Genomic DNA, 57,449 nt, shown 5'->3' with positions numbered 1-57,449 from the left:
CCTGGACGCCGACAAGGAGGGCTTCCTCCGCTCGGCCACCTCGCTGATCCAGACGATCGGCCGCGCCGCGCGCCACGTCTCCGGCCAGGTGCACATGTACGCCGACCGGGTCACCGACTCGATGCGCCGGGCGATCGACGAGACCGAGCGGCGCCGGCAGATCCAGATCGCCTACAACACCGAGCACGGGATCGACCCGGCTCCGCTGCAGAAGAAGATCGCCGACATCACCGACCAGCTCGCCCGCGAGGACGCGGACACCGCCGACCTGCTGCAGGGCATGGGCGGCCTCGCCGTCGGCTTCGAATACGGCAAGGGTCACCGCGGACTGACCTCGCTGGAGGGCACCGGCGACGGCGCCTCGGGCGGCTCCGGCACAGAGGCCGCGACCGGCGAGGGCGCGTCGGGATCCGGCCGCTCCGCGGCGTCGACCACGCCGGCGAAGGACACCGCCGACCTCATCGAGCAGATGACCCAGCAGATGCACCAGGCCGCCGAGGACCTGAACTTCGAGCTGGCCGCCCGGCTGCGCGACGAGATCGGCGACCTGAAGAAGGAGCTGCGGCAGATGCGCGAGGCCGGCCAGGCCTGACGCGCCGCCCCGGGTGCGATGGTGCTGGCGGGCGGCCGAGCCGTTATGATGGGCCTGCGCGTGAGGGAGTATCCTGCCGCGCCGTCCACGTCAGCACGCGGGCCGAAGGCGGCCCGCCGGGGACGGCGGCCTGCGCCGACCGCCCGCCGGGGCCTGCTCCGGGACGGGCCGCCGGCACCGGGCGGAGAGACTCACGAGGCCTGCCCGTGTCCGCGAGCGACCTCGTGAAAGGACTCCGTCCATGGAATACACCCCGCTCATCTGGGGCATCACCCTCGCCGTCATCATCGGCTTGCTGCTCTTCGACTTCTTCGCCCACGTCCGCAAGGCCCACGCGCCCTCGATCCGCGAGGCCGCCGTCTGGTCGGCGATCTACATCGCCCTGGCCCTGCTCTTCGGACTGGTCTTCCTCGTCGTCGGCGACTATGCCGGAGCCACCGAGTACTACGCCGGCTATGTCACCGAGAAGGCGCTCTCGGTGGACAACCTCTTCGTCTTCCTGGTCATCATGGCCAGCTTCCACGTTCCCCGCGAGGACCAGCAGAAGGTCCTGCTCTTCGGCATCGTCTTCGCGCTGATCGCCCGCACCGCCTTCATCCTCGCCGGCGCCGGGATCATCAGCGTCTGGAGCGACGTCTTCTACCTCTTCGGCATCATCCTGCTGCTCACCGCCGGCCAGCTGCTGAAGAAGGAGCTCACCGGCGACGAGGCCGACGAGGCCGACAACATCTTCATCCGGCTGGCCAAGAAGGTCATCCCCACCACCGACCACTACGACGGCGACCGGCTGTTCACCCGTGTCGACGGCAAGCGGATGATGACGCCGATGCTGCTGGTGATGGTGGCCATCGGCGGCACCGACATCCTCTTCGCGCTGGACTCGATCCCCGCGATCTACGGGCTCACCCAGGAGCCCTACATCGTGTTCACCGCCACGGCCTTCTCGCTGATGGGGCTGCGCCAGCTCTACTTCCTCATCGACGGCCTGCTGGACCGGCTGATCTACCTCTCCTACGGCCTGGCGATCATCCTGGGCTTCATCGGCGTGAAGCTGATGCTCCACGCCCTGCACGAGAACAAGCTGCCCTTCATCAACGACGGCGAGAGCGTCCACGTCGCCGAGGTGCCCACCGGACTGTCCCTGCTGGTGATCCTGGCGGTGCTGGTCATCACCGTGGTCGCCTCGCTGCTGGCGCCGAAGGGCCGGGCGCTGCGCGTCATCCAGAACGCCGAGCAGTCCTCGCGGACGTACCTGGCCCTGGTGGAGTCCGGCGGGACGCAGCAGGAGCTCGACGCCGCCCGCGAGTCCGTCGACCGGTGGCGGGCGCGCTACGAGAAGGTGCCCGAGAAGCACAAGGACGCGCTGATCGAGCACCGAGAGCGGTATCTGGCGGTGCTGGACGACGCCCACGGCGTCGAGCACCGCGAGCTGCGGCCCGAGGACCTCGGCGGCCCCGCGCGCGGCTGAACGGCCGAGGTCCGACGGCGGGGCCGTCGCCGTCGGACCTCAGCCCGCGGCGTCGGCGCGGCGCAGCAGCTCGCGCAGCACGCGGGGGCCGTCGTCGCCGAGCCCGTCGTGGTGGAAGGCGTCGGTCTCCCACACCTGCAGGTTCTGCACCCGGGCGGCGGTCTCCCGCGAGAGGTCCCGGTCGACGTAGACGTCGTCGGTGTAGACGGCCGCGGCGGCGGGCACCTCGTTGCGCGCCAGCTGGTCGAGATCGTAGAGCGGCGTCCAGTCGTCGACCGCGGCGACCGCCTCGGCGGTCTCGAGCAGCGGCGCGAGCACCGGGTCGCCGGCGACATGGTCGCGGAAGAACATCTCGCCGAGCAGCAGCGGGGAGCTCGCCTCCGGCGAGAAGTCGGGGTGCTCGGCCAGCACGCGCTCGGCGGCCCAGGCGGTGTCGCCGCGACCCTCGGTGCGCGCGGCCGGCTGCCCGTAGATCGACTCGTGGATCAGCCCGTAGAGCGGCCGGTCGGCCAGCGAGATCTCGGCGCCGACCTCGGCGAGGAAGCCGTCGGCCAGCCGGGTCCGCGCCGCATCCTCGAAGGCCTCCTCGAGAAGGTAGTGCAGCGAGTCGGCGCGGGTCTCGCCGCCGAGCCGCATGCCCAGCATCTGCAGCCGCGGCACGGTCAGCGCCGAGCCGTCGGGCAGCCGCACGTCGTGGGCGCGCAGGTGGTCGATCACCGCGTCGAGCCGCTCACGGTCCTCCGGGAAGCGGACGAAGTGCTCGGCGTTCCGTGCCCGCATCCGCGCATAGGTGGCGCGGTAGACGCGGTCGGCGTGGCCGGTGAGCGGAGCCAGTCCGCCGGTGAGCAGCGCGCGGTCCAGCCCCTCGGGGTGGAAGGAGAGATAGCTCAGCGTGCAGAACCCGCCGAAGCTCTGGCCCAGCACGCTCCAGCTCGCCACTCCCAGGGCCCGGCGGATGCGCTCGGCGTCGGCGACGATGGAGTCGGCGCGGAAGCGGCGCAGATGCCGCGCCTGTGCGGCGGCGTCGCCGCGGTCGGCGAGGCTTCGGCGGGTTAGCGGCGTCGACCGGCCGGTGCCGCGCTGATCGAGCATCAGGATCCGGAAGCGCCCGGCGGCCTCCTGCATCCAGCCGTTCAAGCGTGCCGGACGCGAGCCCTTGCCGCCCGGCCCGCCCTGCAGGAAGAGCAGCCACGGCATCGCCGCGACGTGCTCCTCGCCGCGGGCCACGGCCTCGGCGGAGACGAATTCGCGGGCGAAGACCTCCAGCTGCTCGCCCTGCGGCTCGGCATGGTCCAGCGGCACGCGGAAGCGCCGGTCGACCAGCCGGGTGCCGTCGCGCAGCGTGCGGACCGGCGGCTCGCCGAGCGGCACGGCCGTCGGCGCGGCGTCGCGGGCGGGATGCGGTGCCATCGTCTCCTCCTGGGCGGCTGGTGGTCGGCTGGGCGGCACGCCGCGGCTCCGGCGGCGAGGCGTCAGGACGGAGCCTGATGCAGCTCGCCGACGTGGTCGACGAGCACCTCCGGCGCGCCGGCCGCGTCGGAGGCCGCCAGGTCGATCCAGGCGTGGATGCCCCAGTCGTGGTTCCCCTCGGCGTCGTCGAGCACCTGCACCGCCCGCCAGCGGCCGGGATGCCCGTCGGGCGACTCGTCGATGCGGATCAGCCCCGGGCCGCGGGCATGGGCGTCGACGAAGACGTCGTCGTAGACGCCGAAGAAGGCGTCCATGGCCTCGGCCCAGCGGTCGGCGGTCCAGCCGCCGGTCTCGCCGTCGAGCTCCTCGAGGTCCTGCTCCTTCTCGTCGGCGAAGAGCTGGGCGCGCAGGAACATCGCGTTGCGCACCATGACCTTGAAGGCCCGCGGATTGGCGGTGACCCGGTCGGGCTCCTCCGCCACGTCGGGGGAGAGGTCGAGGTCCGCGGCGGTGGCGTCCTCGCCGCCGGCGAGCTTCTCCCACTCCTCGAGCAGCGAGTTGTCGGTCTGGCGGATGAGCTCCCCGAGCCACTCGACGAGGTCCTGGAGCGGCTCGGTGACCTTGTCCTGCGGCACGGTCCGGCGCAGCGCCTTATAGGCGTCGGTCAGGTAGCGCAGCAGCACGCCCTCCGACCGGGCGAGCTGGTAGTGGTTGACCATGTCGGTGAAGCTGAAGGCGCGCTCCACCATGTCGCGCACCACCGCCTTCGGCGTGAGCTCGTGGTCGCCGGCCCACGGCGCGGAGCTCCGGTAGACCTCGAACTGCTGGGTGAGCAGCTCCTTCAGCGGCTGGGGATGGGACATCTCGTCGAGGATCCGCATCCGCTCGACGTACTCGACGCCGTCGGCCTTGAGCTCGGCGAGCTTCTCCGACTTCAGCTTCTTCACCTGCGCCCCGGTGACCTGGTACGGCGTCTCCAGGATGGACTCGATGACGCTGATCACGTCCAGCGCATAGGACTCCGACTCCGGGTCCAGCAGCTCCAGGGCGGCGACGGCGAAGGGCGCCAGCGGCTGGTTGAGCGCGAAGTCGTCCTGCAGCGCCAGCGTCAGGTCCACCGTCCGGCCGTCCTCGTCAGGCTCGTCGAGGCGCTCCAGCACTCCGGCGACGAGCAGTTCGCGGAGGATCTCCAGCGCCCGGCGCTGCAGGATGGCCTTCCGCGCCGGCGTCTCGTCGGAGGCCAGGATCAGCCGGCGCAGCCCGAGGATCGGATCCTGCGGGCGCTGCAGCATCTGCAGCACCATCGCATAGCTGATGCGCATCCGCGAGACCATCGGCTCCGGCTGCGCGGCGACCAGTCGGTCGAAGCTCTTCTCGCTCCAGGAGACGAAGCCCTCGGGCGGCTTCTTCTTCCCGGCCGAGCGCACCGCCTGGTCGACCTTCTTCTGGTCGTCGCCGTGCTTGGCGCGCGCCTTGGCCAGCGCCTGCTCGTTCTCGATGACGTGGGCGGGAGCCTGCACGACCACGGTGCCCTCGTCGTCGTAGCCCGCCCGGCCGGCCCGGCCGGCGATCTGGTGGAACTCGCGGGCCTTGAGCTGCCGCGTCCGGGCTCCGTCGTACTTGCTCAGCGCGCTCAGCAGCACAGTGCGGATCGGCACGTTGATGCCGACGCCGAGCGTGTCGGTGCCGCAGATGACCTTCAGCAGCCCTTCCTGGGCCAGCTGCTCGACCAGCCTCCGGTACTTCGGCAGCATCCCGGCATGGTGGACGCCGATGCCGCTGCGCAGCAGCCGGTTGAGCACAGTGCCGTAGCCCTTGGCGAAGCGGAAGGTCTTCAGCCGCTCCTTGATCCGCTCGCGGGTCTCGGTCGAGGCGACGTTCAGCGAGGCCAGCCCGGCGGCCCGCTCGGCGGCCTCGCGCTGGGAGAAATGCACCACGTAGACCGGCGCCTTCGCGTCGGCGACGAGCTCCTCCAGCTTCTGCTGCAGCGGCGTCGTCGAGTACTCGAAGCTCAGCGGCACCGGACGGTGGGCGGAGGCGACGGTGACGACGTCGCGGCCGGTGCGCGCGGAGATGCGGCGCTCGAAGCCGGAGGTGTCGCCCAGCGTCGCCGACATCAGCAGGAACTGCGCCTGCGGCAGCTCGATCAGCGGCACCTGCCACGCCCAGCCGCGCTGCGGCTCGGCGTAGAAGTGGAACTCGTCCATGATGACCGGCCCCACCTCGGCCTCGGCGCCGTCGCGCAGCGCCTCGTTCGCCAGGATCTCGGCCGTGCAGCAGATGATCGGCGCATGGGCGTTCACCGCGGAGTCTCCGGTGACCATGCCGACGTTCTCGGGGCCGAAGACTTCCACCAGCTCGAAGAACTTCTCCGAGACCAGCGCCTTGATCGGCGCGGTGTAGACGCTGCGCTCGCCGCGGGCCAGGGCGAGGAAGTGCGCGGCCGCGGCCACCAGCGACTTGCCCGAGCCGGTGGGCGTGGCCATGATGACGTGGCCGCCCGAGGCCAGCTCGAGGACGGCGTCCTCCTGGGCGGGATAGAGGGTGATGCCCTGGGCGGCGGTCCACTCCTGGAAGGCGGCGACGAGCTCGTCGGCGCTCGCGGACCCGACGGCGGGCAGGTGCTGGCTCAGCGACGGCCGGGCGCTCACCAGCCGCGCTCCTGCCATTCGGCCAGGTGCGGACGCTCGGCGCCGATGGTGGTGGGCGCACCGTGGCCGGGGTGGATGATCGTGTCGTCGTCGAAGACGCCGAAGAGCCGCTCGACGACGTCGTCGAGCAGCGAGCCGAAGTCCTCTGCGGACTGGGTCTTCCCGACGCCTCCGGGGAAGAGCGAGTCGCCGGTGAAGACGTGCGTCGGGCCGTCCTCGACGGGGTAGACGAAGGCGACCGATCCGGGGGTGTGGCCGCGCAGGGCGATGACGTCGAGGCCGATGCCGTCGTACTGGACCAGCTGTCCGTGTTCGAGGCGGCGGTCGATCCGCACGTCCTCGGCCTCCTCGATCGCCGCGGCGTCCACCGCTCCGGCGGCGGTCTCGACGTCGGGGTCCGCGGCGATCGCGGGCAGCGCGCGGATGTGGTCCCAGTGCCGATGCGTGGTCAGCACCGCCCGCAGCTGCGGGGCGCAGGGCGTGTCCTCGGCGGAGGCGGCGAGCATGCCGCGGACGGCCTCGGCGTCGGCGGCCGCATCGATCAGCACCTGGGTCCCGGACTTCTTCGCGGTGAGCAGATACACGTTGTTGCTCATCTCGGACACGGCGAGACGGCGGACCGTGATCGCCGGGAGGTCGTGGATCAATGTGCTGTCGGAGGCCATGCGCGACAGTCTATGGTCTGCTGTCGGTCAGATGCCATGACGCCGGCCGGCCTCGGCGGCCTCGGCGGCCCGGGCGGCCTCGGTGGTCTCGGTCGTCTCCGGGCCCGCGCCGATCCGGCGCAGCGCCTCGCGCAGTCCGGCGACGTCGTCGACGATCCGCGCGGCGCCGGCCTCCTCCAGCTCGCCGTCGGGCGCGCTGCCCCAGCGCACGCCGAGGCAGGGCAGGTCGTTGCCGCGGGCGCCCTCGACGTCGAAGATCCGGTCGCCGACCATCGTGGTCCGCGGCGCTCCCGGGCCCAGTCCCAGGGCCTGCAGCGCCTCGCCGACGATCGCGGTCTTGCCCGGATGCGGGCGGGTCTCGTCCGGGTCCGAGCCGACGACGACGTCGAGCCGCTCGCGCAGCCCTTGCCGGGCGATCAGCCGCTCGGCCAGCGTCTGCGGCTTCGACGTCGCCACCGCCAGGGCGGTGCCGGCGGCGCGCAGCTCGTCGAGCAGCTCGTCGAGGCCGGCGAAGACGGCGGCGTCCCCCAGGCCGCGCGCGCTGTAGTCGCGGCGGTAGTGGTCGATGACGGCGGCCAGATTCGTCTCGTCGACGCCGGGGACGGAGAGCAGGCTGGAGGCCAGCGGAGGGCCGACCATCGCGTCCAGGGCCGGCTGGTCGGGGACAGCGACGTCGTGGGCCGCCAGCGCGGCGGCGATGCCCGAGGTGATCCCCGGGGCGGAGTCCACCAGCGTGCCGTCGAGGTCGAAGAGCACGGCGGCGGGGGCGGGGGAGAGCGGTCGGATCATGTCTCCATGATCGCATCGGCGCCCGCGGCGGCGTGCCGGGAGCATGCGGAGACGCACGCTGTTCGAACACTTGTTCGAGTCGGGGTGGGGGCTTACACTGGGCATCGTGTCTGAGCGAGTTGCCGAGAATGAGGCCGCAGTGATCGAGTCCGTCGACGAGCTCCGCGGCCGCGGAGCCCCAGAGCAGGCCGCCGTCGACGGTGCCGGCCGCGCGGAGGCCGACCGTATCGTCGTGCAGGGCGCCCGGGAGCACAACCTCCAGGATGTCGGCATCGAGCTGCCGCGCAACGCCTTCATCGTCTTCACCGGACTCTCCGGCTCGGGGAAGTCCTCGTTGGCCTTCGACACCATCTTCGCCGAGGGGCAGCGCCGCTACGTCGAATCCCTCTCCGCCTATGCCCGCATGTTCCTGGGCCGGGTGGACAAGCCGGACGTCGACTTCATCGAAGGGCTGTCGCCGGCGGTGTCGATCGACCAGAAGTCGACCTCGCGCAACCCCCGCTCGACCGTCGGCACGGTGACCGAGATCCACGACTACCTCCGTCTGCTCTGGGCCCGCATCGGAGTGCCGCACTGTCCGGAGTGCGGCGAGCGGATCGAGCGCCAGACGCCGCAGCAGATCGTCGACCAGATCCTCGGGCTGCCCGAGCGCACCCGTTTCCAGGTCCTCGCGCCGGTGGTGCGGGCGCGCAAGGGGGAGTTCAAGGACCTCTTCCGCGACCTCGCCGGGCAGGGCTTCGCCCGCGCCGTCGTGGACGGCGAGCTCGTCCAGCTCAATGATCCGCCCACGCTGGAGAAGCAGTACACCCACCGCATCGACGTCGTCGTCGACCGGCTGGTCATCCGCGAGGGCATGGGGCAGCGGCTGACCGACTCCATCGAGACCGCGCTGCGCCTGGCGGAGGGCCGGGTCGTCGTCGACATGGTCGATCTCGCCGAGGACGGCACGCCGGAGAACCCCGACCGGGTGCCCGAGGAGCTCGTCGGGCCCAAGCTCCGGACCTTCTCGGAGAACCTCGCCTGCCCCAACGAGCACCCGCTGCCGATCGACGAGATCGAGCCGCGGTCGTTCTCCTTCAACTCACCGTTCGGCGCGTGTCAGGCCTGCTCCGGGATCGGGTCGAAGCTGGAGGTCGACGAGGAGCTGGTCATCCCGGACGACACGCTGTCGCTGAACGAGGGGGCCATCGCCCCCTGGAACCGCGGGCGCGCCAGCGGGCAGTACCACCTGCGCATCGTGCAGGGGCTGGCCGACGAGCTGGACTTCTCGCTGGACACGCCGTGGGGGGAGCTGTCGAAGACGGTCCGCCGGGCGCTGCTGCACGGCCGCAATCACAAGGTGGTGGTCCAGTATCGGAACCGCTTCGGCCGCGAGCGACGGTATTCGACCGGCTTCGAGGGCGTCATCGCCTATATCCATCGCAAGCACGAGGAGACCGAGTCGGACACCGCTCGCGAGCACTATGAGCAGTACATGCGTCAGGTGCCCTGCCCGGAGTGCGACGGGAAGCGGCTCAACCCCGCCTCGCTGGCGGTGCTGGTCCAGGGCTCGTCGATCGCCGACGTCGCCCGGCTGCCGATGGACGAGGTGCTGTCCTTCTTCCAGACTCTGGAGCTCTCCGCCCGCGATGCGATGATCGCCGAGCAGGTGCTCAAGGAGATCCTCGCCCGACTGACGTTCCTGCTCGACGTCGGTCTGGGCTATCTGAACCTCGAACGCGGCGCCGGGACGCTCTCCGGCGGCGAGGCCCAGCGCATCCGGCTGGCCACGCAGATCGGCTCCGGCCTGGTGGGCGTGCTCTACGTCCTCGACGAGCCCTCGATCGGCCTGCACCAGCGGGACAACAACCGACTGATACGCACATTGACGCGGCTGCGCGACCTCGGCAACACGCTGATCGTCGTCGAGCACGACGAGGACACCATCGCCGAGGCCGACTGGGTGGTCGACATCGGCCCCGGGGCGGGAGAGCGCGGCGGGGCCATCGTGCACTCCGGCTCGGTGGAGGGCCTGCGCGCCAACGAGCAGTCGATCACCGGCGACTACCTGGCCGGACGCCGGGTCATCCCCGTGCCCGAGGTGCGCCGGCCGGTGGACCCCGAGCGGATGCTGCGGGTGGTGGAGGCCCACGAGAACAACCTCGTCGACGTCTCCGTCGACGTGCCGCTGGGGATCTTCCTGTCGGTCACCGGCGTCTCCGGCTCCGGCAAGTCCACGCTGATCAACGAGATCCTCTACAAGGCGCTGGCCAACAAGCTCAACGGCGCCCGCCAGGTGCCCGGCCGCCACCGGCGCATCGACGGCGTCGAGCATCTGGACAAGATCATCCACGTCGACCAGAGCCCGATCGGCCGCACGCCGCGGTCGAACCCGGCGACCTACACCGGCGTCTTCGACCACATCCGCAAGCTCTTCGCGCAGGCTCCGGAGTCCAAGACGCGCGGCTACCAGCCCGGTCGCTTCTCCTTCAACATCAAGGGCGGCCGCTGCGAGGCCTGCGCCGGCGACGGGACGCTGAAGATCGAGATGAACTTCCTGCCCGACGTCTTCGTGCCCTGCGAGGTCTGCCACGGCGCCCGCTACAACCGCGAGACGCTCGAGGTCCGCTACAAGGGCAAGAACATCGCCGAGGTCCTCGACATGCCGATCGAGGAGGCCGCCGAGTTCTTCTCCGCCTTCGCGCCGATCGCCCGGCACCTGACCACGCTGGTCGACGTCGGACTGGGCTACGTGCGGCTCGGCCAGGCGGCGACGACGCTCTCCGGAGGCGAGGCGCAGCGCGTCAAGCTCGCCGCCGAGCTGCAGAAGCGTTCGCGCGGGCGGAGCATCTACGTGCTCGACGAGCCGACCACCGGACTGCACTTCGAGGACATCCGGCGGCTGCTCGGCGTGCTGCAGTCGCTGGTGGAGAAGGGCAACACGGTGATCACCATCGAGCACAACCTCGACGTCATCAAGTCGGCGGACTGGCTCATCGATCTGGGGCCCGAAGGCGGCACCGGCGGCGGGCGGGTCGTCGCGGAGGGCACCCCGGAGCAGCTCGCCGCCGCATCGCCGACGACGGGGTCGCACACCGGCGCGTTCCTCGCCGACCTGCTGTGACGACGTCTCTGGGCTAGACTGATCCGCGCCGGCGCCCGACGAGTGGCCTCGACCACTCTGCGCGGGCGGCCTCGCGGCCGCGAGCCGGCGGCGACGCCCAGTGGACCCGACGACGTGAAGGACCCGTCCGTGAGCACAGACCCGTCCGCGCCCGACGAGCAGCGCGTGGTCACCCACGATGCGATCCGCCGGTCCTTCGCCGCCGTCCTGAAGCTCACCTGCCGTCCGACCATCACCGGTCTGGACCGCGTGCCGGAGGAGGGCGGCTTCGTCGTCGCCAGCAACCACCTGTCCTTCCTCGACTCGGTGCTCATCCAGGCGATCTTCCCGCGCCCGGTGAGCTTCTTCGCGAAGGCGGAGTACTTCACCCAGCCCGGCCTGAAGGGGCGGGCGATGAAGATGTTCTTCGAGTCGGTGGGCTCCGTGCCCGTCGAGCGGCAGCGCAAATCGGCCTCGGTCGAGGCGCTCCACCAGCTCGGCGACATCGCCGCCGCCGGTCACGGCGTGGGCATCTATCCGGAGGGCACGCGCAGCCGCGACGGCCGGCTCTACCGGGGGAAGAACGGCGTCGGGTGGCTGGCGCTGGCCACCGGGCTGCCGGTGGTGCCGGTGGGCCTGCAGGGGACCGAGGCGCTGCAGGCGCCGGACTCCAACCGGGTGCGCCCGGCGAAGTTCTCGCTGGCCGTGGGCGAGCCGCTGCACTTCGACCACCTGGGCCCGCGCCACGGGCTGCCGGTGCGCCGCGAGGCCACGGAGGAGGTCATGGCCGCCATCGCCGCGCTGACCGGCCAGGAGCGCGTGGACAGCTACAACGCGCCGCCGCCCGAGCCGGAGGAGGAGGCCGCGGGCGACGCGACGCACCGCTCGGAGCCGCGCCGAGATGGCTGATCCGGCCTCCTACCGTCCGGCGGCCGGGGAGATCCCGACCTCGCCGGGCGTCTACCGCTTCATCGATCCGCACGGGCGGGTCGTCTACGTCGGCAAGGCCAAGAACCTGCGGTCGCGGCTGAACACCTACTTCGCCAATCCCGCCGCGCTGCCGGCGAAGACCCATGCGATGGTGCACAGCGCCGTCTCGGTCGAGTGGACTGTGGTCGGCTCCGAGCTGGAGGCCATCCAGCTGGAGTACACCTGGATCAAGCAGCACACGCCGCGGTTCAACATCATGTACCGCGACGACAAGTCCTATCCCTACCTCGCGGTGACGATGAACGAGAGATACCCGCGCGTGCAGGTCATGCGTGGGGACAGGAAGCCCGGGGTGAAGTATTTCGGCCCCTTCCATCCGGCCAAGGCGATCCGCGAGACCGTCGACACCATGCTGCGGGTCTTCCCGGTGCGCAGCTGCTCGCCCGGGGTCTTCCGCCGGGCGCAGGCCTCGGGCCGGCCGTGCCTGCTGGGCTACATCGACAAGTGCTCGGCGCCCTGCGTCGGGCGGATCAGCGAAGAGGACCACCGGACGCTCGCCGAGGAGTTCTGCGAGGTGATGGCCGGCCGGCCGGGGCCGCATATGCGGCGGATCGAGGCGCAGATGAAGGAGGCCGTCGCCGAGCTGCGCTACGAGGACGCCGCGCGCCATCGCGACGACCTCGAGGCGCTGCGCCGGGTCTTCGAGCGGAACGCCGTGGTGCTCGGCGAGGACACCGAGGCCGACGTCTTCGCCTTCGCCGAGGATGAGCTGGAGGCCGCCTTCCAGGTCTTCCACATCCGCCAGGGGCGGATCCGCGGCCAGCGCGGCTGGGTGGTCGAGAAGGTCGAGGAGACCGATCCGGCCTCGCTGGTCGAGCAGCTGCTGCTCCAGGTCTACGGCTCGATGGCCGACGCCGAGCGCATCCCGAGGGAGGTGCTGGTGCCGGAGCTGCCCGCCGATCGTGAAGGGCTGACGCAGTGGCTGTCCCAGCAGCGCGGCGCCCGCGTGACGGTGAAGGTCCCGCAGCGCGGGGACAAGGCCTCGCTGCTGGGCACGGTCCGGGAGAACGCCGACCAGGCGCTGCGGCTGCACAAGTCGCGGCGGGCCGGGGACCTGACCAGCCGGTCGCAGGCGCTGCGCGAGCTGCAGGAGGTCCTCGGGGCCCCGGAGCCGCTGCTGCGCATCGAGTGCTACGACATCTCGCACACCTCGGGCACCAACGTCTCGGCCTCGATGGTCGTGCTCGAGGACGGCGTGCCGAGCAAGAAGGACTACCGCCGCTTCTCCATCCGCGGCGAGGCCGCCCGGGACGACACCAGCGCGATGCACGACGTCATCACCCGCCGTTTCGCACGCCACCTCGAGGAGGAGCGCGTCACTCGGGAGCGGGCCGAGCAGGCCGAGCAGGCGGCGTCGGACGCGGTCGAGGAAGAGCCCGAGAGCGCAGCGAGCGCGTCGAGTCCGGACAGCGCCGACCCCGACGCCGACGACGCCGCGGGGGGAGCGGCGCCGGCGGAGGACACCACAGTGGATCGCGAGTCCGCGCGCTTCGCCTACCCGCCCAGCCTCGTCGTCGTCGACGGCGGCCAGCCGCAGGTGGCCGCCGCGCGCGCCGCGCTGGACGAGCTGGGGCTGACCGACATGCCCGTGGTCGGGCTGGCCAAGCGCCTCGAGGAGGTCTGGCTGGCCGACGACGACTTCCCGCTGGTGCTGCCGCGCAGCTCCGAGGCGCTCTACATGCTGCAGCGGATCCGTGACGAGGCGCATCGCTTCGCCATCGCCGGCCACCGCTCCAAGCGCGCCAAGCAGATGACCGCCTCGGTGCTCGACGAGGTCGAGGGGCTCGGGCCGTCGCGGCGCGCGGCAGTGGTCACGCACTTCGGCTCGGTCGACCGGCTGAAGCAGGCCGAGGCCGAGCAGATCGTCCAGGTCCCGGGCATCGGGCCGCAGCTGGCCGCCCGGATCCGCGACCATCTCGCCGAGTCCTCCGCGGCGCCGGGCGACGACGTCGCCCCCGGGGACGCCGGGGACGCCGAGGGCGCCGACGAGCAGCCGGACCCACCGATGGACGAGGCTCGTCAGGATCGCTGACCTGGGACGGCGACGGTGGTGCCGGCTGGCGCCCCCCGCGCCCGCGGGGCGCGGGACGGCGATTGTCCGCGGCCGGGCGGCCACGTAGTCTGCTGGTATGCGCGATGCACTGACCCCGGTCAAGCCCCCGGAGAGCGAGCTGCTGATCGTCACCGGCATGTCCGGGGCCGGGCGCACGACGGCCGCCCATGCGCTGGAGGACCTGGGATGGTACGTCGTCGAGGGGCTCCCGCCGGAGCTGATCACTACGATGATGGATCTCGTCTCGCGGAACCCGGGGTCGGTGGAGAAGCTGGCGGTGGTGCTCGACGTCCGCTCGCGCAATCTCTTCAGCGACATGCTCTCCGCGCTGGAGCAGGTCAAGGCCGCCGGCATGACCTATCGGCTGCTCTTCCTCGACGCCTCGGACGATCTGTTGGTGCGCCGCTTCGAGCAGGGGCGGCGCCCGCATCCGCTGCAGGGCTCCGGACGCGTCCTCGACGGCATCGTCGCCGAGCGCGACCTGCTCCAGGAGGTCAAGGCGAGCGCGGAGGTGGTGGTCGACACCACCGACCTCAACGTGCACGGTCTGGCCCGCGCGGTCACCGAGATCTTCTCCGCCGACGGTCCGACCCAGCTGCGGCTGAACGTGATGAGCTTCGGCTTCAAATACGGGGTGCCCTCCGATGCGAACTTCATCGCCGACGTGCGCTTCGTGCCCAATCCGCACTGGGTGCCGGAGCTGCGGGCGCTCACCGGCCAGGACGCCGCAGTGCGCGACTTCGTGCTCGTCGACGAGGGCGCCGGCGAGTTCGTCGACCGCTATCTGGAGGCGCTGTACCCGGTGCTCGAGGGCTATCGCCGGGAGAACAAGCACTACGCGACGCTGGCGGTGGGCTGCACCGGCGGCAAGCACCGCTCGGTGGCGATCGCCGAGGAGCTCGCCCGCCGGCTGGATCAGCTGCCCCACGTCACGGTCAACACCAGCCACCGCGACCTCGGACGGGAGTGAGCATGACGCATGCGCCCACCGGGCCGGTCCCGCGGCCGCCCGAGGCCGCCGGATCCCCGGCGAACATGACCCCGCGCCGCGGGACCTTCCGCGTGGCGGCGATGGGCGGCGGGCATGGACTCTCCGCCACGCTGGCGGCGCTGCGCATCATCGCCGCCGAACACCTCACCGCCGTGGTCACCGTCGCCGACGACGGCGGCTCCTCCGGCCGCATCCGGCACGACATGGACGTGCTGCCCCCGGGGGACCTGCGGATGGCGCTGACCGCGCTGTGCGACGACACCGACTGGGGGAGGACCTGGGCGCAGGTCATGCAGCACCGCTTCAGCTCCCGCGACGGCGTCGTCGGAAGCCTCGACGACCATGCCATGGGGAATCTGCTGATCGTCTCGCTCTGGGAGCTGCTCGGCGATCCGGTGGACGGACTCCGCTGGGCCGGCGCGCTGCTCGGCGCGCGCGGGCAGGTGCTGCCGATGTCGCGGCAGCCGCTGACGATGTCCGGGCAGGTCCGCCGCGACGGGACGACCGAGCGGGTCGAGTCCCAGGTCGAGCTGGCCCGCGCCGGCCGCCTGGGGCGGCTCACCGAGGTGCAGCTGCATCCGGCCGAGGCCGAGGCCTGCGCCGAGGCGGTCTCGGCGATCGAGCTCAGCGACTGGATCGTCTTCGGCCCCGGCTCCTGGTACACCTCGGTGCTGCCGCATCTGCTGCTGGCGGATCTGCGCGCGGCCATCCACGGCACCGAGGCGCGGCGCTGCGTGGTGATGAATCTCTCGGGCGAGGACGAGGAGACCGCCGGGCTGACTCCTGCGGACCATCTGGAGGTGCTGGTCCAGCATGCTCCGGGGCTGCGCATCGACGCGGTCATCGCCGATCCGAGCTCGATGGAGGAGCCCGAGCGGCCGGCCTTCGAGCAGGCCGCCGCGGCGCTGGGCGCCGTCGTGCACTACCACCACGTGCGGCGCGAGGAGGACCGTGAGGTCCACGACCCGCTGCGCCTGGCGATCGCCTTCGACGACGTCTTCTCGCGCTGACGCGGCGTCGGCGCCGCCGGACCAGCGGCGCCCGCCGTGCGTCGCCGACCGCGCTCCGCACGATCCCAGGGTCCCTGATCGGGCGGTGCTCAGGAGCATCCACTACCATTGCCTCGCCCCAGGACCCCGACGCGACCCAGGAACCCGGAGGACGGACACATGGCGCTGACCGAATCGGTCAAGGACGAGCTCTCCCGACAGGAGGTCTCCACGACCTCGGAGCGCAAGGCCGAAGTCTCGGCCATGCTGCGCTTCGCCGGCGGGCTGCACATCATCTCGGGTCGCATCGTCATCGAGGCCGAGCTCGACCACGCCGCGTCCGCGCGTCGGCTGCGCGCGACGATCTCCGAGGTCTACGGCCATGAGAGCGAGCTCATCGTCGTCTCCGGCAACGGGCTGAAGAAGGGCAGCCGCTACGTGGTCCGCGTCGTCCGCGAAGGGGAGGCCCTGGCCCGGCAGACCGGTCTGCTCGACGTGCGCGGCCGACCGGTGCGCGGTCTGCCCTCGGCGATCGTCAACGGGTCGGTGGCCGACGCCGTCGCCGTCTGGCGCGGGGCCTTCCTGGCCCACGGCTCGCTCACCGAGCCAGGTCGCTCCTCCTCGCTGGAGGTCACCTGCCCGGGGCCGGAGGCCGCGCTGGCGCTGGTGGGTTCGGCGCGTCGGCTGGGGATCACCGCCAAGGCCCGCGAAGTGCGCAGCGTCGACCGGGTGGTGATCCGCGACGGCGACTCCATCGCCCAGCTGCTCACCCGCATGGGCGCCCACCAGGCGCTGCTGGTGTGGGAGGAGCGCCGGATGCGCAAGGAGGTCCGGGCGACGGCGAACCGGCTAGCCAACTTCGACGATGCCAATCTGCGGCGCTCGGCCCAGGCCGCAGTGGCCGCCGGCGCCCGCGTGGAGCGCGCGCTGGAGATCCTCGCCGACGACGTGCCCGAGCATCTGCGCTACGCGGGCCGGCTGCGCCTGGCGCACAAGCAGGCCTCGCTGGACGAGCTCGGGCGGATGGCCGAGCCGCCGATGACCAAGGACGCCATCGCCGGGCGGATCCGCCGGCTGCTGGCCATGGCGGACAAGCGCGCCTCCGAGCTGGACATCCCGGGGACGGACTCGAACGTCACCTCCGACATGCTCGACGGCTGAGGCGCGGTCCCGGCCGGCCTGGTGACCTGGGGCGACGTCATACTTCCTCGGGGGCGCGTCATGTTTTCATCCCAGGGTGAACACTGCCGGACATCTCCGCCGCAGACCTTCACCCGGGTCCCCGGGCGGGCATAGGATGAAGCCGGTCGAGGTCGGAGACGTCCGCTCGAGCCGGCCTCGAGGACCACCGTCACTAGGAGGATATTTTGGCTGAGTACACCCTTCCTGAGCTCGACTACGACTACTCCGCGCTGGAGCCCCACATCTCCGCGCGGATCATGGAGCTCCACCACTCCAAGCACCACGCCACCTACGTCAAGGGCGCCAACACTGCGCTGGAGCAGCTGGCCGAGGCTCGCGAGAAGGGCGAGTACGGCACGGTGCCGAAGCTGCTGAAGGACCTCCAGTTCAACCTGGGCGGCCACACGAATCACTCGATCTTCTGGAAGAACCTGTCCCCGGAGGGGCCGGACCGTCCGGAGGGCGAGCTGGCCGCCGCGATCGACGAGCACTTCGGCTCCTTCGAACAGTTCCAGCAGCTGTTCACCCAGGCCGCGCTGACCATCCAGGGCTCGGGCTGGGCGATCCTGGCCTACGAGCCGATCGGCGGCAACCTGGTCGTCGAGCAGTTCTACGACCAGCAGAACGGCGTCCCGGTGGCGACCACCCCGCTGCTGATGCTGGACATGTGGGAGCACGCCTTCTACCTGGACTACCTGAACGTGAAGCCGGACTACGTCAAGGCCTTCTGGAACATCGCCAACTGGGAGGACGTGGCCCGTCGCTTCGAGGCCGCCCGCTCGGGCGCCTCGCAGCTGGTCACGCCGTGATCGACCCGTTGACGGAGCGGTGAGCCGCACGGGGCCGGAGCGTCCGCGCCGCACCGTGGGCGCGTCGACGCTCCGGTCCGGCGGCGCACGGCGACGCCGCGCCTGCCGCGAGGGCGTCGGATCCCCGGATCCGGCGTCCTCGGCTCGCGCCGGGCGGGAGTCTCCCCTCCGGTCCGTCCGCCGGTGCTCTCCGGTGTGAGATTCCGGGCAGCCCGCGGCCGTCCCACCGGGCATCGCGCGACGAGATGTGCGAGAATATGAGCTGATAATCGAACACTGCGTTCTGCAGACATCCTGAGAACAAGGAAGTTGTTGGGGGTCAGCGGCCACGACCTGCGTCGGGCTGCTGGTCCCCTTTGTGCTTTCCGGGGGTCTGCGGCCACGGTGCGCAGGATCATCCGACCGGTCCGCCGGGCCGGCGGACGGAGAAGTCAAGGAAGGGAACCCATGGCGACGAAGATCGCGATCAACGGTTTTGGACGCATCGGCCGCAACGTGCTGCGCGTGCTGGAGACCCAGGGCTACGACGACCTGGAGCTGGTGGCCATCAACGACCTGACCAGCCCGGCGGACCTGGTGAACCTCACCAAGTACGACTCGGTGATGGGTCGGTACCCGAAGGACGTCTCGCTGGACGGCGACACCCTGGTCGCCGGGGAGCGCAGGGTGAAGCTGCTCTCCGAGAAGGACCCGTCCGACCTGCCGTGGGGCGAGCTCGACGTCGACATCGTGCTGGAGTGCACCGGCCTGTTCGCCACCAAGGAGGCCGCCGGCAAGCACGTCGACGCCGGCGCCAAGAAGGTCGTCGTCTCCGCGCCGGCCAAGGGCGTCGACGCCACGCTGATCATGGGCATCAACGAGGACACCTTCGACGCGGCGAACCACACGGTGGTCTCCAACGCGTCCTGCACCACCAACTGCCTCGCGCCGCTGGCGAAGGTCCTGGACGACGAGTTCGGCATCGTCGAGGGCCTGATGACCACGGTCCACGCCTACACCGGCGACCAGCGCCTGCACGACGCCCCGCACAAGGACGCTCGCCGCGCCCGTGCGGCCGCGAACAACCTGGTGCCGACCTCCACCGGCGCGGCCGCGGCCATCGGCGAGGTTCTGCCCGCCGTCGACGGCAAGCTGGACGGCTACGCCATCCGCGTGCCGGTCATCACCGGATCGGCCACGGACCTGACGGTCACTGTGGAGAAGGACGGCGTGACCGCCGAGCAGGTCAACGCCGCCTTCCAGAAGGCCGCCGAGGGCGAGCTGGCCGGCGTGCTCTCCTACAACGAGGACCCGATCGTCTCCTCGGACATCGTCGGCGACCCGCACGCCTCGATCTACGACGCGCCGCTGACCAAGGTCATCGGCAACCAGGTCAAGGTCGTCTCCTGGTACGACAACGAGCACGGCTACAGCTCGCGCCTGGTGGCGATGACCTCGTACATCGGCGCCCAGCTCTGAGCCGACTCTGAGCCGGCGACGAGGCCCCGTCCCGACTGCGCCGCCGGCGCGGACGGGGCGGGGCCTCGCGCATGCGACCACGGACGAACCCCCAGCGACGATTGGTACTCTGATCCCCATGACTGCCTCCACCAACACACTCGATGCCCTGCTGGCCGACGGCGTCTCTGGCCGCCGCGTGCTGGTCCGGTCGGACCTCAACGTGCCGCTGGACGGGAGCACCGTCACCGACGACGGCCGCATCCGCGCCTCGCTGCCGGTCCTGGAGAAGCTCGCCGCCGCCGGCGCCCGCGTCGTCGTCGCCGCCCATCTCGGCCGCCCGAAGGGTCAGGTGGACCCGCAGTTCTCCCTCGGGCCGGTCGCCGACCGGATGGCCGAGCTGACCGAGTCGCCGGTGCGCCGGGCCCACGACCTGGTCGGCGAGAGCGCCCGCAGCCAGGCCGCGGACCTCGCCGACGGCGAGATCCTGGTGCTGGAGAACGTGCGCTTCGACCCGCGCGAGACCTCGAAGGACGACGCCGAGCGTGCCGCCCTGGCCGGTGAGCTCGCCGGGCTGGTCGGCGAGGACGGCGCCTACGTCGGCGACGCCTTCGGCGCGGTGCATCGCCGGCACGCCTCCGTCGTCGACATCACCGCCGAGCTGCCCAGCTACCAGGGCGATCTGGTCCGCGACGAGCTCGTGGTGCTCAAGCGGCTGACCGAGGAGCCGCAGCGGCCCTACACCGTGGTCCTCGGCGGGTCCAAGGTCTCGGACAAGCTGGCGGTCATCGAGAACCTGATGAGCCGGGCGGACACGCTGCTGATCGGCGGCGGCATGGTCTTCACCTTCCTCAAGGCCCAGGGCTACGGCATCGGCTCCTCGATGGTCGAGGACGGCCAGCTGGAGACGGTGCGGGGCTTCCTCTCCGCGGCCGAGCGCCTGGACTGCCGGATCGTGCTGCCCACTGACATCGTGATGGCCGCGGCCTTCGCCCCCGACGCCGAGCATGAGGTGCTGGCCGTCGACGCGCTGGAGTCCGGCGCCCAGGGCGAGGGCGCCCTCGGGCTGGACATCGGCCCGGCCTCGGCCGCGGCCTTCGCCGCCGAGATCGCGGCGTCGAACACCGTCTTCTGGAACGGCCCGATGGGCGTCTTCGAGATGGAGGCCTTCGCCGCCGGCACCGCGACGGTGGCGCAGGCGCTGACCGAGACCGAGGGCTTCACCGTCGTCGGCGGCGGCGACTCCGCGGCCGCAGTGCGCGGACTCGGCTTCGACGAGGCCGCCTTCGGCCACATCTCCACCGGCGGCGGCGCCTCGCTCGAGTACCTGGAAGGCAAGGAGCTGCCGGGCGTCGACGCCCTGGACGGCTGACGGAACCCCACGGAAGGAACGGCAGACCCCATGACTGCACAGAAGGACGGACAGTTCGTCCGCCGCCCGCTGATCGCGGGCAACTGGAAGATGAGCATGGACCACATGCAGGCGATCGCCCTGGTCCAGAAGCTGGCGTGGACGCTCGACGACGCCGGTCACGACTACGAGCGGGTCCAGGTCTCGGTCTTCCCGCCGTTCACCGATCTGCGCGGCGTCCAGACGCTGGTCGCCGGGGACAAGCTCGCCGTGGAGTACGGCGCCCAGGACCTCTCCGACCAGGACTCCGGCGCCTTCACCGGTGACATCTCCGGGCAGTTCCTGGACAAGCTGGGCTGCTCGCAGGTGCTGATCGGCCACTCCGAGCGGCGCGAGATCCACGGCGAGACCGATGCGACGGTCAACAGCAAGATCCGCGCGGCGCTGCGCCACGGGCTGGCCCCGGTGCTCTGCGTCGGGGAGGGCCTCGACGTCCGCACGGCCGGCGAGCACGTCGCCCACACGCTGGCGCAGGTGGACGGCGCCCTGGAGGGCCTCTCCGCCGAGGAGCTGGGCGAGCTGGTCGTCGCCTACGAGCCCGTCTGGGCCATCGGCACCGGCGAGGTCGCCGGCCCGGAGGACGCCCAGGAGATGGCCGAGGCGATCCGCAAGCACCTGGCGGCGACGTACTCGGCCGAGTTCGCCGACGGCGTCCGGCTGCTCTACGGCGGCTCGGTGAAGTCGAAGAACGTCGCCTCGATCCTGACCGGGGCCGACGTCGACGGCGCGCTGGTCGGCGGGGCGAGCCTGGACGCCGAGGAGTTCGCCAAGATCGCCACGTTCGAGAAGCATCTGGTGACCGACTAGGATTATCCTGGTATCTGTTGACCTGCCCGCCGTCGACGAAAGGTCGCCGTGTCTCTCCTGACCATCGCACTCCAGGTCTCCCTGGCCGTCATCAGCGTGCTGCTGATCATGCTGATCCTGCTGCACAAGGGACGCGGCGGGGGCATGTCCGACATGTTCGGCGGCGGCGTGACGTCCTCGCTGGGAGCCTCCGGCGTCGCCGAGCGCAACCTGAATCGGCTGACGATCACCCTGGGCGTGCTCTGGGGAGTGATCATCCTCACTCTGGGGCTGCTCATCGGCGTGACCGCCGACGCCTGAACCGCTGATCGGCCGGCGCCGGCCTCGAGACCGTCGCCCGGACACGACGAGGGCCCTCCCGCTCCGCCTGGAGCAGGAGGGCCCTCGTCATGTCCGGGCGGCGCCCCGGCCGTGGGAGTCAGAGGTGTGCGGCGGCCGCCGCGTCGACGTGCCAGACCGTCTCCTCGGCGCCGCGGGCGTTCTTCGCGGGGATCTCCTCGACCGGCGTCGCGCTCTCGAAGGCGCGGCCGACGGCCTCGGCCTTGTCGGCGCCGGCGACGACGGTCCACACCCGGCGGGCGGAGTGGATCGCGTCGAAGGTCAGCGAGATCCGCGCCGGCGGCGGCTTGGGGGAGTCGTGCTCGCCGACGGTGCTCCGTCCGGTCGCCGCCAGCGCCTCCCGCCCGGGGAAGAGGCTGGCCACGTGGCCGTCGGGCCCGACGCCGAGCAGCACGACGGCGAAGCTCGGCAGCTCCGCGCCGGCGGCGGCGTGGGAGGCCAGCTCGGCGGCGTAGCGCTCGGCGCCCTCGTCCGGGGATTCGGTCTGCTCGGTCGCGGCCATCGGGTGGATGTTCGCCTCCGGCAGCCCGTGGTCGTGGAGCAGCTCGTCCAGCAGCGCTTCGCGCGCCTGCTGGGCATTGCGCTCGGCGTCGTCGGCCGGCAGCAGCCGCTCGTCGCCCCACCAGATGTGGACCGCCCGCCAGTCGGGGGCGGCGGAGGCGTCGCCGCGCAGCAGCTCGGAGACCGCCGCGAGCGTGCCGATGCCGGCGCCGCCGCCGGTCAGCGCGACATGCGCGACGCCGTCGGCCGCGACAGTGCTGCGCAGCAGCACGACCAGCCGCTCGGCCACGGACGCGCAGAGCGCGTCCTTGTCGGCGAAGATCTCGGTCCGGGGCGCGGGCAGGTCGGTGTGGCCCTCGATCGTCATGCAGTCGCTCCTGTTCGGGATCGGCGAAGGTCGGCGGGGCCGACCGGACGGGTCAGCCGGCGGACGGCGGAGACTGCTCGAGGCAGTCTCCCAGGTCGGTGTGGGCCAGACCCCGGGTGAGCACCTCGCCGAAGACCTCGTCGGCGTCGAGCCGGCGGAGCTCCTCGGCCAGGCAGTCCTCCAGCGTGCGCAGCGGCAGCGGCACCCGCTGCACCGGCACCTCGGGCAGGTGCAGGTCGGCGATGTCGCCCTGCGGCCGGGAGAGGACGACGTCGCCGTCGGCGGTGTGCAGCCGCACTGCGGAGAGCGCCTGGAAGCGTCCGACATCGTCGCGGTGCAGGGTCACCGGCACCCGCAGGGAGCGTTGCAGCCAGGAGGCCAGCAGCGCCGCGCTGGGCAGCTCCGGGGCGGTCTCGACGGTGACCTCGGTGACCGAGGCGGGATCGAGCGTGTCCAGGATGCTGGCCAGCTGCACGCGCCAGCCGGTGAGCCGCGTCCAGGCGAGGTCCGAGTCGCCGTCGGTGTAGCTCGCGGCGAGCGTGCGCAGCGCCTGGAGCGGGCGCGGGTCCTTCGCCGTGTCGGTGATGCGCCGGTGGGCCAGCCGGCCGATGGAGGTCTCGCTGACCTTCGGCGGGATGTCGTCGGCCCACCAGGCGACGATCGGCGCGTCCGGCAGCAGCAGCGCCGAGACCATGGCCTCGCTGTGCTCGGCGAGCTCGCCGGAGCCGCGCAGCACGATGACCTCGGAGGCGCCGGCGTCGCCGCCGACGCGGATCTGCGCGTCCAGATGGGTCGGCTGCGAGGCGTCGCCGGTGGCCAGCACGATGATGCGGCAGGGATGCTCGCGGGAGGCCAGATTGGCCGCCTCGATGGCCGGCTCGGCGTTGTCCTCTGAGGTGAGGATCACCAGCGTCAGCACACGAGTGAGGGCGACGACGCCTCCGGCCTCGCGCAGCTGGTTCAGCTGCTTGGCGACCTTGGAGGTGGTGGTGTCGGGGATGTCTACGATCACGGCTGTCTCCTAGGGTCTGCGCCTACGGCCGGCGCCAGGTGCGTCCGTCGCGGGCCAGCAGCTCATGGGCCGAATCGGGGCCCCAGCTGCCGGGGGAGTAGGGCTCGGGCTGAGCATCCAGGGACGCCCAGTGATCCTCGAACGGGTCGAGGATCTTCCAGGAGAGCTCGACCTCCTGGTGCCGGGGGAACAGCGGCGGCTCGCCGAGCAGCACGTCCAGGATGAGCCGCTCGTAGGCCTCGGGGCTGTCCTCGGTGAACGCATGGCCGTAGCCGAAGTCCATCGTCACATCGCGGACCTCCATCTGTGTGCCGGGCACTTTGGAGGCGAAGCGGATCGTGGCGCCCTCGTCGGGCTGGATGCGGATGACCACCGCGTTCTGCCCGAACTCGGAGTCGTCGTGGTCGCGGAAGAGCAGGTTGGGAGCCCGCTTGAAGACCACGGCGATCTCGGTGACCCGCCGGCCGAGGCGCTTGCCGGCCCGGAGGTAGAAGGGCACCCCCGACCAGCGGCGGGTGTTGATGTCCAGCTTCAGCGCCGCGAAGGTCTCCGTCTTCGACGCGGGGTTGAAGCCCTCCTCGTCGAGGAACCCGACGACCTGCTCGCCGCCCTGCCAGCCGGAGGTGTACTGCCCCCGGGCCGAGGCGGCGTCGAGGTCCTCCGGGATCTGGACGGCGGCGAGGACCTTCTCCTTCTCCGTGCGCAGGTCGTCGGCGTCGAAGGAGATCGGCTCCTCCATCGCCGTCAGCGCCAGCAGCTGCAGCAGGTGGTTCTGGATCACGTCGCGGGCCGCGCCGACGCCGTCGTAGTAGCTGGCGCGGCCGCCGATGCCGATGTCCTCGGCCATGGTGATCTGCACGTGGTCGACGTGCTGGGCGTTCCACAGCGGCTCGAAGAGCTGGTTGGCGAAGCGCAGCGCCAGCAGGTTCTGCACCGTCTCCTTGCCCAGGTAATGGTCGATGCGGAAGACCGAGTCGGGGCGGAAGACCTGCTCGACGACGCGGTTCAGCTCCCGGGCCGAGGCCAGGTCGTGTCCGAAGGGCTTCTCGATGACCACGCGGCTCCACGGCGCCTCGGCGCGGCGGCCGGCGCCGGCCGCCGCGCCGGCGTCGACGACGTCGTCGCGGGAGGCCAGACCGTGCGAGGAGAGCTTCTGGCAGACGGCCTCGAAGGAGTTCGGCGGGATCGACAGGTAGAACGCGTGGTTGCCCTGCGTCCCGCGCGCGACGCGCAGCTCCTCGAGGGTCTCGTCGAGCCGCCGGTAGGCGTCGTCGTCGTCGAAGCCCTCCGAGGGAACGAAGCGCAGGCCGGCGGCGAGCTGCTCCCAGACGGTCTCGTCGAAGGCGGTGCGCGCCGAGGCTTCGACGTGGCCGCGGACCTCGGCGGCGAACTGCTCGTGGCTCCAGTCGCGACGGCCGAAGCCGACCAGCGAGAAGCTCGGCGGCAGCAGGCCGCGGTTGGCGAGGTCATAGAGCGCCGGCAGCAGCTTCTTCCGGGCCAGGTCTCCGGTGACGCCGAACATCACCATCGCGCTGGGGCCGGCGATGCGGCTCAGGCGTCGGTCGCGGACGTCGCGCAGCGGGTTGTTGCCGCCGGAGCTCGAGGTCCCGGGGCGGGCGGCGGGCTCCCGGCCGTCGGGCCGAAGCGTGGTGGTCATCGGGATCTCCTGGTCAGGACGGCGAGTGGACGACGTCGAGGATCTGCTGCAGGCCGGCGGCGCGGTCGGTCAGATGCAGCTGAACCACGGGCATGCCGTGGTCGGCGAGCACCTGGGCGTCGCCCGCCGCCTGGGCGGCGATGAGCTGCTGCAGCGTGAACGGGCGGTCGGGGACCTCCACGTCCTCGGCGGCGGTGGTGGTGATCTGCAGGAAGGTTCCCACATGCGGGCCGCCCTTGTGGAACTGGCCGGTGGAGTGCAGGAAGCGCGGGCCCCAGCCGAAGGTCACCGGGCGGCCGGCGCGCTGGGCCAGCTCCGGGCGGATCTCCTCCAGCGCGGTCTCCGAGGTGCGGTCCAGATAGGCCATCACGGCCAGGTAGCCGGCCTCCGGGATCTCCCCGACCAGCGCCTCGAGCACACCGGAGACGGTGGTCGCCGCGGCGGCCTGCGCGGCGTCGCCGGAGACGCGGATCTCCACGGCGCCGTCGACGACGGCGTGGCCGGCCTGCGGCGCCGGCGAGTCCAGCAGGCCGCGCGCGGCGGCCTTGGCGGATTCCACGTCCGGCTGGTCGAAGGGATTGATGCCCAGCAGCGAGCCCGCCACCGCCGTGGCGACCTCCCAGAGCACGAACTGGGCGCCCAGGCTGCCCCCGGTGCGCACGACGTGCGGCGAGGCCACGGTGTCGCCGAGGTCGCCGTCGACGGAGGTGCCGTCCTCGGCGTCGGGGTCGACGATCTGGACGACGAGCACGTCGTCGGCGTCGCGGGCCAGCTCGGGCTCGCCGTCGGCGACGAGGACCGGCAGCAGGCCGGTGCCCTCCTTGCCGGTGGACTCGGCGAGCAGCTGCTCGATCCAGGCCCCCAGGCCGACCAGCGGGGAGCCGGCGTCGACGAGGACCACCTTGTCGCGCAGCGGCCGGGTGCCGCCGACGGCGGCGCCGAGCTGCAGCCCCTGGTTGGTGGCGTCGTCGGCGGCCAGCACGCCCGCGGCCTCCTCGGCGTCGTCGAGCAGCTGTGCGACGTCGGCGCCGGCGAGCCCCGAGGGGACCAGGCCGAAGGCGGTGAGCGCCGAGTAGCGTCCGCCCACCGTCGCGTCGGCCTCGAAGACGGCACGCACGCCCTGGGCCGCAGACTGCTCGGCCAGCGGGGACCCGGGGTCGGTGACGACGACGGTCCGGCGCAGCGGATCGACGCCGGCGGCGGTCATCGCCCGCTGGACGATGCGCCGCTGCGAGTCGGTCTCCACTGTGGAGCCGGACTTCGAGGAGACGACCAGCACCGTGGACTCGATGTCCTCGGCGACCACTGCGGCGACGTGCTGCGGGTCGGTGGAATCCAGCACGGTCAGCTCCACGCCCTCGGTGGCGCAGATGACCTCCGGGGCGAGCGAGGAGCCGCCCATGCCGGCCAGCACGACCCGGGTCACCCCCTCATCGGCGAGCTCGGCGCGGAGCTGCTCGAGCCGCGGCAGCAGCGCGCGGGAGTCGTCGAAGAGCGCGACCCAGCCGAGACGCTTCGCGGCCTCGTCCTCCGCGGCGCGGCCCCACAGGGTGTGGTCCTTCGCGACCAGACGGGAGGCGAACTCGTGGTCGACGAGGCCGGGGACCTCGGCATCGACGGCCTCCCGCGCGGCGCCGCGCAGGGACAGGGAGAGCGAACTCATGGTGTGCATCCTTTCGAAGCGGGGCCGGTCGGTGCGGGGACGGACCGGTCGTCCGGGGCGGGTCCGCCGCAGGCGGCGGGGTGGGGGAGGGCGGTGTCCGATGCAGGTCCGGTCCCGCGGCTCCGCGCAGGCCGGGTCGATCCGGGGCCGGCCGGCCCCGGGACAGTGGGATGGAATGCGCTTTCCTGAGAGGTCCTGCCGGTGCGCGTCCGCGGCGCACCGGCAGGACCTCCTCAGCAGGGTCTCAGCTGTTGCGCCGCAGGCCCTCGGTGATGGTGTCGAGCAGCCCCTCCCAGGACTTCTCGAACTTCTCGACGCCCTCGGCCTCGAGCGTGTCGACGACGTCGCGGTAGGAGATGCCCATCGCGGAGATGCCGTCGAGGACGCGGTTGGCCTCCACGTACGTGTCGGAGAGGGTGTCGCCGTCGACGGTGCCGTGGTCGGCCAGCGCCTCCAGCGTCTTCTCCGGCATGGTGTTGACGACCCCGGCGCCGGCCAGCTCAGTCACGTAGAGCGTGTCCGAGAGGTTCGGGTCCTTGGTGCCGGTGGAGGCCAGCAGCAGGCGCTGCGGGTGGCCGCCGCGGTCGGCGAGGGCCTGCCAGCGCTCGGAGCCGAAGGACTCCCCGGCGATCTGGTGGGCCAGCCGCGCGTTGGCGATGGCGGCCTGGCTGCGCAGCGACGCGGCGTCCTGCTTGCCCTCCTCGGCGGCGAGCTCCAGCCGCTTGTCGACCTCGGCGTCCACGCGGGAGACGAAGAACGAGGCCACCGAATGGATGCGGGAGATGTCGTGGCCGTTCTCCAGCGCCTTCTCCAGCCCCAGCATGAAGGCGTTGATCACCGCGCGGTAGCGCTCCAGCGAGAAGACCAGCGTGACGTTGACGCTGATGCCGTCGGCCAGCACGGTCGAGATGGCCTCGAGGCCCTCGACGGTGGCCGGGATCTTGATCATCACGTTCTCGCGGCCGACGGCCTCGTACAGCTGCCGCGCCTGGGCGATGGTGCCCTCGGTGTCGCGGGCCAGACGCGGGTCGACCTCGATGGAGACCCGGCCGTCGACGCCGTCGGTGGCCGAGTGCACGTCGGCGAAGACGTCGCAGGCCTGGCGGACGTCGTCGGTGGTGATCTCGTAGACGGCCTTCTCGGCGTCGGCGCCGGCGGAGGCCAGCTCGGCGAGCTGCTGCTCGTAGGCCTCGCCGTTCTTCAGGGCGTTCTCGAAGATGGTCGGGTTGGTGGTCACGCCGACCACGTTCCGCCCGGCGATGAGCGTGGGCAGCTCGCCCGCGTTGAGCCGCTCGCGGGAGAGGTCGTCCAGCCAGATCGAGACCCCGAGGTCGGAGAGGGCCTGGGTGTTCGGGTTCGCAGTGGTGGTCTCAGGATTCGCAGTCATGGAATGTCTCCTGTCGGCGGGGCGGCGTCAGCGGACGTCTCCCCGGTATGAACGCTGTGCAGTCGGCGGGCTGTTCCCGATGCCCTCCGTGCCCCGGCGCGGGGCCGGGGCACGGACGATCCGGAGGCGGATCAGGGCGACGCGGCTCAGCTCGACGCGGCGGCGATGGACTCCTCGGCGGCCGCGGCGACGGCCTCCGTGGTGATGCCGAACTCGCGGTAGAGCGTCTTGTAGTCGGCGGAGGCGCCGAAGTGGTCCAGACCGACGATCCGACCGGCGTCGCCGACGATCTCGCGCCAGCCCTGCGGGTGGGCGGCCTCGACCGAGACGCGGGCCTTCACCGCAGCCGGCAGCACCTGCTCGCGGTACTCCGCGGTCTGCTCGGCGAACCACTCCTGCGAGGGCATGGAGATCACGCGGGCGGCGACGCCCGTCGAGGCCAGCTGCTCGCGGGCCTCCACGGCCAGGTGGACCTCGGAGCCGGTGCCGATCAGCAGCACGTCCGGAGTGACCACGGCGCCGTCGCGGACGGCCTCGGCCAGCACGTAGGCGCCCTTCGCGGCGCCCTCCACCGAGCCGAAGGCCTCGGCGGTGGCCTCGCCGGCGCCGCGCTCGAAGGTCGGGATGCCCTGGCGGGTCAGCGCCAGGCCTGCCGGCCGGTCCGCGCGCTTGAGGACCTCGCGCCAGGCGACGGCGACCTCGTTCGGGTCACCGGGCCGGACGACGTCCAGGCCGGGGATGGCCCGCAGGCTGGAGAGCTGCTCGACCGGCTGGTGGGTCGGGCCGTCCTCGCCGAGGCCGATGGAGTCGTGGGTCCAGACGAAGATCGAGCCCGCGCCCATCAGCGCCGCCAGCCGGACGGCCGGACGCTGGTAGTCGCTGAAGATCAGGAAGGTGCCGGCGTAGGTGCGCAGCGGCGTCGACAGCGAGATGCCGTTGGTGATCGCCGCCGCGGCGTGCTCGCGGACGCCGAAGTGCAGGTTCCGTCCATAGGGGTTGCCGGCGAACTTCGAGGTCGAGCGGCTCTCCGGGACGAACGACGGCGACTCGGTGATCAGCGTGTTGTTGGAGCCGGCGAGGTCGGCCGAGCCTCCCCACAGCTCCGGCAGCACCTCGCCGATGGCGTTGAGGACCTTGCCCGAGGCGGCACGGGTGGCCAGCGCGTCGCCGGCCGGGAACTCCGGCAGCGCCTGCTCCCAGTCCTCCGGCAGCTCGCCGGCCTGCAGCCGGTCGAGCAGCTGCGCGTTCTCCGGGTTGGCCTCGCGCCAGGCCTGGTAGGCGGTGTCCCACTCGCGGCGCGCCGCCGCGCCGCGGTCGGCGACCTGACGGGCGTGGGCGAGGACCTCGTCCTCGACGACGAAGTTCTGCTCCGGGTCGAAGCCCAGGACCGTCTTGACGCTCTGGACCTCCTCGCCGCCGAGCTTGGCGCCGTGGATCGCGCCGGTGTTCTGCTTGGTCGGCGCGGGCCAGCCGATGATCGTGCGCAGCGCGATCAGCGAGGGCTTGTCGGTGGCGGCCTTGGCCTCGGCGATAGCGCGGTCGAGCTCGGCGATGTCCTCGACGTAGTCGCCGGTCTTCGTCCAGTCGACGCGCTGCACGTGCCATCCGTAGGCGGCGTAGCGGGCCTCGACGTCCTCGGTGAAGGCGATCTCGGTGTCGTCCTCGATGGAGATCCGGTTGTCGTCCCAGATCACCACGAGGTTGCCGAGCTCCTGGTGGCCGGCCAGCGAGGAGGCCTCGGAGGTCACGCCCTCCTCGAGGTCGCCGTCGGAGGCGATGACGAAGACGCTGTGGTCGAACGGGGACTCGCCGGCCGGGGCCTCGGGGTCCAGCAGGCCGCGCATGCGGCGCTGGCCGTAGGCGAAGCCGACGGAGGAGGCCAGGCCCTGGCCCAGCGGGCCGGTGGTCATCTCCACGCCGTCGGTGTGGCCGTACTCCGGGTGGCCCGGGGTCAGCGAGCCCCAGGTGCGCAGCGCCGCGACGTCGTCGAGCTGCAGGCCGTAGCCGGAGAAGTAGAGCTGCAGGTACAGCGTCAGCGAGCTGTGCCCGGCCGAGAGGATGAAGCGGTCGCGGCCGATCCACTCCGGGTCCTCGGGGTCGTGCTTCATGGCGCGCTGGAAGAGCAGATAAGCGGCCGGGGCCAGCGACATGGCCGTGCCCGGGTGGCCGGCGCCGGGGCTGTTCTCCACCGCGTCGGCGGAGAGCACGCGCAGCGTGTCCACGGCCCGCCGATCGAGATCGGTGAAGACGGCGGAGTCGTTCACGGCTGTATCGGTCACTGAAGTTCCTCCAAGGTGTCTACGGATGACGAAGAGAGGCCGCACATCGTCGTGCCGCGCCCGTCCAGAGTACCGCCGCACAGCCTCTGTGTCTCGCATCATGTGGGGATCGTCGAACGCTCACGAGAGCGCATGATCCCTCTGAGGTCGGAGCCTCCGGCGGGCGTCGGACCCTCGGTCCCCATCCTCCTCCTCGCCGCCGTCGCGCGCCAGGGGAGGGTGCTGGGTGACGGCCCGGAATGCGGGACCCGCCCGGCCGGCGCCGCGGGTCAGCAGTGCTCAGATGAGCAGATCGGGAGGACCGGACCGTGCGGAGGATGACGTCCGACGACGGCGGAGGTTCCGGCGCCGGCTCAGCCCATCCCGAGCGCCAGCCGGACCAGGTCCAGCGATCGATGGCGGATCACCAGGTCCGCCTGGTCGGCCAGCGCCGGCTTCGGGCAGAAGGCGACGCCGACGCCGGCGGCGGTGACCATGTCCAGGTCGTTGGCGCCGTCGCCGATCGCGACCACCGAGGAGGACGGGAGGCCCGCGGCCGCCGCCCACTCGTGCATCCGGGCGGCCTTCGCCGCCCGGTCGACGACCGGTCCGGCGACCGCTCCGGTGAGTGCGTCCTCGGCCACGGCTAGGTCGTTGGCGCCGACCTCGCTCAGCCCCAGCCGTGCCGCCAGCGGCTCGAGCACCTGCAGGAAGCCGCCCGAGACCGCGTGGACGGGCCAGCCGCGGCGGCTGCAGGCGGCGATGAGCTCCGCGGCTCCGCAGGTGGGGGAGACCGCCTCGACGGTGGAGGCGATCACCGAGGTCGGCAGTCCAGTCAGGGCCGCGACCCGTTCGTGCAGCGAGGCGGCGAAGTCCAGCTCGCCGCGCATCGCCCGCTCGGTGACCTCCGCGACCTCTGCCTCGCGGCCGGCGTGGGCGGCCAGCAGCTCGATGACCTCCTGGTCGATGAGCGTGGAGTCGACATCCATGATCAGCATCCCCGGATCCGCGGGGCGGAGCGCCGCCGGAAGCACGGTGACGGTCGCCTCCTGCGGCGCGTCGAGCTGCGCGGCGGCGTCCTCGAGCAGCGAGACCAGCAGCTGGTGGCCGTGGCCGTCGTCGGAGTCGGTCAGCGTCGTCGACCAGCGGGCCGCGCGCACCGTCGTCGGCTCGGCCGCGCCGACCGCGCGGACCGGGACGTCGTGGACCTCCACCGCGTGGACGGCGCCGCGGCGGCGCATCTCCGCGGTGAGGGCGCGCAGCAGCGGAGCGGGCAGCGTCTCGGCGGCGAGCATCGCCACTGTGCCGGCAGGCAGGTCGGCGGGAGCGTCGGCGGGGCGGTCGGCGGAGGCCGCCGACGAGGAGGGGGAGGAGGCGGCGGGCGTGGACTCAGTCATGATGGCTCCAGAATAGCGTCGCCATGACGCGGCCGCCGTGCGCCCGGCACGGTTTCGATAGTGTGGGGCGCATGAGTCCAGTCCTCGATCTCCAAGACGTCAGCGTCCGCCGCGGCCGCACGCATCTGCTCGACGACGTGTCCTGGACGGTCGGCGAGGACGAGCGGTGGGTGGTGCTGGGCCCCAACGGCGCCGGCAAGACCACGCTGCTGCAGGTCGCCGCCGCCCGCCTGCACCCGACCAGCGGCGCGGTGCAGATCCTCGACGAGACCCTCGGCGCCGTCGACGTCTTCGAGCTGCGTCCGCGCATCGGCCTGTGCTCCAACGCGGTGGCGGGCTCGCTGCCGGAGCGCGAGACCGCGCTCAACGCCGTGGTCACCGCCGCCTACGGCGTCACCGGCCGCTGGCGCGAGGAGTACGAGCGCCTCGACGAGCGCCGGGCCTTCGAGCTGCTCGACGCCTGGGGCGTGAGCACGGCCTTCGACCGCCCGTTCAGCAGCCTCAGCGAGGGCGAGCGCAAACGGGTGCAGATCGCTCGGGCGCTGATGACCGACCCCGAGCTGCTGCTCCTCGACGAGCCCGGCGCCGGCCTGGACCTGGCCGGCCGCGAGTGGCTGGTCCAGCGCACCTCGCGACTGATCGGCGCCGAGGACGCTCCGGCGACGGTGCTGGTCACCCACCACCTCGAGGAGATCCCGCCGGGCTTCACCCATGTGCTGATGCTGCGCGACGGCCGGACCGTCGCCTCCGGGCCGATCGACGAGACGCTGACCGCGGAGACGCTCTCCGAGACCTTCGACATGCCGCTCGAGCTGCACCGCCGCGACGGACGGTTCTCGGCCTTCGCCGCCTCCTGATGGAGCTGCTGGGGCTCGGCCTCGACCAGATCCTGATCATCGCCCTGGCGGCGATCTGGGCCGGGGCGATCAACGTCGTCGTCGGCTCCGGCACGTTGGTGACCTTCCCGGTGCTGGTCGCCGTCGGCTTCCCTCCGGTGACTGCGACGATCTCCAACGCGATGGGGCTCATCGCCGGCAACGTCACCGGCACGCTGGGCTATCGCCGCGAGATCGCCCAGGTGCGCACCACGCTGCTGCGCCTGGTGCCGGCCTCGCTGGTCGGCGGCGTCATCGGGGCGCTGCTGCTGCTCACGCTGCCGGAGCAGGTCTTCGAGACCGTCGCTCCGCTGCTCATCGTCGTCGCGCTGGGCTTCGTCCTCGGCCAGCCGCGGCTGAAGAGATGGGTAGCCTCCCGTGCCGCCCGGGCCCGGGACGAGCAGCCGGCCGGCCGGCCGGTCGACCCCGACCCGCGCCCCTCGGCCGCGCTGACGGCGCTGGTCTTCGGCGCCGGCGTCTACGGCGGCTACTTCGTCGCCGCCCAGGGCGTGCTGCTGGTCGGCATCCTCGGAGTCTTCCTCGCCGGCACCATGCAGCACGCCAACGCGGTGAAGAACGCGCTGGTGCTCACCGTGAACCTGACGGCGGCGGCGAGCTACCTGCTGCTGGCCTTCGACCGCATCGCCTGGCCGGTGGTGCTCATCGTCGCCGTGGGCTCGACGATCGGCGGATTCGCCGGCGCCTGGGTGGGACGGCGGCTCAGTCCCGGGGTGCTGCGCGGGGTGATCGTCGTGCTGGGGCTGGTGGCGCTGGGCGTCATGGTCCGCGATCTGGTGGTCGGATGAGCGACCTGCCCGCGACGTCGGCGGCGGAGGCCGTGCCGGATCCGGTGATCCGGCTGGACGGCGTCGACCTGCGGCCCGGAGCCTCGGCCGCGGCGGTGGCCTGCTGGGAGTTGGGCCGGCGACCCGGTCTGGGTTAACATGTCATGTTGGTCCACCATGGACTGAGACGATCCACGCGCTTCTGGCAAAAACCAGCGGCAGACACGAAGGACACGTGAACCTATGCAGTCTGACATCCACCCCGCCTACGCGCCGGTCATCTTCAACGACCTGGCCTCCGGCGAGAAGGTCCTGACCCGCTCCACCGCCACCTCCGAGAAGACCATGGAGTGGGAGGACGGCAACACCTACCCGGTGATCGACGTCGAGATCTCCGCCGCGTCGCACCCGTTCTACACCGGCAAGCAGCGGATCATGGACTCCGCCGGCCGCGTGGACAAGTTCAACAAGCGCTTCAAGGGCTTCGGCGGCGGCCAGTGAGCTGCTGACCGACGACGGTCCGTCGCACGAAGGGGGTCTCGACTGCGGTCGAGGCCCCCTTCGTCGTGCGCGCCGGCGGCGGCGCCGAGCGTAGGATGGGGGCCATGAGTGCTGTCGAGCGCGCCCACCGAGACGAGGACGTCCCCCACGGCGAGTACAAGGTTCCCGGCGGCAAGCTGGTCGTGGTCGATGTGACCGTCGACCCGGACCGGGGCGTCATCGGCGACGCCTCGGTCAACGGTGATTTCTTCCTGGAGCCGGACGAGGCTCTGGCCGACATCAACCACGCGCTGGTGGGGCTGCCGACCGACGCCTCCCGGGCGACGATCGCCGAGGCCGTCCGCTCCGGGCTGCGCGCCGAGGCCGAGCTGTTCGGCTTCGACCCCGAGGCGGTGGGCATCGCCGTGCGCCGGGCGCTGGGCCACGCCACCCGCTGGCAGGATCACCGCTGGGAGGTGCTGCCGGCGCAGAAGCTGCCCATCGCGCTGCACGCGGCCCTCGACCAGGTGCTCACCGAAGAAGTCGCCGCGGGGAACCGGCCGCCGCTGATGCGGCTCTGGGACTGGAACGAGCGGGCCGTGGTGATCGGCTCCTTCCAGTCGCTGGCCAACGAGGTCGACGCCGAGGCCGCCGCCGCCCAGGACACCACCGTCGTCCGGCGCATCTCCGGCGGCGGGGCGATGTTCATGGAGCCGGGCAACTGCGTGACCTATTCGCTGTCGCTGCCGACGTCGCTGGTCGACGGGATGAGCTTCGCCGATTCCTACCCCTTCCTCGACTCCTGGATGATGGAGGCGCTGCGCGAGGTCGGCGTGGAGGCGGAGTATCAGCCGCTCAACGACGTCGTCTCCCCGCAGGGCAAGATCGGCGGCGCGGCGCAGAAGCGGCTGGCCGGCGGCGCGATGGTGCACCACGTGACGATGAGCTACGACATGGACGCCGAGCGGATGATGCAGGTGCTGCGGATAGGGCGCGAGAAGATCTCCGACAAGGGGATCCGCTCGGCGGTGAAGCGCGTGGACCCGCTGCGCAGCCAGACGGGCATGGCCCGCGAGGACATCCTGGACACGTTCGTGGAGGTCTTCGCCCGGCGCCACGGCGCAGAGGTCGCCGAGATCCGCGAGCATGAGATGGACCGGGCCCGGCGGCTGGTGGAGGAGAAGTTCGGCACCGAGGAGTGGACAGCCCGGGTGCCCTGAGCCGGTCGGCGGGACGGGCGCGGCGGTGTGCCGGATGCGCCGAGGGGTGCCGGGGAGTCGAGGAGGTCGTGGTGACTCGAGGCGCCGATTGGTGGGCGGCGGCCGGGCCGTGCTAGAGTTTTCTGGTGCCGCCGACGGCGTCGGCGGTGCACGGCACCTGCGCGGGTGGCGGAATAGGTAGACGCGCTAGCTTGAGGTGCTAGTCCTCGTATTAGAGGGTACGGGTTCAAGTCCCGTCTCGCGCACGAACGGCAGAAGCCCCGGATCGATCCCCAGCGGATCGGCCCGGGGCTTCGTTCGTGCGCGGCGCCGAGCCGGCGGCCGGGAGCGCCGAGCCGGCCGGATCGGCGGCAGTTCCCAGCACGCCCGAGAGCCCTGTCGATATCAATCAGCCATGACACGTACCATCGGCGCATAGGTCCTGCGGCGATCGGCCCACGGCGGCGCTCGTCTCGGTGACCGTCCACACCGTCATGCGCCGACTCCCTGACCCACCGGGCTCGCGCCGCGAGCTCGGTGGGGGACCGGCCGCTCAGGACGGCAGTCACAGCACCGCACCTCATGGAGGGCAGAACACGTGGATTTACTGACAACAGGCGGCGCGATCGCGATCCTGATCATCCTGGTCGTGGCGGTCGTGCTCGCCGGGATCGTCGGGCTGATCATCATGCGCGCCTGGACGAAGGTCGCCCGTGCGGACGAGGCCCTGGTGGTCACCGGCAAGTCCTCGAAGTCCGACGCGCCGGAGACGCGGCCCAAACAGGTCATCGTCAACGGACGGGCGATCGTCAACCCGATCCGCCAGCGGCACGAGATCATCTCGCTGCGCTCCCGACAGGTCTCGATGACCGTCACCGCGCAGAGCCATGACAACGTGACCATCAACGCCGAGGCAGTGGCGCTGGTGAAGATCGGCAGCGGGGTCGAGGACGTCAAGGCGGCCTCCGAGCGCTTCGCCTCCCAGGACGAGGCCGTGGTCGAATACACCCAGGACCAGCTCGAAGGCGCGCTGCGCGGCCTGATGGCCCAGCAGACGGTCATCCAGCTGATGCGGGACCGGCAGAAGTTCTCCGAGGAGATCTCCCGGTCGATCTCCCCGGAGCTGCGGACCCAGGGTCTGCTGCTGGACTCCTTCCAGATCCGCGAGATCACCGACGACTCGGGCTACATCTCCTCGCTGGGCGCTCCGGAGATCGAGGCGAAGCGCCAGGCGGCGGAGATCGCCGCGACCAACGCCGAGCGCGCCATCGCCAAGGAACGGATCGCGAACAACGAGCAGAACCTCATCGAGGAGACCGAGTACGACTCGAACCAGGCCGCAGCGACGTCCCGTGTGGGGCAGGCGCGGGCCGAAGCAGAGCAGGCCGAGGCCCTGGCCGGGGAGAAGGCGCGACAGCAGGTGCTCGGCCAGCAGGCGGAGAACCGTCAGTCCGAGCTGGACGCCGAGGTCAAGCGCGTCGCCGACGCCGACCTCTACAAGCAGCAGAAGCGCGCCGACGCCGAAGCCTACGAGCGCACCAAGGCCGCCGAGGCCGAAGCCCTGGTCGCCGAGTCGGAGGCCCGCGCGCGCCGGCAGCGCTCCGAAGCCGAGGCCGCCGCGATCCGCGAGGAGGGCGAGGCCAAGGCCGCGGCCATCCGCGCAGAGGCCGAAGCGCTGCGCGAGAACCAGGAAGCGGTGCTGGCCCGTGAGGCGTTGGCCGTGCTGCCCCAGCTGATGGACTCCTTCGCCGCCGGCTATGCCAACGTCGGCTCGATGACGCTGATCGGCGGATCCGGCGAGTCGGGAGCCTCCGAACACTTCGACGGAGAGTCCTCGGTGGCCCTGGCCGGGGTGTTCAAGCGTGTCGAGGCCGCCACCGGCATCGACCTGGGGTCGATCCTGCAGGCCAAGGTCCAGGGCGAGGCCGTCGGCACCGCGATCTCCGAGTCCGGTCGCCGCGACGTCGGAGGATCTGCCGGGGTGCCGGCCGCGTCCTCCGCGGCCGACGGCGACGAGTCGCGCCGGGAGCCCGGCACGTCGTCGCCGGAGTCCGGCGAGTGACGCTCGACCGCCCGGGCTCCGGGCCGCGCGGCTGACGGGAGACCGGGCTCTCCGCCGCGCCCGCCGCTGACCGGAGCGGGATCGCGGCTTCTCGCGTTCCCGGTGATCAGGCTCCCGTCGACCAGGAGATCCTCCTGGTCGACGGGAGCCTTCTTCGTCGGCCGAGGGTTCCGGTCCCGGGCCCCGCGATAGGCTGGGCACCGGCGAGACCACCCCACCGTCTGCAGGAGGCGCTGATGACCCCCACCGATGCCGACACCGTCGATCCCGCGGCGCAGGCCGAGGCCGACGTCGTCGCATTCTGCCGCGACCTGATCCGCATGGACACGCAGAACTGGGGCGGCGGGGAAGCTTGCGGCGAGCGTGAGGCGGCCGAGTACTGTGCGGCGATCCTGCGGCAGGCCGGCCTCGAGCCCGAGCTCGTCGAGACGGCGCCGGGCCGGACCTCGGTGGTGGCGCGGATGGCCGGCACCGATCCGGAGGCGGGTGCGCTGGTGGTCCACGGTCATCTCGACGTGGTCCCCGCCCAGGCGGCCGACTGGCAGGTGGACCCGTTCTCCGCCGAGATCGTCGACGGCATGATCTGGGGCCGCGGCGCGGTGGACATGAAGGACATGGACGCGATGATCCTCGCCGCCGTGCTGCGCATGAGCCGCGAGGGACGCCGTCCCCGACGTGATCTCATCATCGCCTTCTTCGCCGACGAGGAGGACAACGGCCGCTGGGGCGCTGGGCGGATCGTCGCCGACCGGCCCGAGCTCTTCGACGGCGCGACCGAGGCGATCAGCGAGGTCGGCGGGTTCTCCGCCGACATCGCCGGCCGGCGGGCCTACCTGATCCAGACCGGGGAGAAGGGCCTGCACTGGACGAAGATGATCGCCGAGGGGACCGCCGGCCACGGCTCGGCCGTGCAGCGCGACAACCCGGTGGTCACCCTGGGGGAGGCCGTCGCCGCGATCGGCGCGCACTGCTGGCCGATCGAGTACACCAAGACCACGCGCGCGCTGATGGAGCAGCTCTCCGAGCTCACCGGGATCCCCTTCGACGAGGAGGACCCCGCGCCGCTGCTGGAGGCCACCGGGTCCACGGCGAAGTTCATCGCCGCGACGCTGCAGAACACCTCCAATCCGACGGCGCTCGACGCCGGCTATAAGCACAATGTGGTCCCCGGATCCGCCGAGGCGCTGGTCGACGCGCGCACGCTGCCGGAGCAGGACGCGAAGGTCGCCGCCACGCTGGCCGAGCTGGCCGGCGAGAAGGTGCGCTTCGAGCTGCAGAACGGCGGCCCCTCGCTGGAGGTGCCGTTCTCCGGAGCGCTGGTCGAGGGCATGGTCTCCAGCCTGCGCGCCGAGGACCCCGATGCAGTGGTGCTGCCGTACATGCTCGGCGGCGGCACCGACAACAAGCATCTGGCCGCGCTCGGCATCTCCGGCTACGGCTTCGCCCCGCTGCGCCTGCCCGCCGAGCTGGACTTCACCGGGATGTTCCACGGCGTCGACGAGCGGGTGCCGGTGGATGCGCTGCAGTTCGGCGTCCGCGTGCTGCACCGCTTCCTGGAGGCGCAGTGACGGCGGGGCCGGCGGCGGGCGCCGGGATCGCCGAGGTGCTGGACCCGGCGCTGCTGGGCCGCATCCGGGAACGCGCCGCCGACTTCGACGCGCGCAACGCCTTCTGCCACGAGGACGTCGAGGAGCTCGCCGCCGCCGGGCTGCTGCGGGGACTGGTCCCGGTCGAGCACGGCGGCCTGGGCTGGGACCTGCCGACCGCCGCGGCCGCCCAGCGGCTGCTGGCCGCCCACGCACCGGCCACCGCGCTGGCGGTGAACATGCACCAGGTCTGGGTCGCCGCCGCCCGACGGATGGTCGCCGGCGGCCATGCGGAGTTCGTCCAGGTCCTCGACGAGGCCGCCGCCGGCGAGATCTTCGCCTTCGGGATCTCCGAGCCGGGCAACGACGCGGTGCTCTTCGACTCCACCACCGACGTGCGCACCGACGCCGACGGCTCGGCGTCGTTCACCGGACTGAAGATCTTCACCTCGCTCACCCCGGTCTGGACCCGGCTGGGACTGCTCGGCCGCGACGTCGACGGCGGCGAGACGCCGCTGGTGGTCGGGTTCCTGCCGCGCTCGGCCGAGGGATGGTCGCCCGCCGGGGAGTGGGATGCCCTGGGGATGCGCGCCTCGGGCTCCTTCGCCACGGCGCTGGACGACGCGACGGTGCCCGCCGAGCGGGTGGTGCGCCGGCTGCCCGCCGGCCCGAACCGGGATCCGCTGATCTTCGCGATCTTCTCCAGCTTCCTCGGGCTGCTCTCGGCGGTCTACACCGGACTCGGCGACCGGGCGCTCGAGCTCGGCGCCGAGCACGCCGCCGCACGGACGGCGCTGACCACCGGGCGGGCGCTCGCGCAGGACCCCGACGTGCGCTATCGGCTGGCCGAGGCGCAGCTCGAGCAGCTGGCCCTCGACGCCCAGCTGCGCGGGACGCTGACCGATCTGGAGTCCGGCGTCGATCACGGCGAGACCTGGTTCCCGCGTCTGGTCTCGCTGCGCACGCGGGCCACGCGCACCGCACGGGCCGCCGTCGACGCCGCGCTGCAGGTCGGCGGGGGAGGGCAGTATGCCCGGACGAGCGAGCTGTCCCGGCTGCACCGGGACGTGCTGGCCGGCATCCACCATCCCTCCGACGACGCCTCGGCGCACCGGACGCTGGCCGCCCAGCTGCTCGGTCCCCTGGAGGACTGACTCCGCCGGAGGGTTCTGGCGCTCAGAGAGTGCGGCGGACCTTCATGATGCGCCGGCGCAGCCAGTACTTGCGGAATCCGCCGGAGTAGATCCGGCTGCGGCGCAGCTCCCAGCGCCCCTGCTCGGCGTGCTCGACGACCCGGCGTCGGACCTCGGCGAGCGACTCGCGCGGCTCGCAGCGGATCACCAGGTACTCCCAGGCGGAGCCCGGCCCGGAGTCGTCGGTGTAGTGCGCCGCCACGGCGGAGGCGGATCCGGAGAAGTGCTCGGCCATCGTCACGCTCGCTCTCTGCTGCGGTTCTTCCGGCAGGGCCGATCGGCGCGGCCGGGCCCTCGGGGCCACACCCTAGCGCACCGCCGGCGGCGGCCGGCACCGGCGGGGGAGGTGGCCGGCGCGCGCCGTCGAGCGGTGCCGCCGCATCGGATCCGGTCGAGGATTCCTCCGCCGACGTCTTACCGTCGGGGCCCCGCATTGGTACCGTGATGCCATGAACATCGATCCCCGCGTCGCACTGAGCACGCTGACGAACGCTCTCGAGGAGCACCTTTCTGCCTCCCTCAACCGTCGCGGCGAGGAGGACCCTGCAGTCGAGTCGGCCTTCTACGGCGTCGCCGACGCCTTCGAGGCCTATGAGGACGCGCTGTTCGCGGCCACCGGCGAAGTCACGCCGCTCGACCTCTACGAGGAGGGCGACGACGAGGACGACTTCGACGAGGACGATGACGAGGACGACGAAGACGACGAGGACGAGGGCGACGACGAGGACGCTGCGGAGGAGGACCAGCCCGCCTCCGCCCGCGGCGTCTGACCCGGCATCTGACCCGGCGGCAGAGTTCGCCCGCGTCCCGGCGCTGCAGCCCGTCCGGGATGCGCAGCACCGGCGGTGACCCCAGGCGCGGTGTGCCCGGTGCGGGGTGGGCGATGTCACCGACGCCGTCCGCGGCACACAGCGCCAGGTTCACCAGGTGGGCGGGCTGATGGAATACGCTCACGGTGTGCAATGGATTGAAGCGATCATCCTGGGGCTGGTCCAGGGTCTGACGGAGTTTCTCCCGGTCTCCTCCTCCGCGCATCTGCGCATCGTGGGGGAGTTCCTGCCGGGAGGCGCCGACCCGGGGGCGGCCTTCACCGCGATCACCCAGCTCGGCACCGAGGCGGCGGTGGTCACGTTCTTCTGGCGTGACATCGTGCGCATCATCGGCGCCTGGTGCCTGGCGGTCGCGGGGAAGCGTCCGCATCGGGATCCCGACGTGCGCATGGGCTGGCTGATCATCGTCGGCTCCGTGCCCATCGTGGTGCTCGGGCTGCTCTTCGAGGACCAGATCGAGAGCGTGTTCCGCTCGCTCTGGCTCGTCGCCGCCATGCTCATCATCTTCGGTCTGATCCTCTCGATCGCCGATCTGAAGAGCCGGCAGCGCAAGCCGCTGGACCAGCTCACCGTCCGCGACGGCATCCTCTTCGGCCTCGCGCAGTCGCTGGCGCTGGTGCCCGGCGTCTCGCGCTCGGGCGGCACGATCACCGCCGGCCTGCTGATGGGCTACACCCGCGAGGCCGCGGCGCGGTACTCCTTCCTGCTGGCCATCCCGGCCGTCTTCGGCTCGGGCTTCTACATGCTCATCCAGTCCGTCGACGAAGCCTCCGGGCCGTATTCGCTTCCGCAGACGGCGCTGGCGACAGTGGTCGGCTTCCTGATCGCCTATGTGATCATCGGCTGGTTCATGAAGTTCATCTCGAGCCACTCCTACACCGTCTTCGTGATCTACCGGATCCTGGCGGGGCTGGCGGTCTTCGTGCTGCTCGGCCTCGGCATCATCAACGCCTGATCTCCTCGGCTCGGGCCGGAGCGTGGAAATACCGACGGGCGTGGGGCTGTTGGCCAGTGATCGGACGCCCCAGCCCAGATGCCCCCGCGCCGCGTGCGACGGGGAGGAAAGGACCGACTGCGTGGAATCGTGGACCTCCCCGACCGTGCCGAGCCTCCCGGCGCTGCCGCCGACGCTGCGGCTGCATGACACGGCGACGGGCCGACTGGCCGACGTCGAGCCCCGCGACGGCGTGGGCTCGCTCTACGTCTGCGGCATCACGCCCTACGACGCCACGCATCTGGGGCATGCGAACACCTATGTGAACTTCGACCTGCTGGTGCGCTACTGGCACGCCTGCGGGCTCGAGGTGCAGTACGTGCAGAACGTCACCGACGTCGACGATCCGCTCTTCGAGCGCGCCGCCGCCACCGGCACCGACTGGCGCGAGCTGGGGGAGGAGCAGACCGAGCTCTTCCGCCGCGACATGGCCGCCCTGGGCGTGATCGCTCCGGACGTCTTCCGCGGCGCGGCGGAGTCGGTGCCCGAGGTCGTCGCCGACGTCGAGCGGCTCGTCGAGGCCGGGATCGGCTATCGGGTGCCGGTGCCGGAGTCCGAGCGCGTCGACGCCGCCGACGGCGACGACGTCTACTTCGACATCGCCGCCGCCGAGGCGGCCACCGACTGGCGGCTGGGCTCGATCGGCGCCTACGACCGCGCTGCGATGGAGGAGCTCTTCCCCGAGCGCGGCGGTGACCCGCAGCGTGCCGGCAAGCGCGACGCGCTGGATCCGCTGCTGTGGAGCGCGCGGCGCGCCGGGGAGCCCTGGTGGGAGGGCGGCGCGCTAGGACCCGGCCGGCCCGGCTGGCACATCGAGTGTTCGGTGATCTCCCGGCGTCACCTGCCGGCCCCGTTCACCGTGCAGGGCGGCGGCTCGGACCTGCGCTTCCCGCACCACGAGTTCTCCGCCGCGCATGCCACGGCCGCCGACGGAGTGCCGCTGGCCGAGACCTACGTGCACACCGGAATGGTCGGGCTGCGCGGCGAGAAGATGTCGAAGTCCCAGGGGAACCTGGTGCTGGTCTCCGCGCTGCGCGCGGACGGCGTCGATCCGCAGGCGGTGCGGGTGCTGCTGCTCAGCCACCACCACCGCTCCGACTGGAGCTTCACCGACGAGGAGCTCGCCGCCTCGGGCGAGCGGCTGCAGCGCTGGAAGGACGCCCTGGCCGAGGCTCCGCAGCCGGCGCGCGGTGGCGACGCCGACAAGGAGCCCGAGGACCTGCAGCACGCGCTGCACTCGACGCTCTCCCAGGACCTCAATGCGCCGGCGGCGCTCGAGCAGCTGGACCGCTGGGCGGCGGGCCAGCTGGCCGCCGGCACCGACGCCGCGCGCGTCGCCGACGTCGTGCAGGCGCTGCTCGGCATCGACCTGCGCGCCTAACCGGGACCGGCCGGCGCCGGATGCGGCGGATCAGCCGCGGCCGCCGCCGGAGCCGAAGCCGCCCTCCGGCGGGCGCCGACGGCGCAGGTAACGCTCGAACTCGCGGGCGATGGCCTCCCCGCTGGCCTCGGGGAGGTCCGAGGTGTCGGTGGCCTCCTCGAGACGCTTGACGTACTCGGCGATCTCCTCGTCCTCCTGGGCGAGGTCGTCGACGCCGCGCTCCCAGGCCGCGGCGTCCTCGGCGACGTCCTCGACGTCGAGGGAGATCCCCAGCAGGTCCTCGAGCTCGCGCATCAGCGCCAGCTGCGCCTTCGGCGAGGGCGCCTGGCCCACGTAGTGCGGCACCGCCGACCACAGCGAGACGGCGGGGATCCCGGCCTGGAAGGCGGTGTGCGAGAGGACGCCGACGATGCCGGTGGGGCCCTCGTAGGTCGGCTCGTCGACGTCGAGCCGGTCCTGCAGCTGCTCGTCCTCGGTGGACAGCGCCGCGGGGATCGGACGCGTGTGCGGCACATCGGCCAGCAGCGAGCCCACCAGCACGATCGCGTCGACGTGATGCTCGGCCGCCCGAGTCAGCAGGTCCGCGGTGAACCCCTGCCAGCGGAAGCTGGGCTCCACGCCGTGGACCAGCAGCAGGTCCATCTCGGCCCGCCGGGGACGAGCCCGGAAGATCCGCGTCGAGGGCCAGATGATCTCCCGATGGGAGCCGGTGCGGCGGACCTTCGGGCGGGTGAACTGGTAGTCGTAGTAGTCCTCGTCCTCGAGGCGCTCGACGAGCTCGGCGTCGGCGGCGGAGCCGATCGAGCGCACCGCCGCCGACGCCGCGCCTCCGGCGTCGTTCCACCCTTCGAAGGCCAGCACCATCACCGTCGGGCGCGCGGTCGTGCCGTCGCCCACCTCGCGCAGATGCGCGGCGAAGCGGGCGGCGCGACCGGGCTCCTCGGCCGGCTGGTCCGGCGGCTGCGTCGTCTCGTCCACGGTCCTCACACTAGCCCCGGGGCCTGCGCGGGGAAAGCACCCAGGTCAGCATCGCCTCCGGCTGTGATCTGCTCGACGGCGCGACCCGGCGCGACCTCTTAGAATAGGCTCCATGGTCTCCCGCGTCCCCGCCCCCTCGTCCGCCGTCCGCCCCTCCGCCGCCGACGCGTCGGCGGCGGGCCGCCCGGATCAGCGCCTGCAGGCGGTGTTCTGGGACATGGACGGCACGCTGGTCGACACGGAGCCGCACTGGATCGAGGCCGAGTACGAGCTCGTCGCCTCCTACGGCGGCACGTGGTCCCAGGAGCAGGCCCATGCGCTGGTCGGCCAGGCGCTGACGCACAGCGCCGCCGTCCTCCAGGAGGCCGGGGTGCGGATGACCTCCCGCGAGATCATCGACTGGATGATCACCCGGGTCGCCGCCCGGGCCCGGGAGAACATGCCGTGGCGTCCCGGGGCGCGCGAGCTGCTGGCCGACCTGCACGCCGCCGGGGTGCGCTGCGCGCTGGTGACGATGTCGGAGTCGCTGCTGGCCGAGACGGTCGTCGCCGCCCTGCCGGCCGGACACCTCGAGTTCATCGTCTCCGGGGACATGGTCGCCGCCGGCAAGCCCGATCCGGAGGCCTATCACCAGGCGGTGGAGCGGATGGCCGCCGACCATGCCGCCGTCTCCGGCGAGCCGCTCGACCCGGCGCGCTGCCTGGCGGTGGAGGACTCGGTGCCCGGCACCGCCGCCGCGGCCGCCTCCGGACTGCCCACGCTGGCGGTGCCGCACTTCAGCCCGCTGCCCGAGGACGACCGCTGGCACCTGCGCGAGAGCCTGGAGGGCCTCGACGTCCACGCCCTGGACCGGATGGTCGGCCCCGGGGCGCCGTCGCCGTTCGCCCCGTCCCTCGGCGCGGTCCCGGACGCCTCGGCGGCCGACTGATGGCCCGCCGGCGCGGAGGAGCCGCGGCGCGGATCCGCATCGCCGGCATCCCGCTGCGGCTGCGCGCCTCCTGGCTGATCGTCGCCGCGGCCATCGTGCTGCTCTTCGGCCCGCAGGTCGACCGCATCTTCGACCTGGGCGTCGGGGCCTACGCGGTGGCGCTGGGCTACGCAGGACTGCTGCTGGTCTCGGTGCTGGCCCATGAGCTCGCCCACGCACTCAGCGCGCGGGCCTTCGGCTGGCCGCCGACCGAGATCGAGCTCAACCTGTGGGGCGGGCACACCGAGTTCCTCGCCGGCGACTCCACGCCCACGAAGTCGTTGGCGGTCTCGCTCGCCGGGCCGGCCGCGAATCTGGTGATCGCCGGGATCGGCTGGTGGCTGATCGAGACGTTCACGCCGGTCGGAGTCCTCGGCATGCTCGCCTCGGTGACCGTGGTGATGAACTTCCTGGTGGGCGTGTTCAACCTGCTGCCGGGTCTGCCGCTGGACGGCGGCCGACTCGTCGAGTCGACGGTCTGGGCGGCCACCGGCAGCCGGCTCCGCGGCGCGCTGGCCGCCGGATGGGCCGGACGCGTCGTCGTCGCCGGCCTCGTCCTCGCGGCGGTGTGGCTGCTGATCGCCGACGGAGGCGGCACGAATCTGGTGGTCGTGGTCGTCGCCGCGATGGTGAGCTTCGTCCTGTGGCAGGGCGCCTCGGACACTGTGACCGCCGCCCGCGCCGGTCTGCGGCGAGAGCGCCGCGAGGGGCGGGGACGATAGGCTCGCAGTGCCGCCCGACGAGACCGGACCGCCCGCGCCGGCGGACCGGCCCCGCCTGATGACCGACCCCTCGAGGAGGACGATCCCCCGTGACCACCACCCAGCCCGACGGCCAGAGCACCGGCCCCGTCGGCGCCCGGATGCGCACCGGCCCGCTGCGTGCCGGCCAGCGCGTCCAGCTGACCGATCGCAAGGGCAAGCCGAGCACCATCACGCTGCAGCACGGCGGCGAATGGCACACGCACCAGGGCGTGCTGCGGCATGACACGCTCATCGGCCGGTCCGAAGGGATCGTGGTGGCCAACGAGGCCGGACACGAATACCAGGTGCTGCGTCCGCTGCTGAACGACTTCGTGCTCTCCATGCCGCGCGGGGCGACAGTGGTCTACCCGAAGGACTCCGCGCAGATCGTCCAGGTCGCCGACGTGTTCCCCGGCGCCCGCGTCGTCGAGGCCGGGGTCGGCTCCGGCGCGCTGTCGCTGTCGCTGCTGCGCGCCGTCGGCGACGAGGGCACGCTGCACTCCTACGAGCGGCGCGCGGACTTCGCCGAGATCGCCCGCGGCAACGTCGCGGCCTTCTTCGGCGAGGAGCACCCCGGCTGGGCGGTCCATGTCGGCGATATGCAGGAGAAGGTCCTCGAGGTCGAGGAGCCCGGCTCGGTGGATCGCGTGGTGCTGGACATGCTCGCCCCCTGGGAGTGCCTGGACGCGGTGAAGCAGATCATGGCCCCGGGCGGAGTGTGGGTCAGCTACGTGGCCACAGTGACCCAGCTCTCTCGGCTGGCCGAGGCCATCCGGGAGTCCGAGGGCTTCACCGAGCCCGAGGCGCACGAGACCATGGTGCGCACGTGGCACCTCGACGGGCTGGCGGTGCGGCCGGATCACCGGATGATCGCCCACACCGGCTTCCTGCTGGCCGCTCGGCGGCTCGCCGACGAGGAGACGCCGCTGACGCTGAAGAAGCGTGAGAAGCAGTCCGAGGTCAGTGCCGAGGACCTGGCGGCCTGGCTGCCCGACGACGTCCAGCAGCCCTGGGACGAACAGGCCTTCAAGAAGCGCCCGGTCACCGGCAAGAAGGCCCGCAAGGCCGCCGCCCACGCGCAGAAGCTCGCCGACGCCGCCCGCGGGGCCGTCGACGGCGAGCTCGACGACCCCGACGTCGGCCCCGCCGGCGAGCCGGGCGGCACGGACGCCGCCGTCGCCGAGGGGGATCGAGAGGAGGACCAGTGAGCCAGGACCACCCGCAGCAGGACGATGCCCGGCAGGACCACGCGCGACAGGACGACGTGCGGCAGGACGATGCCGAGCAGCTGCGCGGCCGACTCGAGCAGACCCGCCGGCAGCTGGACTCCATGCGCCGGAGGACTCGGGAGCTCGAGGAGGAGGCGCGCATCGCCGGGCGGCAGAACACCCAGCTGGCCGAGACGCTGACCGCCGCCCGCGGGCGCATCGAGGAGCTGCGCGAGGCGCTGCACGCCGACGGTCAGGCGCCCTTCTCCTTCGCCACCGTCATCGCCTACCGCCCGCGGCACGAAGTCGTCGAGGGGCGCGAGATCGAGGCGGCCGCCGGTCCCGGCGTCGACGTGCTCCATGCCGGACGCCGGATGCGGGTGAGCCTCTCGCCGCTGCTCGACCCCGAGGAGCTGGAGCCGGGTGCGGAGGTGCTGCTGAACGAGCACCTGGCCGTGGTCGCGGTGCTCGAGCCGGAGGCCACCGGGGAGATCGCACGGGTCAAGGAGGTGCTGCCCGACGACCGTCTGGTGATCCTCTCCCGCGGCGAGGACGAGCGGGTGGTCCGTCTGTCCCCGGCGGCGAGCCGCCGCGCCGACCAGCCGGTGCGCGTCGGCGACGCGGTCACCGTGGACCTGCGCACCGGCACCGCCACCGAGATCGTCCCGCTCTCCGAGGTCGAGGACGTCGTGCTGGAGGAGACCCCCGACGTCAGCTACGCCGACATCGGCGGACTGGGCGAGCAGATCACCCAGATCCGCGATGCCGTCGAGCTGCCCTTCCAGCACGCCGACCTCTTCCGCGAGCACGGACTCTCGGCGCCGAAGGGCATCCTGCTCTACGGGCCGCCGGGCTGCGGCAAGACGATGATCGCCAAGGCGGTCGCCTCCTCGCTGGCCGAGGAGAGGCCCGGCGCCGAGGGCGGGGTGCGCTCGCCGTTCTTCCTGAACATCAAGGGCCCGGAGCTGCTGAACAAGTACGTCGGCGAGACCGAGCGCCATATCCGGGTGATCTTCTCCCGCGCCCGGGAGCGCGCCGACGCCGGCCATCCGGTGGTGGTCTTCTTCGACGAGATGGAGGCGCTGTTCCGCACTCGCGGCTCGGGGGTCTCCTCCGATGTGGAGACGACGATCGTGCCGCAGCTGCTGGCCGAGATCGACGGTGTCGAGACGCTGGACAACGTCATCGTCATCGGTGCGTCGAACCGTGAAGACATGATCGACCCGGCGATCCTGCGTCCGGGGCGGCTGGACGTGAAGATCCGGGTGCGGCGCCCCGCCGTCGACGGCGCCCGCGAGATCCTGCGCATCCACCTGGGAGCCGGAGTGCCGCTGCGGGCCGATCAGGTGGCCGCGCGCGGCGGTCGTGACGAGGCGGTCCAGCAGCTGGTGGAGACCGTGGTCTCGCGGCTCTTCCCGGCCGACGGTCGGGCGTGGCTGCGCCTGCGTCATGCCGACGGCGGGATCACGGACCTGGCCGCTGCGGAATTCGTCTCGGGCGCGGTGCTGGGCAGCATCGTCGATCGGGCGAAGAAGGCCGCGATCAAGGAGCACCTCGGCGCCGGACGGGATCCGGAGACCAAGGGCGTGACGGCCGAGCACCTGCGCGTCGCCGTCGACGACGAGCTGGCCGACCAGCAGGACCTGCTCAGCACGGCGGACCCTCAGGAGTGGGCCCGCGTGCTCGGCTCGGCGCCGACGCCGGTGGTCGCCGTCGAGCGGCCGGCCGCGACCGGCGACCGGACGAGCGAGCGCGCCACCGAGCGGAACGGAGGACGGGCATGAGCGTGCGACGGCTGATCGGCATGGAGACCGAGTACGGGGTCCATGCGCCGAGCAACCCCCGGGCCAGTCACGTGGCGCTGTCCATCGAGCTGGTCAACGCCTACGCCGCCGCCGTGACCGAGGCCGGAGGACAGGTCGCCGGTGCCGAATGGGATTATCAGTCCGAGTCGCCGCTGGTGGATGCCCGCGGCTGGGTGCTGCCGCGCTCCGCGGCGCATCCGAGCCAGCTGACTGACAGCTCCGAAGCAGTCGACGCCGGTGATAGCTCAGTCGACGACGGCGAGGCCGCCGCAGGCGTCGAGCCGCTGACCGGGGTCAGCGGTCCGGACCCCAGCCCGGCCGACGTCGCCGAAGGCGCCGGGGGAGCGGCCGCGGGCCGCGCCGACGTCGAGTTCCAGCAGGCCGGAGCCGCCGGCTGGCGCGGCGACTTCTTCCGGATGCGCGAGGACCAGCCGCATCTGCTGACCAACCTGGTGCTGTCCAACGGGGCGCGGCTCTACGTCGACCACGCCCATCCGGAGTACTCGGCCCCGGAGACCGTCGGGGCCAAGCGGGCGGTGCTGCACGACGTCGCCGGCGATCTGGTGGTCCGCCGCGCCGCGGAGCGGCTGGCCGCCGAGGAGGGCAGCCCGCAGGTGCTGCTCTACAAGAACAACACCGACGGCAAGTCGGCCTCCTACGGGGCGCACGAGAACTACCTGGTGCCGCGCGAGCTGCCCTTCGACGAGCTCGCCGCCGGGCTGATCCCGTTCTTCGTGACCCGGCAGATCCTCTGCGGCGCCGGACGCGTGGGGATCGGCGCCGAGCACCCGGAGCCGGGGTATCAGATCTCGCAGCGCGCCGACTTCTTCTTCGAGGAGGTCGGGCTGGAGACCACGATCCGGCGACCGCTGATCAACACCCGCGACGAGCCGCATGCCGACGCCGATCGGCACCGCCGGCTGCACGTGATCATCGGCGATGCGAACATGAGCGAGTACTCGTCCTGGATGCGAGTGGGCACCACGGCGCTGGTCCTCGACCTCATCGAATCGGGCCGCGCCCCGCAGCTGCGGCTGCGGGATCCGGTCGGCGCGCTGAAGGCGATCTCCCACGACCCGACGCTGCAGACGGCGGTGCGCACCAACCGCGGCGAGATGACCGCGCTGCAGATCCAGCGGCTGTATCTGCGCGCCGCCGTCTCCCGCGCCGCCGAGAAGTCCGGCCCCAAGGCCGCCCGCCATGCGCCCGACACCGAGACCGCCGAGGTGCTGGATGCCTGGGAGCAGCTGCTCGACGACCTCGCCGAGGACGTCGACGCCGCGGCCGACCGCGTCGACTGGGTGGCCAAGCGGCAGCTGCTCGAGTCCTACCGCCGGCGCGACGGGCTGGACTGGGACGCGCCGGTGCTGGCGATGGTCGACCTGCAGTACCACGACATCCGCCCGGAGAAGGGGCTGCACCACCGGCTGGTCCGTGCCGGACGGATGCGCCGGCTGTTCACCGACGACGCCGTGCGCTGGTCGGCCGCCCACGCCCCGGAGGAGACGCGGGCCTGGCTGCGCGGTCAGCTCGTCGCCGAGCATCCCGAGCTGCTCGCCGGGGCGAGCTGGGACCAGATCCTGCTGCGTCCGGATCCGGCGTCGCCGCCCGAGCGGCTGAGCATGCCCGAGCCCACCACCGGCGCCCGCGCCGAGGCCGAGCCGGTGCTGCTCGCGGCGAAGGACCCGCGGGCGATGATCAGCGGGCTGCGCCGGATGCTGGAGCAGGTCTCCTGGCAGGACGGCGGCCCGGGCTCGGCGCCGTCGACCGGTCCGAGCCCCTCGGCCGACTCCTCGCGGCGGAGGACGTAGACTCGCAGGACGGATCCCTCGACGCTTCCGCCGAGGGATCGGCATCGACAGCACGACACGTCGGCAGAAGGTGATCTCCATGGCCTCACACACTCAGGGCGGCGCCGAGCGCCGTCCGCAGGACGCCCGGCAGGAGGAGCCCGGCGACGGCGGGCCCGGTGCGGGCGACGCCGGCGCGGCGGGCGGCAGCGCCCAGGCTCGACAGCAGGCCGAGGAGCTCGACGGGCTGCTCGACGAGATCGACTCGGTGCTGGAGTCCAATGCCGAGGAGTTCGTCCGCGGCTTCGTGCAGAAGGGCGGACAGTAGCGGCATGGATCGTCGCGTCGTCGGCGTCGAGACCGAGTTCGGTCTGGCGCACCGCGGCGGGGAGCGGCGCGGTCTGCCTCCCGAGGAGACCGCCCGCTACCTCTTCCGGCCGGTCCTGGACTGGGGGCGCAGCTCCAACGTCTTCATCCCGAACGGCTCCCGGCTGTACCTCGACGTGGGCTCGCACCCCGAGTACGCCACCGCCGAATGCGACCGGCTGACCGACCTGATCGCCTCGGACCGGGCCGGCGAGCTGATCATGCACGACCTCGCCCTCCGGGCGGAGCAGGCGATGGCCGCCGACGGCTATGCCGGCACGCTGTACCTGCTGAAGAACAACATCGACTCGCAGGGCAACTCCTACGGCTCCCACGAGAACTACCTGATCCCGCGCACCACGCATTTCCGGCGGCTGTCGACGATCCTGCTGCCGTTCCTGGTCACCCGCCAGCTGCTGGCCGGGGCCGGGCGCATCGTGCCGGCGGCCGACGGCCGCGGCGCGCACTGGGCCTTCTCCCAGCGCGCCGATCACATGTGGGAGGGCATCTCCTCGGCCACCACTCGTGCGCGGCCGATCATCAACACCCGCGACGAGCCGCACGCCGACGCCGGAGTGCACCGGCGGCTGCACGTCATCGTCGGCGACTCGAACATGTCCGAGACCACGCAGCTGCTGCGCTTCGGGTCCACCGACCTGGTCCTGCGGATGATCGAGGCCGGCGTCCCGCTGGGGGACTTCGAACTCGAGGACCCGATCGCCGCCATCCGCACGATCAGCCATGACCTCACCGGCACCGCGACAGTGCCGACGCGCGACGGCCGGCGGGTCACCGCCGTCGACGTGCAGTCGGCGCTGCTGGACCGCTCCCGCCGCTTCGTCGCCGAGCACGGGGCCCATCACGAGCACGTCGACGCCGTGCTCGAACTCTGGGAGCGCACGCTGCAGGCCGTCTCCTCGGGCGACCACACGCTGATCGAGGCCGACATCGACTGGGCGATCAAGAAACGCACCGTCGAGGACGTCGCCGCCCGCGGCGGTCTGCCGCTGGACGCTCCGCGGCTGACCCAGGTCGACATGGCCTACCACGACGTCCACCCCGAGCGGGGTCTCTTCCGCATGCTCGAGCGGCGCGGGCGCGCCACCCGGCTGGTCGACGACGACGCCGTCCGCCGCGCGACGGTGGATCCGCCGGCGACCACGCGGGCGAGCCTGCGCGGCCGCTTCCTGTCCACTGCGCGGGCCTTCGGCGTCGAGCACCAGGTCGACTGGGTCCAGCACAAGCTCGTGGAGCGACCGCTGGAGGCGCTGATGCTCAAGGACCCCCTCGCCGTGGAGGAGCCGCGCCTGGAGTCGCTGCTCGACAAGCTCGGCGACCGGGCCGCGGGGCTGCAGGAGCTGGACATCGAGCAGCGCGCCGCGCAGCCGGGTCCGCTGGCGCTGAGCGAGCGGTATCGCGTCCGCGACGCGCCGCCGTCGGACCCGCCGTTGATCTGAGCCGGCGCCGCGCCGGAGGTTCCGTGTGCGGCGAGTCCAGATTCCGCAGGTACAGTGCTCCCCGGCGGGGATCGTCTCCCGAGGCCTCGCCGCGACCCCGCATCCGCGACTCTGCATCCGCGCCCCGTCGTCCCGACTCTGGAGGTCCTCCCTCGTGAGCAGAAAGCATCTCGCCCTGTCCCTGCCCGCCGTCCTGCTGCTGGCGGGCTGCGGCGGAGGAGACGGCATCGGCGACTCGTCGGCCCTGGAGGGCCTCGACGTGCACATGACCGAGGAGGGCGCCCCGGAGGTCGTCGTCAAGGACGCGATCGAGACCGAGGAGCGGTCCTCGCTCGTGCTCGACGCCGGTGACGGCGCGGAGGTCGAGGGCGATCACCTCATCGAGTTCTCCCAGGCCTCGGTGGATCCCAGCTCCGGGTCGGTGCAGCAGGAGAACTTCTCCTCCGGCGCGCCGGGCATGCTGTACCTGCCCGAGCTGAAGGCCGGCGACGAGTTCTCCTACAAGTCGCTGACCGAGACCGGGCTGAAAGTCGGCGGAGAGATCGCCCTGTACGTGCCGGCCGAGGCGCAGAGCGGCGGACAGCAGCAGATGATGCAGCAGCCCGCCGATCAGCTGTCGGTGCTGCGCGTCGAGGACACCTTGCCCGACCATGCCTCCGGCGAGGAGGTCGAGCAGTCGGGCGACCTGCCGGCCGTCGAGTCGACTGAAGGTGAGGCGCCGGAGCTGGTCGAGGCGCCCGGCGAGGACGCCGAGGTGCCGGAGAGCACGCAGAGCGAGGTGCTCATCCAGGGCGACGGCGAGGAGATCGCCGACGACCAGGTGATGCTCGCCCGCTACACCGGCTGGACGTGGTCCGACGGCGAGGTCTTCGACTCGAGCTGGCCGGGCGTCACGGCGTCGTCGGAGGAAGAGTCTGAGGGTGGCTCCGGGGACGACTCCGGGGGCGAGTCGCCGTCCGCCTCCGCCGCGGAGGACTCCGAGGAGGAGACCCCGCAGCGCCCGTACCAGTTCACCTGGGACACCTCGATCACCGGATGGGAGGAGGCGCTGACCGGCAAGCATGTCGGCGACCGGGTCCTCATGGTGGTCCCGGCGGCGGAGGCGTACCCCGAAGACAGCGAGCATGAGATGGCCGGCGAGGATCTGATCTTCGTCGTCGACCTCGTGGCCGCAGTGCCGCAGGAGGATCTCCAGCAGGGCCAGCAGGGCCAGCAGGGCCAGCAGGGCCAGCAGGGCCAGTAGTCCGGTGCTCCTCCGCGTGCGCGGCGAGGAATGACACGATCGTCGGGTGCCGCTCGTCGGCGCGCCGCGCCAGGATAGGCTGGCCGATGTGACGCAGGACCGGTCCGGCTCAGGGCCCGCCGGTCGACACCGCCCGTGACGCGAGAGGAACCCCGGACCATGTCCTTCGGCCAGCGCAGCTACGACCGCACCCGACCCGAGGTCGACTTCCCCGGCGAGACGCCGCCGGAGGATCTGGTGATCGAGGAGCTCATCCCGGGCGGCGGAACCGCCGTGGAGCCCGGCGACCAGGTCTCCTGCCACTACGTCGGAGTCTCCTGGTCCACCGGGGAGGAGTTCGACGCCTCCTGGAACCGCGGGAAGCCGCTGGACTTCACCGCCGGCATCGGCCAGGTCATCCAGGGATGGGACCAGGGACTGATCGGCATGCAGGAAGGCGCCCGGCGGCGCTTCGAGATCCCGCCCCATCTTGCCTACGGGGAGCAGGGCGCCGGGTCGGCCATCGGGCCGGGCGAGACGCTGATCTTCGTCGTCGACCTCGTCGGCGTGCGCCGAGCGGCGTGAGCGACTGTGGCCGGCTACCAGTACCGCGGAGGGTCGCGCTCCGCCGCCCAGCAGGCCACCAGCCTTTCCGACGACGCCGTCGACCTGGCCCGCGGCGAGGAGGCGGACTTCACCGCCGCGCACGATGAGCGGCACGAGCAGGACGTCAGCGCCGAGCGCGCCGTCAGCCGCGCACTCTCGCTGGCGGCGACGATCGCCGACGAAGGGTCCGTCGGGCTGACCAAGTGGCAGATCAAGAGCCGGATCGAGGATTATCGCGAGCAGTCCGACCGCACCTTCGATCGGATGCTGAACCGCGACAAGCGGCTGCTGGGGCAGCTCGGCTTCGTCGTCACAGACGCCGCCCGCCTCGGCCGCGCTCCGCAGGACGTCGAGGAGGATCCCGACGGCGCGGTCTCCTCCGGGCGGCAGGACCATCGCTACGTCATCGACCACCGCCGGCAGGGTCTGCCCCCGATGCGCATCACCGCCGCCGAGGCGCTGGCCCTGGATCGTGCCCAGCTGGCCTGGACCGGCACCGGGGCCCAGCGCAGCATCCGGCGGGCCGTCGGCGCGCTTACCGACGCCGGCCGGCTCGACGCCGCGGACGCCGAGTCCGCCGACGGCGAGCTGCCGGCCGCCGGGCTCGAGGCGCTGGTCGGGCGCCGGCCGGGCGAGTACCGGCTCGGCGTCGGCGGCGATGCGGATCTGGAGCACCTGGAGACGCTGGTCCGGCTGCCCGACCGCGCACCGGTGACCTTCGACTACACTGCGCGCGGCCGGCAACGTCCGGCGCGACGCACTGTGGTCCCCTTCGGCTGGGGAATGCGCGGACGCTGGTATCTGGTCGGCCATGACCTGGCCCGCGACGGGGTGCGGGTCTTCCGGCTGGACCGCATCCACGGGGCCGTCGAGCCGGCGGAGGCTTCCGCCCTGGACGGCGAGGACGCCGAGCGGCTGTCCAGGCTGCGCGGCGACCTGGAGGCCGGCGTCGTCGACGCCTGCGCGGTGACGACGGAGCAGCTGGCCGACCTCGGGCCGGTCGAGGCGGGCGAGACCGTCGAGCTGGAGCTGACCGGCTCCGCCGCCGCCGTCCACCGCCCGCTGGCCGTGCCCGGCAGCGTGGAGGAGCTCGACGACGGAGCGGTGCGGCTCACGCTGGAGACCACGCTGCACGACTCGGTCGTCGCCGATCTCGCCGTCCGGCTGCCGGAGGTGCGGCGCGCGGACGGTCCGCGCCTGGTCGGCAAGATCCGCTCGCACCTGCAGGCGGTCTCCACCGCCCACGAGGAGCATCGCGACACCGCCGTCGGCCGGCTGAAGCGGCTCGCCGACCGCGGCGAGAGCAGCACCAGCAGCCGCTGGCAGATCAGCCGGGCCATGGAGGTGCTGCCCTTCCTGCACGCCGGCGGCGGCGCGCCGGTGAGTCAGGTGCTGGACCGCACCGGCATCAGCGTCGAGGCGCTGCACCAGCTGCTGGTCACCGTCGAGCAGACCGGCAGCTACGACGCCGCCGAGTACGCCGACTTCGTGACGGTCCGCCCGACGATCCCGCTGACCCGGCGCGGGTTCGTCGAGGAGATCGTCGAGCCCGACGTCACGCTGAGCCTCGAGATGCCCGCCGGGCGCAGCGCCGAGACGCTCGGCCGGCCGCTGGGGCTCTCCGCCGGCGGGGCGCTCTCGCTGCTCATCGCCCTGGAAGGGCTGATCGCCTCGGACGCGCCGGAGGACGTGGGACTCCAGGAGCCGGCCCGCGCGCTGCGCGAGAAGGTCCAGGGCCTCGCGCCGGCGGAGGTGGTCGAGTCGGCCTCGGCCGCCCGGATCTCCTGGGCGCGGACCGACCCCTACGAGCACCAGGCCGCGCTCCGGACGGCGATCCGCGACGAGCACGCGGTGCGCCTGGACTACGAGAAGTCCGACGGCGCGCGCACCGTGCGCGAGGTCGAGCCGGTGGACCTGGTCCACGACGTCGGGCGCACCTACCTGCGCGCCTGGTGCCGCAGCTCCCGCGGAGAGCGCTACTTCCTGCTCTCCCGCCTCCTGGGACTCGAGCTGCTGCCCTGCTCTCCGATCGGTGCGGAGGCCGCCGCCGTGGCGGCGACGACGGCGACGCGGCCGCGGGTGCCGCACCGCGCGGGCGACCCGACGGCGGTGCTGCGCTTCTCCCCGCCGGCGGCCGGCGCCGCAGAGGAGCACGCCCCGCTGCGGCACCGCGTCGACGACGACGGCGCCCGGACGGTGGAGATCAGCTACCGCAGCGACGCCTGGTTGACCGACCTGGGGCTGCGCTTGGCCGGCGACGTGGTGGTGCTGCGACCCGCCGACGTCGCCGCGGAGATCCGACGCCGCGCCGCCGAGGGGCTCGACAGGCTCGACGGCGACGTCGCGCGCTGAGCTCCGCGGCGTGACCGCGACCGTCGTCCGGTGGAGTATCCTGGAAATAAGACGAAAGGACGTACTGGTATGAGTCTCGGTCCCTGGCAGATCGCCATCATCGCCCTGCTGATCATCCTGCTGTTCGGCGCGCCGAAGCTGCCGCAGCTGGCCAAGTCCGTGGGACAGTCGATGCGCATCTTCAAGTCGGAGGTGCAGACGATGAGCGGCGAGTCGAGCTCGAAGGACTCGTCGCAGGAGTCCGCGGAGGAGGGGGAGAAGCCCGCCGTGGAGGGCCGCGTGGTGAACGCGGAGGACCCGTCCGCTCAGCGCAGCGGTGAGGGTGCCGAGCAGCGGCGAGACCGCAGCTGACGCCGATGGCGAGGACGCAGACCGGCGATCCCCGCTCCACCGGCCGTCGTCGGCCGCGTCGCCGCGACCCCGAGGGACGGATGCCGCTGAAGGAGCATCTGCGCGAGCTCCGGAAGCGGCTCGTCCTCGCCGCCGCCGGCATCGTGCTGGGCGCGGTCGCGGGCATCATCCTGTACGACCAGATCTTCCAGGTCCTCACCGCCCCGGTGCTCGGCTATGACGACGTCGACCGCACCACGGAGATCGCCTTCAACACTGTCGGGCAGCCGCTCGACCTGATGATCCGCATCTCGCTGTTCGTGGGGATCGTGA

At 72.1% G+C, this 57,449-nt stretch carries 49 protein-coding genes and 1 tRNA gene (2 of these 50 cut by a window edge); 37 read left to right on the top strand and 13 right to left on the bottom strand.

The features are described 5' to 3' along the window. A protein-coding gene (gene uvrB / locus GCL72_RS06370; RefSeq protein ID WP_153143866.1) for an excinuclease ABC subunit UvrB crosses the window boundary here: on the top strand, positions 1-592 show its 3' end. Its footprint begins 1,580 nt before the window's first position; the window shows 592 of its 2,172 coding nt (coding positions 1,581-2,172); the start codon falls outside the window, past its left edge; the stop codon is at positions 590-592. Positions 593-833: 241 nt separating this feature from the next. Then, positions 834-2,060, top strand: coding sequence for a TerC family protein (locus GCL72_RS06365; protein WP_153143865.1), 1,227 nt, complete (start codon positions 834-836; stop codon positions 2,058-2,060). Positions 2,061-2,099: 39 nt separating this feature from the next. Here GCL72_RS06365 and GCL72_RS06360 read toward each other — a convergent pair whose 3' ends face one another. The 4 genes from GCL72_RS06360 to GCL72_RS06345 form a co-directional block, all read right to left on the bottom strand. Continuing rightward, complete coding sequence (locus GCL72_RS06360) at positions 2,100-3,470, bottom strand: alpha/beta fold hydrolase (RefSeq protein ID WP_153143864.1); 1,371 nt, start codon at positions 3,468-3,470, stop codon at positions 2,100-2,102. Positions 3,471-3,532: 62 nt separating this feature from the next. After that, complete coding sequence (locus tag GCL72_RS06355) at positions 3,533-6,139, bottom strand: DEAD/DEAH box helicase (RefSeq protein ID WP_153143863.1); 2,607 nt, start codon at positions 6,137-6,139, stop codon at positions 3,533-3,535. After that, positions 6,118-6,786, bottom strand: a complete 669-nt coding sequence (locus GCL72_RS06350; RefSeq protein ID WP_153143862.1) for an MBL fold metallo-hydrolase — start codon at positions 6,784-6,786, stop codon at positions 6,118-6,120. Before GCL72_RS06350 ends, GCL72_RS06355 begins: the two co-directional genes overlap by 22 nt. Positions 6,787-6,813: 27 nt before the next feature. Then, a complete protein-coding gene (locus GCL72_RS06345; protein ID WP_170289576.1) occupies positions 6,814-7,575 on the bottom strand; it encodes an HAD hydrolase-like protein in 762 nt (253 codons plus the stop codon). A 226-nt stretch (positions 7,576-7,801) separates the two neighbouring features. Here GCL72_RS06345 and uvrA point away from each other — a divergent pair, with 226 nt between their 5' ends. The 11 genes from uvrA to secG all read left to right on the top strand — a co-directional run bounded on the left by uvrA (position 7,802) and on the right by secG (position 21,626). Beyond that, positions 7,802-10,678 carry an excinuclease ABC subunit UvrA gene (gene uvrA / locus GCL72_RS06340; protein ID WP_281347426.1) on the top strand — a complete coding sequence of 959 codons (2,877 nt, stop codon included), beginning with the start codon at positions 7,802-7,804 and terminating at the stop codon, positions 10,676-10,678. Between the two features lie 165 nt (positions 10,679-10,843). Beyond that, entirely contained in the window at positions 10,844-11,566 is a 723-nt protein-coding gene (locus GCL72_RS06335; RefSeq protein ID WP_153143973.1) for a lysophospholipid acyltransferase family protein, read from the top strand. Continuing rightward, positions 11,559-13,679, top strand: a complete 2,121-nt coding sequence (gene uvrC, locus GCL72_RS06330; protein ID WP_153143860.1) for an excinuclease ABC subunit UvrC — start codon at positions 11,559-11,561, stop codon at positions 13,677-13,679. Before GCL72_RS06335 ends, uvrC begins: the two co-directional genes overlap by 8 nt. 97 nt (positions 13,680-13,776) lie before the next feature. Further along, positions 13,777-14,670, top strand: a complete 894-nt coding sequence (gene rapZ, locus GCL72_RS06325) for an RNase adapter RapZ (protein WP_153143859.1) — start codon at positions 13,777-13,779, stop codon at positions 14,668-14,670. Positions 14,671-14,672: 2 nt separating this feature from the next. Continuing rightward, entirely contained in the window at positions 14,673-15,701 is a 1,029-nt protein-coding gene (locus GCL72_RS06320) for a gluconeogenesis factor YvcK family protein (protein WP_153143858.1), read from the top strand. A gap of 159 nt (positions 15,702-15,860) precedes the next feature. Beyond that, the gene (gene whiA, locus GCL72_RS06315; protein WP_153143857.1) at positions 15,861-16,841 is read left to right on the top strand and encodes a DNA-binding protein WhiA; all 981 of its coding nucleotides are present in this window, start codon (positions 15,861-15,863) and stop codon (positions 16,839-16,841) included. A 206-nt stretch (positions 16,842-17,047) separates the two neighbouring features. After that, positions 17,048-17,671: a superoxide dismutase gene (locus GCL72_RS06310; protein ID WP_153143856.1), complete on the top strand. Its 624-nt coding sequence runs from the start codon at positions 17,048-17,050 to the stop codon at positions 17,669-17,671. A 447-nt stretch (positions 17,672-18,118) separates the two neighbouring features. After that, the gene (gene gap / locus GCL72_RS06305; RefSeq protein WP_153143855.1) at positions 18,119-19,129 is read left to right on the top strand and encodes a type I glyceraldehyde-3-phosphate dehydrogenase; all 1,011 of its coding nucleotides are present in this window, start codon (positions 18,119-18,121) and stop codon (positions 19,127-19,129) included. Between the two features lie 118 nt (positions 19,130-19,247). Beyond that, a complete protein-coding gene (locus GCL72_RS06300; RefSeq protein ID WP_153143854.1) occupies positions 19,248-20,480 on the top strand; it encodes a phosphoglycerate kinase in 1,233 nt (410 codons plus the stop codon). Positions 20,481-20,510: 30 nt separating this feature from the next. After that, positions 20,511-21,326 carry a triose-phosphate isomerase gene (gene tpiA / locus GCL72_RS06295; RefSeq protein ID WP_153143853.1) on the top strand — a complete coding sequence of 272 codons (816 nt, stop codon included), beginning with the start codon at positions 20,511-20,513 and terminating at the stop codon, positions 21,324-21,326. A 48-nt stretch (positions 21,327-21,374) separates the two neighbouring features. Then, positions 21,375-21,626, top strand: coding sequence for a preprotein translocase subunit SecG (gene secG, locus GCL72_RS06290; protein WP_153143852.1), 252 nt, complete (start codon positions 21,375-21,377; stop codon positions 21,624-21,626). Between the two features lie 118 nt (positions 21,627-21,744). On the opposite strand, the gene pgl is transcribed toward secG, so the two are convergent. From pgl to serB, 7 genes are all read right to left on the bottom strand, one after another. Continuing rightward, entirely contained in the window at positions 21,745-22,533 is a 789-nt protein-coding gene (gene pgl, locus GCL72_RS06285; RefSeq protein ID WP_153143851.1) for a 6-phosphogluconolactonase, read from the bottom strand. 52 nt (positions 22,534-22,585) lie between these two features. Next, complete coding sequence (locus GCL72_RS06280) at positions 22,586-23,545, bottom strand: glucose-6-phosphate dehydrogenase assembly protein OpcA (protein ID WP_153143850.1); 960 nt, start codon at positions 23,543-23,545, stop codon at positions 22,586-22,588. 22 nt (positions 23,546-23,567) lie between these two features. After that, positions 23,568-25,202 carry a glucose-6-phosphate dehydrogenase gene (zwf, locus tag GCL72_RS06275; protein ID WP_246161047.1) on the bottom strand — a complete coding sequence of 545 codons (1,635 nt, stop codon included), beginning with the start codon at positions 25,200-25,202 and terminating at the stop codon, positions 23,568-23,570. Between the two features lie 13 nt (positions 25,203-25,215). After that, complete coding sequence (locus GCL72_RS06270; RefSeq protein ID WP_153143849.1) at positions 25,216-26,865, bottom strand: glucose-6-phosphate isomerase; 1,650 nt, start codon at positions 26,863-26,865, stop codon at positions 25,216-25,218. A gap of 244 nt (positions 26,866-27,109) precedes the next feature. After that, positions 27,110-28,252: a transaldolase gene (gene tal / locus GCL72_RS06265; RefSeq protein WP_153143848.1), complete on the bottom strand. Its 1,143-nt coding sequence runs from the start codon at positions 28,250-28,252 to the stop codon at positions 27,110-27,112. 146 nt (positions 28,253-28,398) lie between these two features. Then, entirely contained in the window at positions 28,399-30,531 is a 2,133-nt protein-coding gene (tkt, locus tag GCL72_RS06260; protein ID WP_170289574.1) for a transketolase, read from the bottom strand. A 353-nt stretch (positions 30,532-30,884) separates the two neighbouring features. Then, positions 30,885-31,907, bottom strand: coding sequence for a phosphoserine phosphatase SerB (serB, locus tag GCL72_RS06255; RefSeq protein WP_246161046.1), 1,023 nt, complete (start codon positions 31,905-31,907; stop codon positions 30,885-30,887). Between the two features lie 71 nt (positions 31,908-31,978). Between serB and GCL72_RS06250 the strand changes: the two genes are divergently transcribed. The 9 genes from GCL72_RS06250 to GCL72_RS06210 all read left to right on the top strand — a co-directional run bounded on the left by GCL72_RS06250 (position 31,979) and on the right by GCL72_RS06210 (position 40,048). After that, a complete protein-coding gene (locus GCL72_RS06250) occupies positions 31,979-32,764 on the top strand; it encodes an ABC transporter ATP-binding protein (protein ID WP_153143847.1) in 786 nt (261 codons plus the stop codon). Next, on the top strand, positions 32,764-33,588 hold the full coding sequence (locus GCL72_RS06245) for a sulfite exporter TauE/SafE family protein (protein WP_153143846.1): 825 nt from the start codon (positions 32,764-32,766) through the stop codon (positions 33,586-33,588). Before GCL72_RS06250 ends, GCL72_RS06245 begins: the two co-directional genes overlap by 1 nt. Further along, a complete protein-coding gene (locus tag GCL72_RS06240; protein ID WP_153143845.1) occupies positions 33,585-33,725 on the top strand; it encodes a hypothetical protein in 141 nt (46 codons plus the stop codon). The genes GCL72_RS06245 and GCL72_RS06240 overlap by 4 nt, the downstream gene beginning before the upstream one ends. A gap of 85 nt (positions 33,726-33,810) precedes the next feature. Then, complete coding sequence (locus GCL72_RS06235) at positions 33,811-34,068, top strand: type B 50S ribosomal protein L31 (RefSeq protein ID WP_010525047.1); 258 nt, start codon at positions 33,811-33,813, stop codon at positions 34,066-34,068. A gap of 104 nt (positions 34,069-34,172) precedes the next feature. Then, the gene (gene lplAB, locus GCL72_RS06230) at positions 34,173-35,267 is read left to right on the top strand and encodes a lipoate-protein ligase LplAB (RefSeq protein WP_153143844.1); all 1,095 of its coding nucleotides are present in this window, start codon (positions 34,173-34,175) and stop codon (positions 35,265-35,267) included. A 159-nt stretch (positions 35,268-35,426) separates the two neighbouring features. Continuing rightward, positions 35,427-35,512, top strand: a tRNA-Leu gene (locus GCL72_RS06225). Positions 35,513-35,844: 332 nt separating this feature from the next. Further along, positions 35,845-37,308, top strand: a complete 1,464-nt coding sequence (locus GCL72_RS06220; RefSeq protein WP_153143843.1) for an SPFH domain-containing protein — start codon at positions 35,845-35,847, stop codon at positions 37,306-37,308. Positions 37,309-37,544: 236 nt separating this feature from the next. Continuing rightward, on the top strand, positions 37,545-38,876 hold the full coding sequence (locus GCL72_RS06215; protein WP_153143842.1) for a M20/M25/M40 family metallo-hydrolase: 1,332 nt from the start codon (positions 37,545-37,547) through the stop codon (positions 38,874-38,876). After that, entirely contained in the window at positions 38,873-40,048 is a 1,176-nt protein-coding gene (locus GCL72_RS06210; protein ID WP_153143841.1) for an acyl-CoA dehydrogenase family protein, read from the top strand. The genes GCL72_RS06215 and GCL72_RS06210 overlap by 4 nt, the downstream gene beginning before the upstream one ends. A 22-nt stretch (positions 40,049-40,070) precedes the next feature. On the opposite strand, the gene GCL72_RS06205 is transcribed toward GCL72_RS06210, so the two are convergent. Then, entirely contained in the window at positions 40,071-40,328 is a 258-nt protein-coding gene (locus tag GCL72_RS06205) for a DUF5703 family protein (RefSeq protein WP_246161045.1), read from the bottom strand. 208 nt (positions 40,329-40,536) lie between these two features. Between GCL72_RS06205 and GCL72_RS09780 the strand changes: the two genes are divergently transcribed. The 3 genes from GCL72_RS09780 (at position 40,537) to mshC (ending at position 43,292) form a co-directional block, all read left to right on the top strand. Further along, entirely contained in the window at positions 40,537-40,857 is a 321-nt protein-coding gene (locus GCL72_RS09780; protein WP_153143840.1) for a primosomal protein, read from the top strand. Between the two features lie 169 nt (positions 40,858-41,026). Then, positions 41,027-41,872, top strand: coding sequence for an undecaprenyl-diphosphate phosphatase (locus tag GCL72_RS06195; protein WP_153143839.1), 846 nt, complete (start codon positions 41,027-41,029; stop codon positions 41,870-41,872). Between the two features lie 121 nt (positions 41,873-41,993). Further along, positions 41,994-43,292 carry a cysteine--1-D-myo-inosityl 2-amino-2-deoxy-alpha-D-glucopyranoside ligase gene (mshC, locus tag GCL72_RS06190; protein ID WP_153143838.1) on the top strand — a complete coding sequence of 433 codons (1,299 nt, stop codon included), beginning with the start codon at positions 41,994-41,996 and terminating at the stop codon, positions 43,290-43,292. Positions 43,293-43,322: 30 nt separating this feature from the next. On the opposite strand, the gene GCL72_RS06185 is transcribed toward mshC, so the two are convergent. Continuing rightward, positions 43,323-44,279: a proteasome assembly chaperone family protein gene (locus tag GCL72_RS06185; RefSeq protein ID WP_425486761.1), complete on the bottom strand. Its 957-nt coding sequence runs from the start codon at positions 44,277-44,279 to the stop codon at positions 43,323-43,325. Positions 44,280-44,382: 103 nt separating this feature from the next. On the opposite strand from GCL72_RS06185, the gene GCL72_RS06180 reads away from it, so the two are divergent. From GCL72_RS06180 to tatC, 12 genes are all read left to right on the top strand, one after another. Then, positions 44,383-45,198 (top strand): HAD family hydrolase, encoded by an 816-nt coding sequence (locus GCL72_RS06180; RefSeq protein ID WP_153143837.1) that lies wholly within the window; start codon positions 44,383-44,385, stop codon positions 45,196-45,198. Then, positions 45,198-45,959, top strand: a complete 762-nt coding sequence (locus GCL72_RS06175; protein WP_153143836.1) for a site-2 protease family protein — start codon at positions 45,198-45,200, stop codon at positions 45,957-45,959. Before GCL72_RS06180 ends, GCL72_RS06175 begins: the two co-directional genes overlap by 1 nt. A 140-nt stretch (positions 45,960-46,099) precedes the next feature. Then, positions 46,100-47,188 carry a tRNA (adenine-N1)-methyltransferase gene (locus tag GCL72_RS06170; RefSeq protein ID WP_153143967.1) on the top strand — a complete coding sequence of 363 codons (1,089 nt, stop codon included), beginning with the start codon at positions 46,100-46,102 and terminating at the stop codon, positions 47,186-47,188. A 122-nt stretch (positions 47,189-47,310) separates the two neighbouring features. Beyond that, positions 47,311-48,972 carry a proteasome ATPase gene (gene arc, locus GCL72_RS06165; RefSeq protein ID WP_425486765.1) on the top strand — a complete coding sequence of 554 codons (1,662 nt, stop codon included), beginning with the start codon at positions 47,311-47,313 and terminating at the stop codon, positions 48,970-48,972. Next, positions 48,969-50,804 (top strand): depupylase/deamidase Dop, encoded by a 1,836-nt coding sequence (dop, locus tag GCL72_RS06160; protein ID WP_153143834.1) that lies wholly within the window; start codon positions 48,969-48,971, stop codon positions 50,802-50,804. Before arc ends, dop begins: the two co-directional genes overlap by 4 nt. A 79-nt stretch (positions 50,805-50,883) precedes the next feature. Beyond that, the gene (locus GCL72_RS06155) at positions 50,884-51,111 is read left to right on the top strand and encodes a ubiquitin-like protein Pup (RefSeq protein ID WP_153143833.1); all 228 of its coding nucleotides are present in this window, start codon (positions 50,884-50,886) and stop codon (positions 51,109-51,111) included. A 4-nt stretch (positions 51,112-51,115) separates the two neighbouring features. Then, the gene (pafA, locus tag GCL72_RS06150; protein ID WP_153143832.1) at positions 51,116-52,606 is read left to right on the top strand and encodes a Pup--protein ligase; all 1,491 of its coding nucleotides are present in this window, start codon (positions 51,116-51,118) and stop codon (positions 52,604-52,606) included. Positions 52,607-52,760: 154 nt separating this feature from the next. After that, the gene (locus GCL72_RS06145) at positions 52,761-53,849 is read left to right on the top strand and encodes an FKBP-type peptidyl-prolyl cis-trans isomerase (RefSeq protein WP_153143831.1); all 1,089 of its coding nucleotides are present in this window, start codon (positions 52,761-52,763) and stop codon (positions 53,847-53,849) included. A 159-nt stretch (positions 53,850-54,008) separates the two neighbouring features. After that, entirely contained in the window at positions 54,009-54,413 is a 405-nt protein-coding gene (locus GCL72_RS06140) for an FKBP-type peptidyl-prolyl cis-trans isomerase (RefSeq protein WP_153143830.1), read from the top strand. Positions 54,414-54,419: 6 nt separating this feature from the next. Next, entirely contained in the window at positions 54,420-56,786 is a 2,367-nt protein-coding gene (locus tag GCL72_RS06135) for a helix-turn-helix transcriptional regulator (protein WP_153143829.1), read from the top strand. A 69-nt stretch (positions 56,787-56,855) separates the two neighbouring features. Next, complete coding sequence (tatA, locus tag GCL72_RS06130) at positions 56,856-57,137, top strand: Sec-independent protein translocase subunit TatA (RefSeq protein ID WP_153143828.1); 282 nt, start codon at positions 56,856-56,858, stop codon at positions 57,135-57,137. 5 nt (positions 57,138-57,142) lie between these two features. Continuing rightward, positions 57,143-57,449, top strand: the 5' portion of a protein-coding gene (gene tatC, locus GCL72_RS06125; protein ID WP_153143827.1) for a twin-arginine translocase subunit TatC. The gene runs 542 nt beyond the window's last position; only the first 307 of its 849 coding nucleotides appear in the window; the start codon lies at positions 57,143-57,145; its stop codon lies off the right edge, out of view.

It is taken from the genome of Nesterenkonia halophila (genome assembly GCF_009467795.1).
Lineage (GTDB): Bacteria > Actinomycetota > Actinomycetes > Actinomycetales > Micrococcaceae > Nesterenkonia > Nesterenkonia halobia.
Note: the sequence above shows the minus strand (reverse complement) of the source record. Positions and strands in the feature narration are given on the sequence as shown.

What these genes read in the sequence shown, in the direction of transcription:
- GCL72_RS06350 (WP_153143862.1), bottom strand. Translation starts at nt 6,786, where the DNA reads ATGGCCTCCGACAGCACATTGATCCACGACCTCCCGGCGATCACGGTC.
- GCL72_RS06170 (WP_153143967.1), top strand. Translation starts at nt 46,100, where the DNA reads ATGCGCACCGGCCCGCTGCGTGCCGGCCAGCGCGTCCAGCTGACCGAT.
- zwf (WP_246161047.1), bottom strand. Translation starts at nt 25,202, where the DNA reads ATGACCACCACGCTTCGGCCCGACGGCCGGGAGCCCGCCGCCCGCCCC.
- GCL72_RS06175 (WP_153143836.1), top strand. Translation starts at nt 45,198, where the DNA reads ATGGCCCGCCGGCGCGGAGGAGCCGCGGCGCGGATCCGCATCGCCGGC.
- GCL72_RS06240 (WP_153143845.1), top strand. Translation starts at nt 33,585, where the DNA reads ATGAGCGACCTGCCCGCGACGTCGGCGGCGGAGGCCGTGCCGGATCCG.
- uvrC (WP_153143860.1), top strand. Translation starts at nt 11,559, where the DNA reads ATGGCTGATCCGGCCTCCTACCGTCCGGCGGCCGGGGAGATCCCGACC.
- GCL72_RS06215 (WP_153143842.1), top strand. Translation starts at nt 37,545, where the DNA reads ATGACCCCCACCGATGCCGACACCGTCGATCCCGCGGCGCAGGCCGAG.
- GCL72_RS06355 (WP_153143863.1), bottom strand. Translation starts at nt 6,139, where the DNA reads ATGGCAGGAGCGCGGCTGGTGAGCGCCCGGCCGTCGCTGAGCCAGCAC.
- lplAB (WP_153143844.1), top strand. Translation starts at nt 34,173, where the DNA reads ATGAGTGCTGTCGAGCGCGCCCACCGAGACGAGGACGTCCCCCACGGC.
- serB (WP_246161046.1), bottom strand. Translation starts at nt 31,907, where the DNA reads ATGACTGAGTCCACGCCCGCCGCCTCCTCCCCCTCCTCGTCGGCGGCC.
- pgl (WP_153143851.1), bottom strand. Translation starts at nt 22,533, where the DNA reads ATGACGATCGAGGGCCACACCGACCTGCCCGCGCCCCGGACCGAGATC.
- GCL72_RS06155 (WP_153143833.1), top strand. Translation starts at nt 50,884, where the DNA reads ATGGCCTCACACACTCAGGGCGGCGCCGAGCGCCGTCCGCAGGACGCC.
- whiA (WP_153143857.1), top strand. Translation starts at nt 15,861, where the DNA reads ATGGCGCTGACCGAATCGGTCAAGGACGAGCTCTCCCGACAGGAGGTC.
- dop (WP_153143834.1), top strand. Translation starts at nt 48,969, where the DNA reads ATGAGCGTGCGACGGCTGATCGGCATGGAGACCGAGTACGGGGTCCAT.
- GCL72_RS06250 (WP_153143847.1), top strand. Translation starts at nt 31,979, where the DNA reads ATGAGTCCAGTCCTCGATCTCCAAGACGTCAGCGTCCGCCGCGGCCGC.
- arc (WP_425486765.1), top strand. Translation starts at nt 47,311, where the DNA reads ATGCGCCGGAGGACTCGGGAGCTCGAGGAGGAGGCGCGCATCGCCGGG.
- GCL72_RS06345 (WP_170289576.1), bottom strand. Translation starts at nt 7,575, where the DNA reads ATGATCCGACCGCTCTCCCCCGCCCCCGCCGCCGTGCTCTTCGACCTC.
- GCL72_RS06235 (WP_010525047.1), top strand. Translation starts at nt 33,811, where the DNA reads ATGCAGTCTGACATCCACCCCGCCTACGCGCCGGTCATCTTCAACGAC.
- GCL72_RS06180 (WP_153143837.1), top strand. Translation starts at nt 44,383, where the DNA reads ATGGTCTCCCGCGTCCCCGCCCCCTCGTCCGCCGTCCGCCCCTCCGCC.
- GCL72_RS06320 (WP_153143858.1), top strand. Translation starts at nt 14,673, where the DNA reads ATGACGCATGCGCCCACCGGGCCGGTCCCGCGGCCGCCCGAGGCCGCC.
- GCL72_RS06245 (WP_153143846.1), top strand. Translation starts at nt 32,764, where the DNA reads ATGGAGCTGCTGGGGCTCGGCCTCGACCAGATCCTGATCATCGCCCTG.
- tal (WP_153143848.1), bottom strand. Translation starts at nt 28,252, where the DNA reads ATGACTGCGAATCCTGAGACCACCACTGCGAACCCGAACACCCAGGCC.
- GCL72_RS06140 (WP_153143830.1), top strand. Translation starts at nt 54,009, where the DNA reads ATGTCCTTCGGCCAGCGCAGCTACGACCGCACCCGACCCGAGGTCGAC.
- GCL72_RS06360 (WP_153143864.1), bottom strand. Translation starts at nt 3,470, where the DNA reads ATGGCACCGCATCCCGCCCGCGACGCCGCGCCGACGGCCGTGCCGCTC.
- GCL72_RS09780 (WP_153143840.1), top strand. Translation starts at nt 40,537, where the DNA reads ATGAACATCGATCCCCGCGTCGCACTGAGCACGCTGACGAACGCTCTC.
- GCL72_RS06195 (WP_153143839.1), top strand. Translation starts at nt 41,027, where the DNA reads ATGGAATACGCTCACGGTGTGCAATGGATTGAAGCGATCATCCTGGGG.
- GCL72_RS06365 (WP_153143865.1), top strand. Translation starts at nt 834, where the DNA reads ATGGAATACACCCCGCTCATCTGGGGCATCACCCTCGCCGTCATCATC.
- gap (WP_153143855.1), top strand. Translation starts at nt 18,119, where the DNA reads ATGGCGACGAAGATCGCGATCAACGGTTTTGGACGCATCGGCCGCAAC.
- GCL72_RS06270 (WP_153143849.1), bottom strand. Translation starts at nt 26,865, where the DNA reads ATGAGTTCGCTCTCCCTGTCCCTGCGCGGCGCCGCGCGGGAGGCCGTC.
- pafA (WP_153143832.1), top strand. Translation starts at nt 51,116, where the DNA reads ATGGATCGTCGCGTCGTCGGCGTCGAGACCGAGTTCGGTCTGGCGCAC.
- tatA (WP_153143828.1), top strand. Translation starts at nt 56,856, where the DNA reads ATGAGTCTCGGTCCCTGGCAGATCGCCATCATCGCCCTGCTGATCATC.
- rapZ (WP_153143859.1), top strand. Translation starts at nt 13,777, where the DNA reads ATGCGCGATGCACTGACCCCGGTCAAGCCCCCGGAGAGCGAGCTGCTG.
- tpiA (WP_153143853.1), top strand. Translation starts at nt 20,511, where the DNA reads ATGACTGCACAGAAGGACGGACAGTTCGTCCGCCGCCCGCTGATCGCG.
- GCL72_RS06300 (WP_153143854.1), top strand. Translation starts at nt 19,248, where the DNA reads ATGACTGCCTCCACCAACACACTCGATGCCCTGCTGGCCGACGGCGTC.